This is a genomic window from Pseudomonas aegrilactucae (genome assembly GCF_019168305.1).
GTDB classification, from domain to species: domain Bacteria; phylum Pseudomonadota; class Gammaproteobacteria; order Pseudomonadales; family Pseudomonadaceae; genus Aquipseudomonas; species Aquipseudomonas aegrilactucae.
Map to the genome: position 1 here is coordinate 1 of NZ_JAHTBI010000058.1, position 53,442 is coordinate 53,442.

Consider the following 53,442-nt stretch of genomic DNA (forward strand, 5'->3'; position numbering starts at 1 on the left):
CTGCAGGCTCACCAGGTCGTAGGTGGCCTCGCGCAGCCATTGGTCGACAGAGGCGGCTGCGGCGCCGAGGTCTTCACTGAGCAGGGTTTCGAGAGGGGCAATCGCAATCTGGATCTCACGCTCGCTGGGCGCGGATCCGGTGGGAGAAGCAGACATCGTACAAAGCCTTCCTAGGCAGGGACGTAGCGTCCCGGGTGGTCCATGAAGGCAAAATGATACTATGGAGAAGGCTTCTCATCCATGGAGAAACTTCCGAAAGCACTGTGGGATGTGTCGCTGAAAATTTGATGAGATGGAGTTGTAGCGGCACCCTCTCCATTACAAGTGATAACTGGCAATACTGGTCCCCCTTCCTTTTTACCCAACCCTTGAATCCCCACCCCAACCCCGCAAACCCGTCTACACCTCATTCGGCTGCTGCCACGGCGATCACCCACCCCTGTTTTCCGTGCGCGAAGACATCAAGATCGAAGAGGCGCTGGTCTACCTGTCGATCATGATCCAATGCGCCAAGGACACCACCGCACAAGCCTGCGAACGCGTCGATGAACAGTTCAAGAGCCTGCTGATGGCAAGCCAGCACTCACTGGAAATGAGCAACGCACTGATCGAATCGGTGCTGGACGGCATGGAAGCAAAAGCGGCAAGCAAGTAACGACGCAACACCAGGGCCGCAGATGCGGCCTACCGAACGTCCCCCACCGCCAGAAAACCGCTCTCCCCACCCTATGCAGTACATTCCTTGAGCCAGTCGCCCCCCCTGCACCAGCCGCTGGCGACCGATCGCATCCTGCAGTTCTCCTGAAAACGGACTGCGTGATTAAGCGGCAGCCGCCCGGGCTTTGAGAACGGATAGATCTTGAGGGGACGGGTGATGTGTGGTCACGCGCCCGCCGCAAGACCAGTCGGCGGCACGTAAAACATTTTGTAAAATTTCCCTTGAAAATAAATCGCAAATATTAATAATTCGCATTCGATAACAATTACCAGTTGGATCCATCGTATGCCCGCACTCCGCGCTTCCCGGTTCAGCCCCCTGCCGATCCACCTTTGCCTCGGTTTCGCCACCGCCTTCCTGCACACTCCGTTGTGGGCCGAAAGCGTCGAGTCACTCCCGCGTGAGGCACGTGCACAGGACGAAATCGAGGCCGCCAAAGGACTGGAACTGTCGGCCACCAACATCGATGCGCAATCGCTTGGTGAAAACACCGAGAACAGCGGCAGCTACGTGCCGGGCACCACCAGCATGGGCGGCAAGGGCCCGCAGAAACTGCGCGAGATCCCCCAGTCGGTCACCGTCATCACCCGCCAGCGCCTGGAAGATCAGCAACTGACCAACATGGACCAGGTGATGAGCCAAATGACCGGCGTCACGCGCAAGGAGGCCTGGGCCAAGAACACCTATGTGTCGCGCGGTTTCGAGATCACCAACGTGCGCTACGAGGGCGGCGCCACCTCGACCCTGCTCGACAGCAGCCGCTACGAGGACCTGGCGCAGTTCGACAGTGTCGGCCTGCTGCGCGGCGCCGATGGCCTGTACGGTGCCGGCGAGCCTGGCGGAGTGATCAACTTCATGTACAAGCGCCCGCTGGCACAGCCCCAGGTCAAGCTGATGACCTCGGCCGGAAGTTGGGACAACTACCGTGGCGAATTCGACGTGACCGGCCCACTGGGCATGGACGGTCGCCTGCGCGGTCGCTACGTGGGTGTGCTGGAAGACAAGCACTCGTTCGTGGATTACGACCACAAGAAGCGCAACCTCAACTACGCCTCGTTCGAGTTCGACGTCACCGACGAGTCGCTGCTGTTCTTTGGCCTGAGCCATCAGCGCGATGACCTCAACGGTGTGCGCAACACTCTGGCGCGCTTCTCTGACGGCTCCGACCTGGGCCTGCCGCGCAGCACCAACCTGACCACGCCCTGGAGCTGGAACGACATCGAGAGCACCACCTTCTTCGTACGCCTCGACCAGCAGCTCAACGATGCCTGGAAGGCCGTGGCCAACCTGCGACACACCATCAACGAGAACGCACAGAACGTGGTGGAGCTGGAAAACCCGATCGACCCGGTGACCGGCGCCGGCGGTGTGTGGTGGAACAACCAGCACGATTACCGCACCACCGAGACCACCCTGGACCTCAACACCCAGGGCTCGTTCGAGCTGTTCGGCCACCGCCACGACCTGACCGTGGGCGTGGACGCCAGCAACAAGAAGGGCAAGGGCGGCAGCTACTGGAACATGCTCTACGCCGACTCGGTGTTCTCGCCTACCCTGCCCGGCTACTACCCCACCGCGGAGAACTTCCCGGACACTTCAACCGATGTACGCAAGGTCGGCAGCTACACCTCGCTGCGCATTCGCCCGGTCGACGACCTGTCGTTGATCGTCGGCGGCCGCTACACCCTCAAGGAAGACACCGAATACGTCGGCGCCACCGGCCAGAAGCTGTCGTCGGTCGAAGAAGACCCGCAGTTCGTCCCGTACTACGGCATTGTCTACGACCTCACGCCGACCCTCAGCCTGTATGCCAGCCATGCCGAGATCTACAAGTCCCAGGCTACCCTGCTGCAAGGCCCGCCACCGGGCTCCAAGGCGCTGGAGCCGCTGACCGGCACCAACTATGAAATCGGCATCAAGAGCGAAATGGCCGATGGCCGCCTGCTGGGCAGCTTCGCGCTATACCGCATCGAGAAAAAGGGTGAAGGCCAGACCGACCCCAACTACCCGCGCAACTGGGGCGCCGTCACCTCCTGCTGCTATGTGGGCAACGGCTACCAGTTGAGCCAGGGCTTTGAAGTGGAGCTCAACGGTGAAGTCGCGCCGGGCCTGCAGGTGTCGATGGGTTACACCTACAACGCCAACGAGAACAAACGCCAGGGCGATGCGCGCTTCAGCACGCACACTCCGCGCCACCTGTTCAAGCTGTGGAGCGATTACCGCTTCCAGCGCCTGAACGCCTTGAGCCTGGGCGCAGGTGTCATCGCGCAGAGCCAGCACAGCGAGGCCGGCACCGTGGTGCCGATGGGCTCGACCACAGGCGACTCGCTGGACTACACCTTCGTCGAGAGCGGCTATGCCCTCTATTCGGCGCGCGCGCCTACGACCTGGACGAACACTGGACGCTGGCCCTGAACGCCAACAACCTGTTCGACAAGACCTACTACAGCACCGTGTCGTCCACCGGCTACGGCAACCTCTATGGTGAGCCGCGCAGCTTCATGCTCAGCCTGAGCGGGCAGTTCTGACCCCATAAAGCGCCAACACAGGTATGATTCCGGCCCATGGCCACGGCCGAAATCATACCGTTCACTGTCGATTCGGCCCCGAATCGACATGAAACCTACCCGTTGGTGTTGACCCCATGATCGAAGTCACCGAAGTCTCCATTGCACACCTGCGCGCCGCCCTCGAAGCCGGCCAGACCACCTCGGTCGAACTGGTGCGGGCCTACCTCGCCCGCATCGATGCCTACGACGGCGCAGGCACCCCCACTGCGCTGAATGCTGTGGTGGTGCGCAACCCCGAAGCCCTGAATGAAGCACGCGCCAGCGACGATCGCCGCGCCAAGGGCCAGACCCTTGGCCCGCTGGACGGCATCCCCTACACCGCCAAGGACAGCTACCTGGTCAAGGGCCTGACGGCGGCCTCCGGCAGCCCGGCCTTCGCCCACCTGGTGGCGCACCGCGACGCCTTCACCATCGAACGCCTGCGCGGCGCCGGGGCGATCTGCCTGGGCAAGACCAATATGCCGCCCATGGCCAACGGCGGCATGCAGCGCGGGGTGTATGGTCGCGCAGAAAGCCCGTACAACGCTGCCTACCTGACCGCGCCGTTTGCCTCCGGCTCCTCCAACGGCGCCGGTACCGCCACCGCGGCAAGCTTTGCGGCCTTTGGCCTGGCCGAGGAAACCTGGTCGAGCGGGCGCGGCCCGGCCTCCAACAATGGCCTGTGCGCCTACACGCCGTCGCGCGGGGTGATCTCGGTGCGTGGCAACTGGCCGCTGACGCCGACCATGGACGTGGTGGTGCCATTTGCACGCACCATGGCCGACCTGCTCGAGGTGCTGGACGTGGTGGTGGCCGAAGACCCCGACACCCGTGGCGACCTGTGGCGCCTGCAGCCGTGGGTGCCGATTCCGGCCGTGGCATCGGTGCGCCCGGCCGCCTACCCGCAGTTGGCCGCCACACCCGAAGCGTTGGCGGGCAAGCGCTTTGGCATCCCGCGCCTGTACATCAACAAGGACCCTGAGGCCGGTACCGCGGACGCGCCGGGCATTGGCGGCCCGACCGGCCAGCGTATCCATACGCGCCCGTCGGTGATCGCCCTGTGGGACGCGGCGCGCCAGGCGCTGGAAGCGGCCGGTGCCCAGGTGCTGGAGGTGGATTTCCCACTGGTGTCCAACTGCGAGGGCGACCGGCCCGGCGCCCCGACCGTGTTCAATCGCGGGCTGGTGTCCAAGGAGTTTCTGCACCATGAACTGTGGGACCTGACCGCCTGGGCGTTCGATGACTTCCTGCGCGCCAATGGCGACCCGCAGCTGAACCGCCTGGTCGATGTGGACGGCCCGCAGATCTTCCCCCACGACCCAGGCACCCTGCCCAACCGTGAGGGTGATCTGGCGGCGGGCATGGACGCGTACGTGCGCATGGCCGAGCGCGGCATCACGCCGTGGGATCAGATCAGCACCTTGCCTGACGGCTTGCGCGGGCTGGAGCAGACGCGACGCATCGACCTGGAAGACTGGATGGACGCGCTGGGGCTGGATGCCGTGCTGTTCCCGACGGTCGCCGATGTGGGCCCGGCGGATGCGGATGTGAACCCGGCATCTGCAGACATTGCCTGGAGCAATGGGGTGTGGGTGGCCAACGGCAACCTGGCGATTCGGCACCTTGGCGTGCCGACGGTGACGGTGCCGATGGGGGTGATGGCGGACATCGGCATGCCGGTGGGGCTGACCTTTGCAGGGCGTGCTTACGATGATTCGGCATTGTTGCGGTTGGCGTCGGCGTTCGAAGCTACCGGGTCGAAGCGGATGATTCCACCGCGTACGCCGGCATTGGCGTAGATAAGAACCTCTCGGCTGGCTGACCCGGCCTCTTCGCTGGCAAGCCAGCTCCCACAGGAACTGCGCATACCTTGAGGGCAGCGCGGTATTTGTGGGAGCTGGCTTGCCAGCGAAGGGGGCAATGCGATTACAAAACGGGCACAAAAAAGGGGACGCCATCATGGCGCCCCCCCCCTTTTAGTCAACCTGACCCTTTCAGTTCCAGGGACGGTCGCCGTTCTCGTCCTTGATACGGGTCGGCAAGCCCATCACGTCCAGCGCCTTGAGGAACGGCTCGGCCGGCAGCTCCTCGACGTTGGCCATGCGCTGCACATCCCACTCGCCACGCGCAACCAGCAAGGCCGCAGCCACTGGCGGCACGCCAGCAGTGTAGGAAATGCCCTGGCTGTCGGTCTCGGCGTAAGCCTCTTCGTGATCGGCCACGTTATAGATGAACACTTCACGCGGCTGGCCATCCTTGGTGCCCTTGACCAGGTCGCCAATGCAGGTCTTGCCGGTATAGCCCGGCGCCAGCGAAGACGGATCCGGCAGCACGGCCTTGACCACCTTGAGCGGCACCACTTCCAGGCCCTCGGCTGTCTTGACCGGTTGCTCGGACAGCAGGCCCAGGTTCTTCAGCACGGTGAACACGTTGATGTAGTGCTCGCCAAAGCTCATCCAGAAGCGCACGTTCGGCACGTCCAGGTTCTTGGACAGCGAATGCACTTCATCGTGGCCGGTCAGGTACAGGTTCTGCGAACCCACCACCGGCAGGTCGTCGGTACGCTTGACCTCGAACATGGTGTTGCTGGTCCACTGGCTGTTCTGCCAGCTCCACACCTGCCCGGTGAACTCACGGAAGTTGATTTCCGGGTCGAAATTGGTGGCGAAATACTTGCCATGCGAGCCGGCATTGACGTCGAGAATGTCGATCGAATCAATGCGGTCGAAATACTGTTGTTGCGCCAGCGCTGCATAGGCATTGACCACACCCGGGTCGAAGCCCACGCCAAGGATGGCGGTAATGTTCTTCTGCTGGCATTCCTCGAGGTGATTCCACTCGTAGTTGCCATACCAGGGCGGCGTTTCGCAGATCTTGCCCGGTTCTTCGTGAATGGCGGTGTCCAGGTAGGCCACGCCGGTATCGATGCAGGCACGCAGCACCGACATGTTGAGGAAGGCAGAACCGACGTTGATCACGATCTGCGATTCGGTTTCGCGGATCAGCGCCTTGGTCGCCTCGACATCCAGAGCGTTCAGTGCAAAGGCCTTGATGTCGGCGGGTACCTTGAGGCTACCCTTGGCCTTGACGCTGTCGATGATGGCCTGGCATTTGGAGATGTTGCGTGACGCGATTGCAATACGACCGAGTTCGTCGTTGTGCTGCGCGCACTTGTGGGCCACCACCTTGGCGACACCTCCTGCACCAATGATAAGAACGTTTTTTCTTCAATTTCTTTAAGTCTCCTTTGCGCCAGCTTACGAGAGGCTGGACAGGTAGTCGTCAAAACCAAATTCGCGAACCACGTCGACACTACCGTCGAGTTGTTTCACTACGATGGATGGCATCTTCAAACCGTTGAACCAGTTTTTCTTGACCATGGTGTAACCCGCCGCGTCGATGAACGACAGCCGATCGCCGATGGCCAGCGGACGATCGAATTGATATTCACCGAAGATATCCCCGGCCAGGCAGGATTTGCCGCACACCATGTAGGTGTGTTCACCCTCGCTGGGCGCCAGCTTGGCGTTCAGGCGATAGATCAGCAGGTCGAGCATGTGCGCTTCGATGGAGCTGTCGACCACGGCCAGGTGCTTGCCGTTGTACAGGGTGTCGAGCACGGTGACTTCCAGCGAGGCGCTCTGGGTGATGGCCGCTTCGCCGGGCTCCAGGTAGACCTGCACGCCGTACTGCTGCGAGAACGCCTTCAGGCGCGCGCAGAACGCGTCCAGTGCATAGTCTTCGCCGGTGAAGTGGATACCACCGCCCAGGCTGACCCACTCGACCTTGTGCAGCAGGTGGCCGAAGCGCTCTTCGATGGTGTTGAGCATCTGGTCGAACAGGCCGAAGTCGCCGTTCTCGCAGTTGTTGTGGAACATGAAGCCGGAGATCTGGCCCATGACCGCGTCGATCTTCACCGGGTCCCATTCGCCCAGGCGGCTGAACGGGCGCGCCGGGTCGGCCAGCAGATAGTCGGAGCTGCTCACCTGCGGGTTGACGCGCAGGCCGCGGACCTTGCCTTCGGTGGCGTCGGCAAAACGCTCCAGCTGACCGATGGAGTTGAAGATGATCTTGTCGCAGTTCTCGACCATCTCTTCGATTTCATCGTCGGCCCAGGCCACGCTGTAGGCGTGGGTTTCGCCTTCGAACTTCTGGCGACCGAGCTTGAGCTCGTACAGCGACGACGAGGTGGTGCCGTCCATGTACTGCTGCATCAGGTCGAACACCGACCAGGTGGCGAAGCACTTGAGTGCCAGCAGGGCCTTGGCCCCGGACTGTTCGCGCACATAGGCGATCTTCTGCATGTTCTGCAGCAGCTTGGTTTTGTCGATCAGGTAGTACGGCGTTTTGATCATTTCGAGGCCCCCGGCAAGGCCGGCCAAAAAAAAGGACACGCATTGTGCCTTCACTGCGTCGGAATCGAAAGCTCGGAAATGATTTTTGCGGGGTCGGGATTTTTCAGGTTGTGCCGGGCCGCGCACGCGCGACGGCCGGAGAAATTTTCCTGCCACCACGATCGTGCGTTGCACTTGCCTCTGGCAAGATCGGCATGGGGCCCATTCCCTGTTCAAACATCATCCGGAGCACTGCGCATGGATCAAGCAACACTGAATTCGATACTGCTCAAGCTGAACAATGGCGACCTGGACGGCGCCGCCGTTGACATGCAGGCGCATGCGGCACTGCTGGCCGGCAACGGGCACGCGGCACTGTCCGATTTCCTGGCGCGCCATGCGTTCAGAACCCTGCGCGACAAGCATGACCCGACCAAGACCCTGCCCTTGCTGAACAAGGCGCTGCAGCACGCCGAACAGCATCAGGCTCGCCTGGACAGCGAGTACAAGGTACTGCTGGACGAGCTGTACGCGTATTTCCAGGCGTTCGAGGAAATTTCCTACGCCGTGGCGCCGGAGTGGACGCAGCCGGTGGTGTTCAATGAGCAGAACCGCGACAACCTGCCCTTTATCGAAGACTTCCTGAACCAGCGTGAAAGCCCGATCGACGCGTTCAACCTGCAAGGCGTATTGAGAAAGCAGATCAAGTTCTACCTGAACCTGAACCTGGCGGACGAAAGGCCGGGCCTTAAAGTGACCTACCGCAAAACCCATATCCTGCAGGGCAAGTCCTGGCGGTTTGTGGAACTGAGCCTGCAGGCGGCAGAAAAAACCGAAAAAGTGAACCGGCTGCCATCGCTTGAAAACGAGCTGTACGCGGTACACAGCGAGATGACCAGGCTGAAATGGGAAGTGCGCGAAACCGAGCTGCTCGGGCACAGGCACGCCGCGCAGTTTCAGGAGAAGCTGGGGGCGTTCCTTGGCGGTGTGACGACGCCTGCCTGATCTCGTGAGCGGGTACTGTGTGCCAGCAACCCAGGGGTGCCCTGCAGCACAAACGGCCCCGCCACACCCCGCCCCAGGTACACCAGCCGTGGTGACTTCATTGCGACATCAAGAAAGATCGTATTAATATCGAATCATTCTTATTAGCATATACACCCATGAAGCCCACCCCTGCTGCTCCGCCCGAGACGTTCGACAGCCTTTACCGCAGCCAGCACAGCTGGTTGCTCGGTTGGCTGCGTCGACGCCTGCACTGCCCGCACACTGCAGCGGACGTGGCACAGGACACCTTCATCCGTGTGCTGAGCACTGGCAACTACGTTGCCCCTCACCAGCCACGTGCATTTCTCGCCACCGTGGCGCGCCGCTTGCTGATCGACAACGGTCGACGCCAGCGTCTCGAACAGGCGTACCGCGAGGAGCTTGAACACTGTGCCAGCTACCTGGATCAGGCGCCCTCCCCCGAGCAGATCCTCCACGCCGTGCAAGTGCTCGAAGCGATCGACCGGGCACTCGCACGGATGAAGCCACGGGTGCGCGAGACCTTCATGCTCAGGCACCTGGAAGGCTTGAGCCAGGCCGATGTGGCCAAGCGCCTGGGCGTTTCGCTACGCACGGTGCAACAAGACCTGGTCGATGCCCTCGAAGCCTGCGATGACGCAGCGGGCGGGTGCACATGAGCCCGTCCAGCCCCGCATCGGTGCGCCGCCAGGCCGCCGAATGGCTGGTGCGCCTGGATCACCAGCCCGACGCCACCACCACCCAGGCCTTTGCCGACTGGCTGGCCGCCGACCCCTTGCATGCCCAGGCCATCGATCGCCTGCGCGGCCACCTGGCACCGCTGCATACCTTGCCTGCGCTGCCCGCCGGCAAGGCACTGCGGCGCGCCGGCCAGCGTCGCCGCCCAAGCCGCGTGGCAACACTGGCGCTGGCAACCCTGGTTGGCACCTCGGCATTGTTGGGGTATCCGTATTGGCAACAAGGCTTCGTGCTGGCAGACCTCAGCACCGGGGAACAGCAATGGCTTAGCGAGCACCTGCCCGACGGCAGCCAGCTCGAACTGGATGCCCGTTCCGCCGTCGACCTGCAATTCGATACCACGCAACGGCGGGTGCGTCTGCTACGCGGCGAGATGCTGGTCGAGGTGGCCAAGGACGCCCAGCGTCCGTTCTACGTCGATACCCCACAAGGCAGTATCCGCGCCCTGGGCACCCGTTTTATCGTGGAGCGCCAGGCGCAGGCCACCGTCATCACCATGCTCGAATCCGCCACCCAGGTCGACAGCGCCGGGCACAGCCAGACCGTCAACGCCGGCCAACGCCTGCGTTTCGATGGCAACGGGCCTGGCACGCTGCAACAGGTGGATGGCACCGCGCTGCAAAATGCCTGGGCCGCCCATCAGGTGCTGGCCTACGACCAACCGTTGCCCGAAGTACTGGAGCGCCTGGCGCGTCATCGCAAGGGCCTGGTGCTGTTCGACTCCAAGGTGCTGGCCGCGCTGCGCGTCACCGTGATGTTGCCCACCGACGACAGCGACCGCGCCTTGCGCCTGCTGGCACGCACACTGCCCATCCAGGTCAGGCACTACACGCCTTGGGTGACCGTGGTGTCGCTCACACCCGGGAGCATCAAGGAATAATTTTCAGATGCGCTGCGTGTTTTCGATTCTCAGTCGTCCTCCCCTGGGCCAACACTGAACGGAGACTCGCAAACATGGCTTCATCTACCCGCAAGCCCCCCCTGCCATCGCCCGGCGGCCTGCTGCTGGCAACGCGCCTGACCCTGGGCGGCCTGTGCCTGGGCCTGCCGGCGCTGGCCTGTGCCGAGCAGCAGGTACAGGCCTATGACATTCCTGCCGGGCCACTGGAGCAGGTGCTGGGCCGCTATGCCCAGGCGGCCGACGCGCCAATCTCGTTCCAGTCCCGCCAGGTGGCGGGCTTGAGCAGCCCGGGGGTACGTGGAACCCTCAGTGTGCTCGAAGGGTTTGCCCAGGTGCTGCGCGGCACGCCACTGACGGTGCGCTACAGCGATGGGGGGTATTCGCTGGAGCGCCTGCCGGCGCAAAGCGGGGTACTGGAAGTAGAAGCCACCAGCGTGACCGCCCAGCAGTTGGGCAGCATCACCGAAGGCACCGGTTCCTACACCACCGGCAGCGCCACCATTGGCGGCAAGACCGAAAAGACGCTGCGCGAAACACCCCAGTCGGTCTCGGTCATCACCCGCCAGCGCATGGAAGACCAGGGCCTGAACAGCCTGACCCAGGTGCTCGACCAGACCACCGGCATCACCCTGGTCGGCGGCAACGATGCCAGCACCAGCATCCTCTCCCGCGGTTTTGCGATCACCAGCATCCAGACCGACGGCGGCGCGCCGGCGGTGCGCGCCGAAACCTACCAGACCCTGCCGGACATGACAGCCTACGACCACGTCGAGGTGCTGCGGGGTTCCGACGGTCTGTATGGCGGCACCGGGGAGCCGGGCGGCAGCATCAACCTGGTGCGCAAGCGTGCACTGGGCCATAACCAGCTCAAGATCAGCCAGTCGGCAGGCAGTTGGAACAGCTACCGCACCGAGGTCGATGTCACCGGCCCACTGGGCTTCGATGGCCAGTTGCGCGGTCGTGTGGCCATGTCCTACGAGGACAAGGATTACTTCTACAAAGGTGCCGACAGCGAGAAGCACGTCGTGTTCGGCACCCTCGAAGCCGACCTGACGCCAGACACCCTGCTGACCCTCGGCGGCACCTACGAGTGGCGTGACATGGACGGCTATTGGGATGGCGGCCTGCCACGCTACAGCGACGGCAAGTCGCTGGGTCTGTCGCGGCGCACCTCGTTGGCCGCCGACTGGTCGTCCAACGACTACAAGCGCACCGAAGGCTTCATCAAGCTCGACCATCGCTTCAACGATGACTGGAAAATCAACGCCAGCTACACCAAGGCCAGGTTCGACACCACTGAAGACATCGGCCAGGTGACCGGCGCGGTTGATCCGCTGACAGGTGCGGGCGCGCAATATGCCCGTTTCATCCGGGGCTACAGCAACGACCAGGACCTGGTGGACACCAACGTTCAGGGCCGGTTCGAGGCCTTCGGCCTGCAGCATGAGGTGCTGTTCGGTGCCGACTACAGCGAGCTGGACCGCTCCTATTCCGACCACAGCGACCAGACCTTCCCTTTCAGCGTGGTCGACGGCGACGCCGGTGCGCTGCCCAAGCCTGCCAAGCCCCCGCTGTACTATGAAAGCCCCACCTGGAACATGCGTAAATCCGGGGCCTACGCCACCCTCAAGGCACAGTTGGCCGAGCCGTTGAAACTGACTGTCGGGGCCCGTTACTCGGACTACAGCGACGTGACCCGCACCATCGTGCCCAGTTTCGGCAGCGACCGTATCGTCGCCGGCAAGGACAGCGGTGTGATCACCCCCTACGGCGGGCTGGTCTATGACCTGACCGAGCAGTGGTCGCTGTACACCAGTTATGCCGAGATCTACCTGCCGCAAACCGCGTTCCTTGATGCAGGCTTCAATGGCCTCAAGCCGATCACGGGCCAGACCTACGAGTTCGGCACCAAGGGCGAGTTGCTCGACGGCCGCCTCAACCTGTCCACCGCGCTGTACTACACCAAACGCGAGAACGAGGCGGTACGGGTGTTCGCAGGTTCTGCGCCAGGTAACGATGCCAATTGCTGCTACGCGGCCATCGGCCAGATCATCAGCAAAGGCATCGACAGCGAGATTTCCGGTGAACTGGCGCCTGGCTGGCAGGCCACCGCAGGCTACACACTGAACATCAACCGCCAACGCACAGCCAGCGATCCGGGCAACAGTGGCAAACCGATCAGCACGCAAACGCCCAAGCACCTGTTCAAGTTCTTCACCACCTACCAGTTGCCGGCGCAACTGGAGCGCTGGAAGGTCGGCCTGGGCGCAGTCGTGCAGAGCGAGACCTACAAGAGCGGCAACGTCCAGCGGCGTCTGGGTGACGGCAGCCTGGCCACCGACCCGACCTCGTTCTCGTTCACCCAGTCGGGCTATGCGGTGTGGAACAGCCTGGTGGAGTACCGTATCGACGACCACTGGACGGCGACGGTCAACGCCAACAACCTCTTCGACAAGACCTACTACCAGACAGTGGACGCCACCGACAGCCGCAACTGGTACGGCGCACCGCGCAACTACATGCTGACCTTGCGTGGGACGTTCTGACCGGGCCTAGATCCACACATCGTTGACGGCCGTCCTGTCGCCGCCTTGCTCCCCGGTGTTCAAGACCCCGCGTGGCTCGACAAGCATCAGCTGGACCTCGGTTTCAGCGTAAGGCTTGTGCTCCACGCCCTTGGGCACCACGTACAGATCACCGCTGCCAAGCACCACGCTGCTGTCGCGAAAATCGATACGCAGCGTGCCTTGCACCACGAAGAACGCCTCGTCGGTGTCGGCATGCGCGTGCCACACGAAGTCGCCCTGCAAGCGCACCACCTTGAACTGGTAGTCATTCATTTCGGCCACGACCTTGGGTGTCCACTGCTCGCGGAACAGGGACAGCTTGTGGATCAGGTTGATCGGCTGGCTGGAAACCTGGGACATGTCGAACTCCTCATTTGACGAGCCAACAGCCTATCCGGCGCCCTCACCTGCACGCTTGTACGATCCTGCAACTTCAGCGCGCAGCGCTCAACATGCCCAGCCAGCGTGTCGGTGAAAGGCCATAGCACTGGCTGAAGTGACGGGTCATGTGGCTCTGGTCGAAGAACCCGGCCACCAATGCGGCGTCGACCAGGCTGAAGCCCTCCAGCAGCAACCGCCGGCAACGGTCCAGGCGGCGCAGCGTCACGTACCGGTAGGGGCTGGTGCCGAACAGCACGCGAAAATCACGCGACAGGCTCCAGCGCTCGCGGCCACTGACATGCTCCAGTTCATCCAGGGTGATGCCTGTGCCCAGGTGCTCATGGATGTACTCGCGAGCCCGTTGCGCGGCGCGGTAATCGAAGCTGCGTCGCCCGCGGGGTTTGCCGCCCACCGCTTCCAGCGCCTGTGCCAGGTCGAAGATTGCGTCTTGCTCCTGCAGCGGTTCCAGCGGGCAGTCCATCGCCTGCATGAACGGCTCGGTGGCCTGGTACAGGCGCGCATCGGTAGACAAACCACCGAGGATGAACGGCAGTGGCTTGCCACCCAGCACCTGCTGGATCACACAGGGGTCGATGTAGACCATGCGGTAGCGAAAACCGGCCTCGGTACCGGCCATGCCGTCGTGCAGCTCATCGGGGTGCAGCACCAGGGTGCCGCCAGGCAGGCTGTGACGCATGCCCTTCTGGTAGCTGAAGCTTTGCACCCCCGACAAGGTACGCCCGATGGCGTAGGTGTCATGCCGGTGCGGGTCGTAGCCATGCCCGCCAAAGTAGGCTTCGATGCGCTCGACCTGCGCCGCAGCGTGGCTTCGCAGCACCCAGTCCCGGTCGAATCTATCGTCGTGCATGGCGTGGTCCCTGTCGCACTGGCCGTCGGTTCACCCCTGGTTGCGGTCCATGTAGGCACTGAAGTTGTTGATATGGTCGTCCAGGTTGTCCTCGAGCATCATCCGGTACTGCTCGCAGAAGTACTTCAACATCGCCTCGCGCGCCTGCGCCATCTCTTCGCCGGACTTGAAGTTGCGCGCACTGACCCAGGCGTTGAAACGGGTGGTGCCGAACATCATCGATGCGCTGACCTTGCCCAGGTCTTGCACCTGCTGGAGCTGCGTGTTGGACAGATCGATATGCGCGTCGGCGCGATCATAGAACGACTCATCAGTGATTTCGGACATTGCGGGGGTACCTTTGGGGTCTTTGACGGCATGACGGCCTGCTGTGCAAGCCAGACGATCGTGCGGCGAGTGGATATCTGCAAGAAGGTGATTATGCTTCAAACGAGCGTGCAGCGCTGCGAGAGGGCTGTGCGCGCCATTCGTAGTCCGATGACATCAGCCCTTGGGCCTGGGTGCGGTGGTAGTGGGTGTTGCGGTCTACACAGCTCACTGCGGAGAAACCTCATGGCGGCAATCGACAACACATCCACGGGCAGTGCGCCCCGGCGCGGCATCACCAAGGAGGAGCGCAAGGTCATCTTCGCCTCGTCTCTGGGCACCGTATTCGAATGGTATGACTTCTACCTGTATGGCTCGCTGGCGGCGATCATCGCCAAGCACTTCTTTGCCGGCGTCAACGAAACCACTGCCTTCATCTTCGCCCTGCTGGCCTTCGCCGCCGGTTTCGCCGTGCGACCGTTCGGCGCCATCGTGTTCGGCCGCCTGGGCGACATGATCGGGCGCAAGCATACCTTTCTCATCACCATCGTCATCATGGGCGTGTCCACGGCGGTGGTCGGCCTGCTACCCGGCTACGCCAGCATCGGGGTGGCGGCGCCGATCATCCTGATCACCCTGCGCCTGCTGCAAGGCCTGGCGCTGGGCGGCGAGTATGGCGGGGCGGCCACCTACGTGGCCGAGCACGCGCCACCCGGCCGGCGCGGGTTCTTCACCTCGTGGATCCAGACCACTGCAACGCTGGGGCTGTTCCTGTCGCTGCTGGTGATCCTGGCCTGCCGTACCGCGCTGGGTACCGAGGCGTTCGAAGCCTGGGGCTGGCGTATCCCGTTCCTGCTGTCGATCCTGCTGCTGATCGTGTCGGTGTACATCCGCCTGCAACTGAGCGAGTCACCGGTGTTCCAGCGGATGAAAGCCGAGGGCAAGACCTCCAAGGCGCCGCTGACCGAGTCGTTCGCGCGCTGGGACAACCTGAAGATCGTGATCATGTCGCTGCTCGGCGGTACCGCCGGCCAGGCGGTGGTGTGGTACACCGGGCAGTTCTATGCGCTGTTCTTCCTGCTGCAGACCCTCAAGATCGACCCGCAGACCGCCAACCTGCTGATTGCCGGCTCGCTGCTGATCGGCACGCCGTTCTTCGTGATCTTCGGCAGCCTGTCCGACCGCATCGGGCGCAAGGGCATCATCATGGCCGGCTGCATCCTGGCGGCGCTGACCTACTTCCCGATCTTCCATGCCCTGACCCAGTACGGGAACCCCGACGTGTTCGCCGCGCAGGCCAAGAACCCGGTAACGGTGATCGCCGACCCCGCCCAGTGCTCGTTCCAGTTCGACCCGGTGGGCAAGGCCAGGTTTACCAGCTCGTGCGACGTCGCCAAGAGCCTGCTGGCCAGGCGGGCGATCCCCTACGAGAACCAGAAGGCCGAGCCGGGTACGGTGGCGCAGGTACGTATCGGCGACAAGGTGGTGCAGAGTTTTGAAGGCACCACACTGCCCGGCGCCGAATTCAAGGCCCAGAACGACGCCTTCACCGCCACCCTTGGCACCGCCCTGAAGGACGCCGGCTACCCGGAGAAAGCCGATCCGAACAAGACCAATTACCCGATGGTGCTGTTGCTGCTGACCATCCTGGTGATCTACGTGACCATGGTGTACGGCCCCATTGCCGCCTGGCTGGTGGAGCTGTTCCCTACACGCATCCGCTACACCTCCATGTCACTGCCCTACCACATCGGCAACGGCTGGTTCGGCGGGTTCCTGCCGACGGTGGCCTTCGCCATGGTCGCGGCCACGGGCGACATCTATTACGGGCTGTGGTACCCGATCGTCATCGCGGTGATGACAGCCATCCTGGGCACCTTCTTCCTGCCTGAAACCAAGGACCGCGATATCAACCACGAGTGAAGCACAGCGCCGCCCCTCCCCGGCCGGAGGGGGCGGCGCACCTTCAGTGGCCGGACCTGCCCGCTCGTTCAGCTTTACTTGCACGCCCCATCTGCGTCATACGGGGCGATTGAGATATTCTCTGCGCTCGCCATTCCCGCCCCTCTACGAGTCTTCATGGATGAAATACCTGTCCCCCCTGGCCTTGAGCATCAGCCTCGCGCTCGCTGGTTGCTCCAGCACTTCTTCTTCCAGCGAGGAGGCCACCAACGCACTTATCGCTGATATCCAGGCACCGCGCGATGCCAGCGACCTGGTGCAGTGGGTACAGCCACAGAACCAGAGCGTGGACTGCAAGATCTACAGTTCCATGTCCAGAACCGCACCCTCTGCCATCCATCAAGCGTACTGGGATGGCAAGTGCAAGGGCGGCTATGCCTCCGGTATCGGCCTGGAGGCGATGACCTCCGAACAGGGCAGCGGCTCGGCCATCGCCAACTACAGCGCAGGCCAGACCAAGCCTGATTACTACTACCAGAACAACGACGAGCCGGGGCTGGTCGCGTTTGGCGACCCGGAAAATGGCAACCTGATGCTGCTGGCCAAGGGCAGCACGTCGGGCAGCCCGGTTTTTTCGCTCGTCACCATGACACGAGAAAGCGACGGCACGGTGTATTCGAGCCTGTTCAACCCCGAGACCGGCGATACGTCGTTCGTCAAGCAGTTCCCGAGCGGATACGAGCTGGTCTATCGGTACCCGGCGTCGCCCAAGGACCCTGTCGCGATTGAAGCGTTCACGCTGAAGAACAACGCAGTGGTGGGCTACGCCATTCGCCAGCACAAGGACGCCAGCGTCGACCAGCTCAAGATGAGCGCCGGCTCGGCACGCGCCGGGCGTGTGCCAGAGCCCTACATCCAGTTTCTGCAAAGCACGCTCACGCAGGTCCGGCAAAAAAGTGCTGCGGCACTGCACAACGCCGAATCGAGCGTGGCCACGTCCATCGCCTACAGGAGCGCACAGTGCGGTCAGCAGGCACGCCAGCACGTCGCCACGCCCACGGACCTGTGCACAGAGCGGGCAGACCTGAGCCGCTACGCTGGCGCACTCAAGGCGATCGATGCCAAACGCGAGCAACGCTTCACCAACGAGTTGAATGCGCGCAACGTCGCCAGGCGCTGGCTGCAGGCACTGGCCGATTACAATGCAACCAACCAGCGCCCGAGCAGTAGCCTGGACGATGCCGTGGCGCAGTATGTAGAAAGCGTGAAAAGGGCCAGAACGATGGTCGACTACATCGAACGGAGTGCCGCCGCAGGCCTCTGATACCCTTGGTATCGCCCGAGCTTCGTTATCCCGCCAGGGCCCGGAACGCGGCGGCTGCAACCACGCCTGCGGTAATCGCAGGCAGTGGTTTTTTCACCACCAGCATGACCACCGCGGTACTCAGCAAGGCCAGCCGTGCGCCGTTGTCGCCCGTCACCGCCATTGGCGCCAGCACGGCGACCAGCACGGAACCGGACATGGCACTGATCAATTGCTGCACCCGATAGTTGATGGGTACGAACGACATCACGAACACCCCGCCCCAGCGCGTTGCCAGCGTAACCAGCGCCATGATCAGGATAATGATGAGCGGGCCATAGCCGCTGGTTTCAATGCTCATGCTTGTTCTCCATCCATACTGCGCCCAGCACGCCGCCGGCCAATGCCCCGACGACCACATGACTGTTGGCCGGCAGGTACCAGTAGGCGCACAGCGACGAGCCGGCCGCCACCGCCCAGATCACCAGCATGCGCGGGTTCTTTTGCCCGCCAACCACCATCGCCAGCAGAAAGCAGCCCATCACCATGTCCAGGCCCAGGCTTACCGGGTCGTGGATGGCGTTGCCGAAGTACAGCCCCAGCCAGGTACCGATCGCCCACGCCACCCACAGCGCCAGGCCGCCCCCGAACAGCAGGCCCAGGCCCGGCTTGCCGCTGTTGCAGGCCTGCATGGCCAGCGCCCAGTTGGCGTCCGAGGCTACCAGCATCACGCCGTAGCGCTTGGCCAGCGGCAACTCGCGCAGCCAGGGGTACAACGTTGCCCCCATCAACAGGTGCCGGGCATTGATCGCAAACACCGTGACCATCAACGGAATCAGCGGCACCTGCTCGCCCCACAGGTCGAGCGCTGCGAACTGCGACGCGCCAGCGAACACCAGGGTGCTCATCAGCATGATCGAACCATCGCCCAGCCCCGTTTGTACGGCAGCCAGCCCGAACGCCACGGCGAACACGACGACGAAGAAGGAAATCGGCAGCAGCTGTTTGAAGCCACCCCATACCTCATCGAACGTCAGCTCGCACGACGCCTTATCTACTGACAACACTCATGTTCTCCCTTGTCTGCCTATGCAATACCTCAAGCGTCACGTCGGGTTGACCCGTGCGGGTGCTTGAACAGCAGGCAATGTTGCTCCATCAGGGCGGGGATTGTCTTGCTGTTCTTCATGTGGGAACGCCACTGAGCGGTTAAGGTGGGTGGGCTGCCACGCCTCGGTGCGTTATGGTCGCTCACCTGCAGCGTGCTACCCATCTGCCACGATGCATCCCTAGCGCAAAGGACCGCACCATGATTTCCATCTGCTCGATCCTCGCCAATGAATGGCCGCTCTATCGCGAGATGCGCCTGCGGGCGTTGCTCGACTCACCCGACGCGTTCGGCAGCACCTATGCCGAAGAAGCCACCCGGGCTGATGACGCAGCCCATGGCACTGAACCTCAGCCGCTGAGCGCCCTCAACAAAGGCATCCCAACCCTCATACGCCAGCCTGCTGGTGGCGCCACTCCTGCGTACGCCCGCCATAGCCATAGGCCGCTGCGCGTGCATCGATCAGGTGCACGTAGGACGTCTCGTGCAAATCAGGACGCAACGCGGCAAGCGCTGCGTACACCTGGCCGATGAAACGTGCTTTCTCGGCCTTGGTGTTGGTCTCGTCGGTAATGCTGATGTCCAGGTGAAAGGCGCTGCCACCCAGCGCTGACAAGGGCTGGCCGGCGATGAACCAATCTTCGTCAGCGACATACTGCACCGTGGTGGCCATGACCTCGGGCAGCTTGCCGAGCACCTCGGCGGTCAGCCGGTTGACGATGGAAACAGCCTGGCGGCCCAGGTCGGTGTCGCGAGGGCCTGACAACTGGATGACGATATGGGGCATGACGCTCTCCTGGAAAGTGTTCAACGGCCCCATTGTGCAAGCCCACTTCACTTCGCAAAAGCCGGAAGATATGACCCTATCCATCGGCAAAACAGATGGATAGCCATGCATAGTTTCGACCTCGACCAACTCAAGACCCTTGTGGCCGCCGTCGAGGCAGGCAGCCTGTCTGCCGCCGCCCCGGCACGCTTCCTGTCCCAGTCATCGCTCAGCGAGCAGTTGCGCAAGCTGGAGCAACGCGCCGGCCAGCCCCTGCTGGTGCGCAGCAAGGCGGGCGTCAAGCCGACCGCCGCCGGGGAACGCTTGCTGGTGCATGCGCGGCAGATCCTGGCCTTGTCCGATGCCGCCTGGCGCGACCTGCATCAGGTGCCGCTGGAAGGCGAGCTGAACCTGGGCATCACCGATTACTTTCGCCCTGCCGACCTGACCCGACTATTGGCGCGCCTGGGCCAGCAGTACCCGCGCCTGCGCTTGCGCACGCTGATCGGCAAGAGCGACGAGCTTGAGGTTGCCCATCGGCACGGCCAGTTGGACCTTGCAATCGTGATGCGCGCGGCCGACGCCATAGGGTTGCCCACTGACGAAGCGCGGCGTCTGCACACTGAGCCGCTTGTGTGGGCACAGGCGCCGGGAAGTGCACTCGGCCAGCCGCTGGCACTGGCCGTACTGCCGCAGGGCTGTTCCCTGCACCGTCTGGCCCGCAGCCAGCTCGAAGCACACGGCACAGCCTATGTGGTGACCCACGTGGCCTCCGGCGTTGCCGGCCTGCAGGCAGCCGTCGCGGCAGGGCTAGGGGTGGCGTGCATGAATCGGTCGTCACTGCAGGAAGGTCATGTGGTGGAAGTGGCCCACGGCCTGATGCCGCCCTTGCCAATGGCCACCTTCGTACTGCTTGCCCAACCAGGGGGGGAGCTGTCGGCGCTGATCGAGGTCGTGGTGCAGGCGCTGGCAGGCTGAACACTCGCCAACGTGGGCAGGCGCCTGCCTCAAACACCCGCCCTTTCTGCGGCGCCCTCCTCGGCCAACATCTGCCGCAGGCGCTCTCGCTCCACAGGGCCTGGCAACACGCCCGGTGTCGTGGCGGCCGCACGTTCCCTTGGCCGCTGCATACGTACCCCTCAACACTGGAATGTATGTTCGGGCCCAGGGAACACGCCCTCGCCCACTTCCCGGGCAAACTCGCTTGCCGCCCTGTGCAGCACCGAGCGCACGTCGGCGTATTGTTTGACGAAGCGCGGCAGGCGCACATTGCCAAGCCCGGCCATGTCTTGCCACACCAGCACCTGGGCATCGCATTGATTGCCCGCGCCGATGCCGACGGTGGGGATCGCAACGGCCTGGGTAATGGCCGCGCCCACTTCAGCGGGCACCCTCTCGATCAGGAGCGCGAAGGCCCCCGCCGCTTCGAATGCCCTGGCCGTGTCTATCAGGCGTTGCGCGTCCTCGCCGCGGCCCTGAACCCGGTAGCCGCCCAACTGATGCTCCATCTGAGGAGTAAAACCGATATGCGCCATCACCGGGATGCCAGCCTCTTCGAAAATGCTCGTGCTGAAGGTGTCATAGGCTGTGAGCATCGCCCATTTGCGCCCTTGTGCCTTCATCTGCCCCAGGTGCGGGATTCGGATACGGGTGGGCCGCGTCACGGGCCCATTGCCATAAGGTGCTGGCTGATCGTTCATGCAACGTGTCTCCTGGTGAAGGGTGATCAATGCGGTATCTGCCCGGCCAGCAACACCAGTGCAATGATGATCATGGCGGCGCCTGACAACCGGCTGACCCAGCGCGCAGCGGCGGGTCGTGCGCCCAGCACGACTTGCGAACCGAAGCCGACCAACAGGTAGATCACCGCGCAACTGAAGGCGTGCACCAGCCCCAGGGCCATGATCTGCAGCGGTACCGGCCACGGCGCGGTGACATCGGTGAACTGCGGCAGCAGCGCCAGAAACAGCAGGAATACCTTGGGGTTCAGCCCGCTTACACACAGCCCCTTGAAGGCCCAGCGCCGCCAGGCGCCTGAAGCCTGGGTGGCATCGGCCTGGGGTGCAGAGGGGTGGGCGAGCATGTTGATACCCAACCACAGCAGATACCCTGAGCCTGCGATGGTCAGCAGCGACATCGCCACCGGGTGCCCGGCCACCAGCGTGCCTACACCTGCCGCCACGACCACCGTCGCAATCAAATGCCCGGACAACAGCCCGGCCACGGCAGGCACGACCACACGGCCCTTCAGGCCTGCCGAAATCGCATACGCCCAATCGGCGCCAGGGGTGATGACGAACAGGACCGACACGGCCCAGAACGCAACGAATACACTCAACGTCATGGCGCTACCCGCGCCTGCTGCAACCCGCTTGACTGCATGCTCCTGCTCCTCGATGCAATGATGGAAGCAGGAAGATTAGTGAAAAGTTGCTAGAATTTTCTTTCAAAGATAATCGGCCAGATGGCCGATACGGGGAGATTCTTCTACATGGACCGAATTGATCGAAAGATTCTTTCCGAGCTGCAAAAAGATGGCCGTTTGTCGGTCACCGAGCTGGCCGAGCGCGTGGGCTTGAGCCTCTCGCCCTGCCACCGTCGGGTACGTGCGCTGGAGGACTCGGGCGTGCTGCTGGGCTACCGGGCGCAACTGGACCCCAGCGCACTCGGCCTGAATTTTTCCGCGATGGTGTTTGCCACCTTGCGCGAGGGTGACCGTCAGGCCGTAGAGGCCTTCGAGACCGCGCTGGTGGGCATTGCGCAGGTGGTCGACGCCCAGCGGCTGTTCGGCGAACCGGACTACCTGCTGCACGTCATCACCCAGGATTTGCCGGCTTTTCAGAAGCTCTACGACGAATGCCTGTCGACACTGCCCAATGTGCAGCGCCTGACCTCTACCCTGGTGATGAAACGGGTCGTGCAGGACAGGCCGCTACCGCTGTGAAGGCCACCGCACCCTGGCAGGGCGAGCTGTGGCAGCACATAGGCCAGCAGCGGGATCGCCATCACGCTCAGGACATTGAGGGTTTCGTTGACCACGGCATGCATGACGTCCCGGGGCGTGTCGCCAAGGGTGCACACCACGGCCTTCAACATGACCTGCAGCACCACTGACAACGGAATGTGCATGACTGAACGACACCCCTGCCGCACCTGCGGCAACCTGATCCTGGCCAGCACCGCCGCACGCACCGGCGGGCTGTGCATGCCCTGCAAAGGTGGCTACCGGGAGAACATCGAGCACGGCAAGCAGCTCGCCAAGGAGCGCAAGCAGTACCTGGCCAGCCCGCAGGCGCTGTACTGGTCGGCATTGGTCGATCGGGTCTACCGCACCGAGGAGGGTTTCGCGGGGCTGGCCTTGGCCGAGCAGCACTACTACGCCGTGAACTGCCTCAGTGGGGAGGTCTACAACGGCGGTTTCGAACAGTACTTCGGCAACTCGTCGGGCGATCATTACCGGGTCGCCTGCGCAGGGCTGCGCGCACTCGGCGCGGTGCAGACCCTCGCGCTGCTGGAGGAAGCCAGCCGCGTGCTTTTTGGTACACAATCGGTGCCCCTCGATCAGGGCGCACGACAGATGATCATGCCCACCTACGCCGAGGAAGGCGACGCGCAGTGCGAGGCCGCGCTGGATGCGCTGGACACACGTTTCTACCTCGACACCGAGGCACTCGATGACCGATTGCTCCAGCATGCGCGTGTGCATGGGTTGTTCGTGGACGCCGAACCTGGTTGAAAAAAGCCACCGCGGGGGCGCGCGGTGGCTTCGGCGTCAGCGCCGCGTGATCACCACTTCAAGGTACTCGCTGGGGACTAGCAGCGATGATGTCGTCGCGACGTTGCTGTCGTTGAGCAGTTGGGTGAGGTCGCTTTCCAGGGCGCCGGCCTTTTCGCTGTCCAGTGAGGCAAAGGCCTTGTGCACCGGGCCGTACCAGGTCCTGAATACCTCGATGAAGTGCGCCGCCGAACGGTAGCGAAAATTGAACTGCTGACGGCTGACATCGATCGAGCCGATTGCGCCTTCGAACAGGTTGTGCAACTGCGCTTCGTCCCCCCAGCGCGACGGGGGTTGCGCGCCGGCGGGCGGCGGCACGTGTCGCCCGAGGGTCTTGAACATCTGCCCGACGAAGCCTTGCGGCGTCCAGTTGGCCAGACCGATGCGGCCACCTGACCGGCACACGCGAGCCATTTCCCTCGCTGCTTGCGCCTGGTCGGGTGCGAACATCACGCCGAAGGTCGATAGCACGGCATCGAAGCAGCCGTCTGCAAACGGCAGCGCCTCGACATCGGCGACCTGGAACTTCACATTCAAGTGTTCGGCCCGGGCGCGCTCCTCGCCGCGCTTGAGCAGTTCGGGCACATAGTCGGTAGACGTGACCTGGCAACCGCGTCGCGCGGCGGCCAGGGTGGCATTGCCGTTGCCGGCGGCCACATCCAGTACCTGTTCATCCCAGCGCAGGTCGCAGGCTTCGGCCAGGCGTTCGCCGACCAGTTGCAAGGTGGTGCCGATCACCGCGTAGTCGCCACTCGCCCACGCCGCCTGCTGGCGTGCTTTCAACGCTTGCAAATCAAGGGGTGTGCTCATTGTGTGCACCTGGTTTTCCGCGTGGCCGTCGCGTCAGGCGGTCAACGCGCCTTGGTTGTCATAGGGGCTGTTGTGATGGGGTCGTTCGCGCGCTGTATGGCGCGAGGGAATAGCTAACCGCCAAGCCGCACAGCGGGCAAGCCTGCATGTGCTGTGTTCAAGATGAGTTGGCTACAAGGGTATAGCGTTGGCGAATATGCCGTTGTGGGGTCTTCGTCTTTCGTGGACCTAGCCATCCTCCCTGTTTCACGCTTACCATAGGCGCAACTCGTATTGCCGCGGCTGCTGAACCCGGTATTCACGAGGACACGATCATGCAAAGAACACGCGCCTGGAGACGTTCCAAGGCCCGCAAGCACGGCCGGGACAAAGCGGCTCGCCCGCTGGAGTACAAGCCGGAAAAGAACTGGAAGCTGATGTACACCCGTGGCGACAAGTTGGTCAGGGCACGCCAGCTCGGCATGAGCTACCCCATCCGCACGCCTCGCCAATTGTTGGATCAAGAGTGACTAACCTCCTGTTCGTCTGCAGCCGCAACCAGTGGCGCAGCCCAACTGCAGAAGCGATGTGGCGCCGCCGTCCGGGCTACACTGCCCGCTCGGCGGGCACCAGCCCGAACGCACGCAAACCCATCGGCCCGGCGGATATCCGCTGGGCTGATGTGATCTTCGTGATGGAGCCCAAGCACCTGCATCGCCTGCGGGCGACTTATGCCCGCCTGCTTGAACACAAACGGCTGCACTGCCTGGATATTCCCGATGATTTTCAGTACATGGACCCTGATTTGATGGCCATGCTCGAAGACACCGTGGCGCCCCCACCTTGAAGTGCGCTTGCACGCTGAGTAGACACCATGAACCGTCGTAAAAAGATAAACCAGCTGTTGAAAGCCAACGCCAAGAAGGCAAGTGCCAAGTTGGCACCGCGCAGCAAGCCGCAGTACATCAGCAAGGCCGACCGGCTGAAGCTGGCTGCCGAAGCCGAGCAGGCCTCGCCCTTGGGTGGCGAGGTTGTTCAGGCATCACAGTAATCTCCCGTCTCCAGGTGCAGCTTCATTCGCTGAGCTGCATGCCCTGATCCGAAGGCCGTGGGAGCGGGCTTGACCCGCGACCTGGTGCGCAGCGCCAGTAGAACCGGTACACGCGGTGTGCCTGATGCACCGTGCATTCAGGGTTTGCGACCGCTGCGCGCTCGTTCGCTGGCAAGCCCGCTCCCACGCCCTCCGGGCAGAAGCTGATGCCTGCAGGCACTGGAGATCCGCTTCTGGCCGCCAGGCCGTGGGAGCTGGCTTGCCAGCGAACTGGTGCGCAGCGCCAGTAAACCGCTACACGCGGTCTACCTTATCCAACGCGCGCCCTACCCCTGCATGCTCGGCACCTCAAGCCCGACCTTCACCCGGTCCAGCGCCACGATGGTCTTGAACCAGGTGACATTGGTGTTTTCAGCAAACAGGCGCCGTGCCAGCGCCTGGTACTCCTGCATGCTGGCAACGGTCAGCACCAGCACGAAATCCACTTCACCGGTGACGTAATAGCACTGCTGAACCTCAGGCACCGCGAAATGCGCCTTCATCGCCTCCAGCGCCTCGATGCTGGTGCGCTCGGCCATGACCTCCACAATGATCGTGATCGGCCGCCCAACCGCCGTGGGGTCGACGATCGCGACATTGCCGGTGATCACGCCCCGCTCCTCCATCCGCTTGATGCGCCGCTGTACTGCGGCCGTGGACAGGTTGACCTGCTCGGCCATCAGGCGCAGCGCCAGGGTGTTGTCACGCTGGATCAGCGCCAGGATGGCACGGTCGAACTTGTCCAGCGATTCAGATGCAGCGTCGTGCTTTGCCATGGTGAACCCGCGAGAAAATTTCTCGAAAACTAGCAGAAAACTGCGACCCTTTATCTAGCTGCGAGAAATATTATCTTGCCGGCAGCCTGCATCCGCAGCCTGTTCGTGAACTCACACAGGATATGCCGGCATGCTCGCACTGTTTCACCTTTCCCCTGTCCTGTTGGTCACGGCCATGCTCGTGGTGCTGCGCCGCCCGCCCGTACACGCCGCCATCGCAGGCACCCTGCTGGTGGTGGTGCTGTGGCTCGCCGGGGCTGCCGACGCCTGGCAGCCGGGCAGCATGCTGGCGCCACCCAGGACACCCTGGTGCTGTTCGCAAGCACCGCGTTCGTGATCGTGCCGGGGCTGGCCTTCGTGATCGTCATCGAGCGGCTGGGCGTCAACCTGGCGTTCAGCCACTGGGTGCGCTCACTGGGGTTGCGACGCGGCGATCAGGTGGTGTTCATCGTGCTGGGGCTGGCCCCGCTGCTGGAAGCGATGACCGGCTTTGGCGTTTCACTGATCGCCACGGTGCCCCTGCTGCTCAGCCTCTTCGAACGCCGCGTGGCGCTGCGCATGGCGCTGGCCGGCATGGCGATCATGCCGTGGGGTACGCTGGGCCTGGCCTCGGTCATCGGTGCGTCGCTGGCGCACCTGGATGCCCGCGAGCTGGCATCGACCTCGGCACTCACCAGCGCACCGGTGTTCCTGGGCCTCAGTGCGGTCGCGCTGTACCTGGCAGGCGTCAAGGGGCTGCGGGAATGGACCGCACTGGGCGCGATCTGGTTGCTGTTCATCGGCGTGCTTTACAGCGCCAGCCGGTGGGTGGGGCCGGAGGTTGCCGGCGTTGCCGCGGGCCTGGTGACGGCGACCGCCGTACTGTGTGCGGGCCTGTCGCGCCTGCGCCGTCAGCACAGCGAACGCCGGGCGCTGCACTGGCCGCGTGAAGCCTGGCCGTACCTGTTGCTGATCGTCGCAATCGTTGCCCTGAAGATGCTCTGGACGCTCACCGCCTGGCAGGATCTGTGGGTTGTGCAGGGCGCCCAGGTCAGCTGGAAACCGCTCGCCTCGCCGGGTGTGGCACTGATGCTGGTGCTGATCGGGCTAGGCTTGCACACACGCAACCCACAACCCTGCAGCCTGCCCGATGGGAACATCGCCAAGGGGCTGGCGGCACGTGCGAAGCGGCCATTGCTGACCATCTTCTTCTTTCTCGCCATGTCGCAGATGATGGTGAAAGCCGGCTTCCTGGCGGGGTTGATGCAGTTGCTGGCGGGCCTGTCGCCCTACGCTGCGACGCCCCTGGTTGCGCTGCTCGGCGGGTTGTCCGGCTACATGACGGGCTCGAATGTGGGCGGCAATGCGATCTTCATGCCGGCCATCGCACTGTTGCCCGACACCTCCCGCCTGTTGCTGGCCGCGGTACAGAACAGCGCTGCCGGGCATGCGGCGTTGGGCTCGCTGTCGATCGTGATGCTGATCCTGGGGCTTGCCAGGACCGAGGCCCGGGAAGAAGGCGAACTGGTGAGGTTCGGGTTCGGGCTGGTGTGTCTTAATACGGCGTTGGTGGCATGGGGGGCGGTGTTGCTGAGTGGCTGGTTGGGATAACTATTTGGGATAACTATGCGCCGGGCCTGAGCATCAGCACACCAGCGGCGATCATCGCTGCCAGCCCGGTCAGGCACACGATGCCGATGCCGTAGCACACTGTTCGCCACGGCTGCACACATGCCAGATAACTCAATGTGTGCAGGCACCGGGCTACGGTGAACGACACGCTCAACCAGGCAATGGCAGTTGCCGGCGCCCCAACGGCAATGGCCACCCCGCCCAGTGCGAAGAACAGCGGGATGTTTTCCAGATCGTTCGCCCAGGCCTTGGCGGCCCGGATCACCTGCGGGCGCTCTTCTGGCTCGGGCTGGCGCCTGAAAACGGCGGCATCCTCGGGGTTGGTGAAGGCAACATGACGCAGGCGAAAGTAACCCTGATAACAGGAAAGCGCGAACATCTTGAAAAACAGCACCACCACGCACACCGCGTAAACATCCAGGGCATCGTTCATCGCCTGCCCTCCCCGGCTACGCCCCTGACCACGATGTACAGAAGCGGGCCGAGCGAAACAAACACCGCCGTCACCAGCAGGTAGGGAAGCACGCCTGGCAACGAGCCACCGCGCATGCGGGTATCCCTCACCATCCACACACAGGCTAGCGCCGCCATCACGTACAGATCGATGACTACCTGAGCCGTGTCCGGCCGGGACAACAGCCCTAGCCCGAACGTAATCAGCGACTGCTCTGCAATAAGCATCGTCCAACCGGTATACAGCGCAAAAGCGGTCAACACGGCAAGCGCGATCAAGCGAGCTTTCATCGTCGTCTCCTGGGTAGGTATGCCCTGCAGACTAGTGATAGGGTTGTGTGCCCCTCAATGACCTGACAGGTCATGGACGCGCCCCACACGGTCAGTCAGAGTCGACGCATGCGCCATCACCCCTTCCATCCCACCCGCCCTCTCGCCAGCACCTCGGCCGGCCAGCATCTGCGCCGCCTGCGTCGTCAGGCGGGGCTGAGCCAGCTTGATCTGGCGCTTATCGCAGGTGTCTCCCAACGCCACCTCAGTTGCGTCGAGACCGGTCGCGCCAAGGCCAGCCCGAGCACCTTGCATGCCGTGCTGTCAGCCCTGGATACACCGCTGGAGCACTGCAACGAAGTGTTCCTCGCCGCCGGCTATGCGCCGCGCTACATCGCGTCTGCGCTCGACGCCCCGGCGCTGCGAATGGTGCACGGCGCCATCGAGCACATCCTGCGAGCGCAGAACCCGGCGCCTGCGATCGTCATCGACAGCCACTGGGACATCACCGCCGCCAACATCAGTACAGGACTGCTGCTGGCAATGACCGGTACTGCAGCGGGTGGTGAGTCGGGCATCAACCTGCTGGACACGCTGCTGTGCCCGGGCGGTTTGGGCGATCACCTGATCAACGCGCAGGAGGTACGCGCCGTCGCCTGGCAGCGCGCCTCGAGAGAAGCGGCAAGCAACCCCGAGCTTGCCCGCCGGCTGCAACGCCTGTCATGCCCGACAGATCTGCCACTGGCGCAAGCGCCTGCGCCGCTGGTGCTGACCCGCGTGCGTACCCTGCAGGGTGAGTTGACGTTCATGTCCACGTTCACCACCTTTGGCATGCCGCAGGACATCACCGTGGCGTCGCTGCGCATCGAGCACCTTATCCCCGCCGATACCCAGACCTGGCAGACGATGACCGCAGCCTACCAACAGTGGTCAGCCGCCGAGTCGACCAACCAGACACCGCCGCCTTTGGGTGCGGCACATAGCGTCAATCCTGTTGTAAGCTGACCGCCTTTGCCCACAGGGAAAGCGTGATGAAGACATCGATGGAGCGCCTGGAAAAATGGCTGTCCGCCCATCTTCCAGAACTGCATGACGATCTGGCGCCAGGGTGCGCAGAGGATGCGCTGGCCGCGTTCGAGCGACAGGTGGGTCGAACCTTTCCAGACGATCTCAAGGCTCTCTACAGGCTGCATGATGGGCAGACAGGGGCGGTCAACACAGGCCCGTTCTTCGGCCTCACGTTCCTGCCACTGGCACAGGCACAGGCACACTGGGCGTCATGGAAAGCGCTGGTCGATGAGTACTCGGCCGAAGAGATGAAGGAGGCGAGCGAGTTTTGCAAGTCTGCAAAACCGGGCGCTGTAAAGGACGTTTACGCAAACCCGTACTGGATCCCGTTTGCGTACGACTACGGTGGCAACCATCTGGGCGTGGACCTGGACCCCGCGGCGCGCGGAACCCTGGGGCAAGTGATCAACTTTGGTCGGGACGAAGAGGAGCGATTCGTGTTGGCGGGCTCCATGGGCGATTTCTTCGAGTGGCTGGTCGATCAACTGGAAGCCGGCAACGCGGCCATCCGAGTGGAAGATGACGGTGGGCGAAGCCTGAACACGAAAGTCCCCGAGCAGTTTCACTTTCTGGATTCGGTAGCCAGCCTGTTCGCATCCCAGCGCAACGACTGACCTGACCCAGCCGTTAAAGGTGCAGCGCCCCCAAGGGCGCGCTGACACCTCGCTTTTCTCAGAGCTTCATCCCCACCGCCAGCCGATTGAACGCATTCATCAACGCCACCGCCATCGTCAGATCGGAAATCTCGACATCGGAAAAGTGTGCCTTCAACGGCTCATACAGCGCATCGGGAGCCCCCTTCTCGCTGACGTATGTCAGCGTCTCGGCCCAGGCCAGCGCCGCCCGCTCGCGTTCGTCGAACAGTTCGCTGATGCGCCAGCCCGCCAGGCAGTCCAGCTTCGCCTGTGGCACCTCGCATTCGCGCAGGGTCTGCGAATGCTTGCCCAGGCAGAACGCGCAGCCGTTGATCTGCGAGATGCGCAGGTACACCAGTTCAAGCAGCGGCAAGCCGAGCGGGCTCGCCGCCAGCGCCGTGTTGGTCGCCAGCAGGCCTTGGTAGGCCGCAGGCGACAGGGAAGAAAACGGCAGTCTGAGTTGGCTCATGGTGAAACTCCTGTGTAGGGAAAAAGATCAGGCGCAAACGAGTGTGCTGAACAGCGGCTCCAGGGCCAGGCGGGCACGGCTGGCGTCGACCGTCGCACGCACGGCCTCCTCACCGCACACCAGGCCCTGAAGGTAGGTGAAGTGCACGTCGAACAGCCCCAGGGTGTTCAGCACGTGGCGCAGGTACGGGGTCAGAAAATCGGGTTGGCGTGCCCGCTCGCCCTGGTGGAAACCACCCGCCCCCACCAGCACGTAGACCGGGCGGTCGCGCAGCAGGCCAAGCTTGCCTTCAGGGCCTGAACTGAAGGTGCGGTGAATGCGCAGCACGTAATCGACCCAGAGCTTGAGCTGGGCTGGCAACGTGAAGTTGTGCATCGGGGTCGCGACAAGCAGCACGTCGCTACGCTCCAGCTCGCGGATCAAGGCTTCGGAAACCTCGAACACCGGCGACTCGAAGGGCGTTGTGGTGGTCAGCGCCCGGGCGTAGTCCATGCCCAATGCGGGCAACGGACAGGCGCCCAGGTCGCGTTGTGCCAGCTCGAGCGCGGGGTGGCGCTGTTGCAGGCAAGCCACCAGTTCGCGTGCCAACTGGTTCGCATGGGAAACCTCCCCTTGCGGGCTGGCATTGATCAGCAGGACATTCTTCATGCCGGGCTCCCTGGCCGAAGGCGCTGGGTGAAGTGCATGCCACGGGCCAGCAGCCCCTGGCGGAAATAGAAACGCTGGGCCAGCGGCATGTGCAGGCCGGTATCCAGCACGAAGTGATCGCACCCATGCTGCACCGCCTCCTCGCGCACGGCGCCCAACAATTGCGCCCCTAGGCCGCTGCGCTGCAGCGCCGGGCTGACCACCAGGTCATCGACGTAGATGAAACGTCCGTAGAGCAGGTTTTCCAGCAGGCGATAGCCGGCCAGGCCGACCACCTGTTCACCGTCGCACGCCGCCAGCAAGCGATAGCCCTGTTCTGCCTGGCGCAACAGTTGCGCCACGTAGGCAGCCACATCGGTGACCTGCGGGCGCAACACGCGCATCACGTCGAAACTGGCCGCAAAGCCCCGCGTGTCTTCAAGGTGCTGAAGTGAATACGTCATGTCGTCGTCCGTCGTAGCGAGAGCGCTTACTTTAGGGGCGCAATGACATAAGCTACAGGGCCGAAAAATGCATAAATGACTAGGCCATGATGTTTCCCTGCGAACCGGACCGCAGCCAGCAGGCGCCGATCTATCGTCAGCTGTATCAGCGCTTTCGTGAATCGATTGCCGATGGCCGCCTGCGACCAGGGGATCGAGTACCGGCCGTGCGGGCACTGGCGGCAGAGCTGAACCTGGCACGCGGCACCGTGGAGGCGGCCTATCAACTGCTGATCGGCGAAGGCTACCTGATGACGCGCGGCGCCGCCGGCACGGTTGTCACGCCCCACCTGGCACCCGCATCCTCGCCCCTGGCGCACATGCCGCCGGCATCGATGGCCTATCAACCCATCCATGCCGGCGAACTGCCGCTGGCGCTGCAGATGGGCCTGCCCGCCCTGGACGCCTTCCCGCGCAAGCTGTGGACCCGCCTGGCGGGCCGACAGCTGCGCCAGACCGGCCTGGAAGGGCTGGTCTACCCGGACCCGCGCGGCCATGCGCCCTTGCGCGCGGCCATCGCAACCTACCTGGGTATTTCACGCGGCATCGCCTGCCGCCCGGAACAAGTGTTCGTGTGCGCCGGCTACAGGGCCTGCCTGGACCTGATCTGCCATACGCTGATGCAGCCGGGCGACACGTGCTGGCTGGAGGAACCCGGCTATTTCATGGCCAGGAATGCCCTGCTGGAAGCCGGCGCGCAGTTGGTGCCGGTGCCGGTGGATGACCAGGGCCTGGAGGTGGCGCAAGGCATCGCCCGCGCTGCGGATGCACGCTTTGCGGTGGTAACGCCGACCCACCAGAGCCCGCTGGGCATGTCGCTGTCACTGCCACGTCGGCTGGCCCTGCTGGCCTGGGCCAATCAACGAGACAGCTGGATCATCGAGGACGACTACGACAGCGAATACCGCTACCAGGGCAAACCCCTGCCCGCCCTCAAGAGCCTGGACCAGCTGGGCCGCGTGCTTTACACCGGCACCTTCAGCAAGGTGCTGTTCCCCGGCCTGCGCCTGGCCTACCTGGTGGTACCGGCCGAGCAGAGCGATGCATTCGCGCGCCAGGCCGACCGTTTGCACAACCACTGCCCTCACCTGCTTCAGGCCACCGTCTGCGCGTTCCTCAACGAAGGCCACTTCGCGCGCCACCTGAACAAGATGCGCAACCTTTATGCACGCCGCCGCCAGTGGATGGTCGATGCGCTGCAGCAACAGTTCGGCGAGCGCCTGCTGATCAACCCCCAGGCGGGCGGCATGCACCTGGTCGCAGCGCTGAGCGAAGGCGATGACGTCAAGCTCGCCCTGCGCGCGCGGGCCGTGGGTATTGCCGTCGAACCGCTGTCGCAGTGGTATCTGCAAGGCATGCCGCGCCAAGGCCTGGTGCTTGGCTTCACCAACATCGCCAGTGCCGAACAGGCGGCCGCCGTGGCACGTCGCCTGGTTCAGGTGCTTTAGCGTTTGGCGGTCGAGGGCACCGCGATATCGAGCACTTACCAGGGGGGGCGAATCCAGCTACGTCGAGCGGGTCGACGCGTAATCATTGCCGTGCAACGGGCTGTTCCGTCTTGCTGCTGCGCCAGGCTGCCCCACAGCACACCAGCAAGGCGCCTGCGGTGAGTGCACCGGCCAACCAGAGGTTGCCGGTCGGGCCCCCGCCATCCACCACCAGCCCCCCGAGCCCGGCGCCCAGCGCGATACCGATGTTGAACACCCCCACGTACAACGATGCGGCAATCTCTACCGCATGTGGCGCAGCCTTCATCATCCACGTCATCAGGGCAACCGATACACCGCCGTACGCCAGGCCCCAGACAAGCAGCACCAGGGCGCCACCGATGTTCGAGTCACCCACCACAAGGAACAGTACTGCGGTGGCCAGCAGGCCCAATCCGATCACGCCCACGGTCGTTGTCGTGCGATGCGCCGCGGCCATGCCCGCCGCGAAATTGCCGACGATGCCGGCCACGCCATAAGCGAACAGCAAGGGGCTGATCCACTGGGTGTCGAACATCGAGATCGTCTGCAGTAATGGACGCACGAAGGTAAACGCTGCGAAATGACCGGCCACCAGCAGCAGCGTCAGCACCAGCCCGGCTTGCAGCATGCGATTGTGCAGTTGCTCAGTGAACTGGCGCACGCTCGCAGAGCGGGTTACCGGCAGCGGCGCAATGACACGCACGTGCAGGGCAAGCACCAGCGCACTGAACAGCGCCATGATGCCAAAGGCCCAACGCCATCCGAGGTTATCGCCGATCAGCGCACCCAGGGGTACGCCAAGGACCGAAGCGGCGGCTACCCCACCGAAGATGATGGACGTTGCCAGCCCGACAGAGTGATCCGGCACCAGCCGTGTCGCCAATCCACCCGCTATCGCCCAGATACCACCGATGCAAAAGCCGACCAGTACCCGCGCGGCGAGCAGCCATGCCATGCTCGGTGCCAATGCCGAGGCACTGTTGGCGAGCACCAGCAGGCCGAGCAATCCGCACAACAGCGTGCGCCGGTCCAGCCCACCCGATGCGATCACCACCAGTGGTGCGAACAACGCAGCCAGCAGCGCGGGCAGCGAAATCATCAGCCCCGCGGTGCCGGTAGTACTGCCCAGGCTGTCGGCGATAGCGGTCAGCATGCCCACCGGCAACATTTCTGTGGTGACCACCGAGAAGGTGGCCAGGGCTACCGCAACGACGGCCAGCCACGGCTTGGACGATGAGGCTTGTGCGCCAGCCAGTGCAGCGGTACGCATGGTTCAACTCCTTGAGATGAGGTCATCCAGCTTTGCCAGGCGGCTTGATGCTTGCCAGGGCAACACGGCGCAGGGACAATACATACACGCCGTATGAATAAACCCTACATTCATACGTCTCGAATGTAAATAATCATACCTCTCGTATGTAAGGAGTCTGGATGGTTCGTCGAACCCGTGTGGAGATGGAAGAAACCCGCGCCACACTGTTGACCACTGCCCGTCAGTGTTTCACCGTGCGAGGCTACGCAGACACCTCAATGGATGACCTCACTGCACAGGCGGGCTTGACCCGAGGTGCGCTGTATCACCATTTCGGCGACAAGAAAGGCCTGTTGACTGCGGTGGTGGCGCAGATCGATGCTGAAATGGATGCGCGACTGCAAGCCATCTCCGACACTGCAGAGAATGCCTGGGAAGGTTTTCGCAGGCGCTGCCGCGGGTATCTGGAAATGGCGCTGGAAGTGGAAATCCAGCGTGTCGTACTGCGCGATGCGAGGGCGGTACTGGGCGGCGCCTCGCCCGCGTCACAACGCCACTGCATCGAATCGATGCGGCGCCTGATTCAACAGCTCATGAACCAAGGCATCGTTGCCCACGCCGACGCGGGGGCACTGGCAATCCTGATCTATGGCAGCCTGGCCGAAGCGGCCTTCTGGATAGCGGACGGCGACGAAGGCGATGCGCGCCTGGAACAGGCCATTGCCGGGTTGGAGCTGCTGTTGCGCGGGCTGTTGGCCACCCCCCCAGCGGTGAAATGCACGGCATGACCAGACGGCGTTATCCATGCTTCAATACGCCGTTCCCCCACCCCATCAAGGACGATAGATGCCCCTGATCTCTGAACGTGTTGCCCTCGCCCGCAAAGGCGAAAACGACAAAGTCATCTGCCGCATGCCCTCAGGCTGGGCAGTGATGGGCGATGTGCAGTTCCTGCCGGGCTACTGCCTGCTGCTGCCCGATCCCGTCGTCGAAAGCCTGAATGATCTGGATACCGAAGCCAGGGCGACCTACCTGCTGGACATGGCACGCCTGGGTGACGCCGCCTTGCAGGCCACCGGTGCGGTGCGCATGAACTATGAAATTCTCGGCAACTCCGAGCCGGAGCTGCACTGCCACCTGTTCCCGCGCTATGCCAGCGAACCTGAACAGCACCGCAAGATGCCCGTCTGGTTCTATGACTGGAAGACCGCAATCCCCTACGCCGAGGAGGCCCACGGCGGCCTGCGTAAAAAAATTGCCGAGTTGCTGGATACCCCCGGCCGATGAGCAGCCACAGCGTCACCCTCGCCAACGGCTGGGTCGCCATGTTCGAGAACCAGGGCGAGTTCCGCATGTCTGCCGAAGGCTGGAACCTGGTGCTGCGCGGCCCCGACGATCGCACCATCGGCTACTTCAACGACCAGATCGTGCTGGTCAATGACGACGACGGTGCGCAGGCCAGGTCGTGTATCAGCCTTTCCAGCGACGGTATCTACGGGTATCTGGGCACCGCCCTGGGCCATGGCTGGGTGATCGATTTTGCGCGGGGCATGATCGCGCCACACCGCATGGACATCTACCATCACCATGACGCTTACGATGAAAGCGTCTCGGTCACCGAGCAACCCACCTTCAAGCGCGCACGCCAGTACATCCAGGTCACCGGCAGGTTCATCTACCTGACGTTCCCGCTTACCCGGGAGCGGGACTTTCCCAAGGTATGGGAAGAGTACCTGGCGATTCGACGGCGCCAGCTCGATGAGCTGTATTTTCGCAACTGAGGCTGCCCGCACATAACAAAAAAGCACCTGGCGAGGTGCTTTTCCGTCTGTCGCGGTTGCGCCGTCTACTTCGCCACGTTGGCCCGCGCAGTGTGCAGCTTCTTGTAGCTGTCGATCAGCCGCAGGTGCCGGTCCAGCCCTTCGAGCTGCAGGCTGGTCGGGGTCAGGCCGAAGAAACGCACGCTGCCCTCCACCGACCCGATCACCGCGTCCATGCGCGGGTTGCCGAACATGCGACGCAAGTTGACCTCGTAATCGTCCAGTTCCAGCTCGTCGTCCAGCACAATCTCCAGCACCGCGTTCATGGCCTGATAGAACAAGCCGCGCTCGACCGTGTTGTCGTTGAACTGCAGGAAGGCGCCGACCAGGTCGCTGGCCTCCTCGTACTGCTGCAGGGCGAGATAGATCAGCAGTTTGAGTTCCAGAATCGTCAACTGGCCCCAGGCCGTATTGTCATCGAACTCGATGCCGATCAGGGTCTTGATGTCGGTGTAGTCGTCCAGCTCGCTGTCTTCCAGGCGCTCGACCAGCGCTTGCAGGCCGGCGTCGTCCAGGCGATGCAGGTTGAGGATATCTTCGCGGAAGAACAGCGCCTTGTTGGTGTTGTCCCAGATCAGGTCGTCGATCGGGTAGATCTCCGAATAATCCGGCACCAGGATGCGGCAGGCGGTGGCGCCCAGGTGTTCGTACACCGCCATGTAGGTTTCCTTGCCCATGGCTTGGAGGATGCCGAACAGGGTCGCGGCTTCTTGCTCGTTGGAGTTCTCGCCCTGGCCCGAGAAGTCCCACTCGACGAACTCGAAATCGGACCTGGCACTGAAGAAGCGCCACGACACCACGCCGCTGGAGTCGATGAAATGCTCGACAAAGTTGTTCGGCTCGGTCACCGCGTTGCTTTCAAAGGTCGGCTGCGGCAGGTCGTTCAGGCCTTCGAAGCTGCGGCCCTGCAGCAACTCGGTGAGGCTGCGCTCCAGTGCCACTTCAAAGCTTGGGTGCGCGCCGAACGAGGCGAATACGCCCCCCGTGCGCGGGTTCATCAAGGTGACACACATCACCGGGAACTCGCCGCCCAACGACGCATCCTTGACCAGCACCGGGAAGCCCTGGGCCTCAAGGCCTTCAATACCCGCCAGGATGCCCGGGTACTTGGCAAGCACCTGGTGCGGCACATCCGGCAGGGCCAGTTCGCCCTCCAGGATTTCGCGCTTGACCGCGCGTTCGAAGATTTCCGACAGGCATTGCACCTGAGCTTCGGCCAGCGTGTTGCCGGCGCTCATGCCATTGCTCAAATACAGGTTTTCGACCAGGTTGGACGGGAAGTACACCACCTCGCCGTCGGACTGGCGCACGTACGGCAGCGAACAGATGCCGCGCTGCACATTGCCGGAGTTGGTGTCGTACAGGTGCGAGCCACGCAGCTCGCCCTCCGGGTTGTAGATCTGCAGGCAGTACGCATCAAGGATTTCAGCCGGCAGCGCGTCTTTGCGGCCTGGTTTGAACCAGCGCTCATCGGGGTAATGCACGAACGCCGCGTTGGCGATGTCCTCACCCCAGAACTGGTCGTTGTAGAAGAAGTTGCAGTTCAGGCGCTCGATGAACTCGCCCAGCGCCGACGCCAGGGCGCCTTCCTTGGTAGCGCCCTTGCCGTTGGTGAAGCACATCGGCGAATGCGCGTCGCGCACATGCAGCGACCACACGTTGGGCACGATATTGCGCCACGAGGCGATTTCGATCTTCATGCCAAGGCCGGCGAGGATGCCGGACATGTTGGCGATGGTCTGCTCCAGCGGCAGGTCCTTGCCGGCGATGTAGGTGCTGGCATCCGAGGCCGAATCGGGCATCAGCAGCGCCTGGGCGTCGGCGTCGAGGTTCTGCACCTCTTCGATCACGAACTCAGGCCCGGCTTGCACCACCTTTTTCACCGTGCAACGGTCGATGGAGCGCAGGATGCCCTGGCGGTCCTTGTCGCTGATGTCTGCCGGCAGCTCGACCTGGATCTTGAAGATCTGGTTGTAGCGGTTTTCCGGGTCGACAATGTTGTTTTGCGACAGGCGGATGTTGTCGGTGGGGATATCGCGGGTCTGGCAGTACAACTTCACGAAGTACGCGGCGCACAGGGCCGAGGATGCCAGGAAATAATCGAACGGGCCCGGTGCCGAGCCATCGCCCTTGTAGCGGATTGGTTGATCGGCCACCACCGTGAAATCATCGAACTTGGCTTCAAGTCGAAGGTTGTCGAGAAAATTGACCTTGATTTCCATGCGGGATTACCATTACCAAGCAAAACGAAATTGGCCGCCATTATCCAGTTTTTCCGCCAGAAGTCGTGCGCGATCTGTCAGTGTGCAACCCGGCGGCCTCCTTCGCTGGCTTGCCAGCGAAGGAGGCCGGTACAGGCAATGCACATCCGAGGTTCGCGCATGACCATGACAACCGCCCGTCGGCCCCTGCTCTACCTGCTCGCCGTCGCCCTGACATTGACCGCCGGTTGCTCAGGCAACGCCTCCAAGGCCCGCTATATCGCGGCACACCAAGGCTCCAACTGCTATGCCAAGGCGGTCCCTTCTGCGGGCGAAGGCGGCCTGGCGTGGGGCGATACCCTGGGCATCGCCCGCAAGAAGTCGCTCGACAACTGCAAGCGCTACGCCGGCCGCTCCGGTGGCACACCCGCGACGTGCCAGGTGGTGTTGGCCAAGTGCAAGGATTGACGCCTGCATACCTTCAGCCCCCCAACGGCGTACGCCACGCCAGCGCCTTGTACAGGTCCACGACATTGCGATAGGAGGCGGTTTGCGCCAGCACGATGTCCTGTTGCGTCTTGAGCAGGTCGCGCTGGTTCTCCAGTACCGCCAGGTAGCTACCCGCCCCCGCGCTGTATCGCTGCCGGGCGAGATCGAACGAGACCTCGCCGTGGCGCCCCGCCTGCACCATCAGCAGCAGGTGCCGCTGATGCTGTGCCAACTGGGTGACGGCATCCTCCACCTCTTCCAGCGCCACCAGCAGTACCTGCTCGAAGCGCGCCGACTCGCCGCCGGACAACGCCTGCGCACCCCGCAAGCGCGCACGCACCGTGCCCAGGTCAAAGGCAGGCCAGGTCAACCCGGGGGCCAATTCGAAGGCGCGGGCGGCACTGCCCAGGTCACCATTGCGCACCGCAAGGAAGCCGATGAAGCCCCCCACGTTGAACCGCGGATAAAGGTCGGCCGTTGCCGCCCCCACGTCCTCGACGCGGGCAGCCAGCAGGCGTTCGGCGCGCAACACATCCGGTCGATTGCGGATCAGGCTGTGCACATCGCCCAGCGGCAGCTGGCGCGCCAGCGGTGCGGGCGGCAATGCGCCAAGGTCCGCCGACACGCTGCCCGGCCGCTCGCCGCACAGCACCGCCAGCCGATGAAGGTTGCCTTGCAGCTGGCCTTCAAGGGGCGCGATGCTCGCCTGGGCCCTCAGCAGTTGGCTGCGCGCACTCTCGCGCTCTTCAGGCAGACCGCTGCCAGCCTGCAACTGTGCCTCAGCCATGCTGACGGTCTGCGCCCAGCTCTGCACTTGCGCCTGGGCCAGCGCCAACTGCTGACGCAGGCCTTGCGCGTCGAAGTAGGCATGGGCCACTTGCGCGGCGATGCTCAGGCGCACCTGCTCCAGTTCTGCCTGCGAGGCCTCGACACGCGCTTGCGCCGCCCGGCTCAGGTGGTCCAGGCGCCCGAACAGGTCCAGCTCCCATTGCAGGTCCAGGCCCGCTCGCCACGACTCGGACAAGGTGCGGCTCGGCCGTCCCCCCGTCACGGCCTGTTGCGCACGGCTGCGCTGGTACGCCAGCCCACTGGTGACGGTGGGCAAGCGTTCCAGATCAGCCTCATCCAGGCTGGCACGGGCCAGCAGCAGGTTCGCGCGCGCCACGCGCACGTCATGGTTGTGTGCCACGGCGGTGGCGATCAGTTGCTCCAGCTGACGGTCGTCGAAAAAGCGCCACCACGCCGCTGGCAACGCCACGTCGGGCGCGGCAAACGCCTCCTGCTGCGGGCTGGCCAGTCGAATCGGCGCTACGTCGGGCTCACGGTACTGCGGCCCCACCGTACAGGCGCCCACGCTCGCCAGCGCGGCCATCAACCACAGTGTGTGCACAAGGCGGTTCATGAGTGCACCTCCTGAGTGCCCAGGCTGCGCTCGGCATCCGCCAGTTGCTGCGCCCGCACGCCTTGCACGCGATGGTCGCGCGCCAGCCAGCAATAGAGGGTGGGCAGCACGAACAAGGTAAACAGCGTACCGACCAGCATGCCGCACACGATCACCACGCCGAGCCCGAAGCGGCTGTTGGCACCGGCACCACTGGCAAACAGCAACGGCGCCACGCCGAAGGTCATCGCCGCGGTGGTCATCAGCACCGGGCGCAGGCGGATCTGCGCGGCCCGGATAATGGCGGCCGCCCGGTCGAGGTTTTCCCGCACCTGGATCTCGTTGGCGAACTCCACCATCAGGATGCCGTGCTTGCTGATCAGGCCGATCAACGTGACCAGGCCGATCTGGGTATAGATATTGAGTGTCGCCCAGCCCAGCGCCAGCGGTAGCAGCGCGCCGCAGATCGACAGCGGCACGGTGACCAGGATGATCAACGGATCGACCAGGCTTTCGTACTGCGCAGCAAGCACCAGGTAGATCACCACCAGGGCCGCCAGAAACGCCAGCACCAGCGCACTGCCCTCCTGCACATACTGGCGTGATTCGGACTGCCAGTCGTGGCTGAACGCTGGTGGCAGCTGGTTGGCCAACTGCTCCAGAAACGCTACGGCCTGCCCCTGGGACACGCCCTGCGCAGGGATGGCCTGCAGCGTGCTTGCATTCTGCTGGTCGAACTGGAACAGCCGATTCGGCGCCACGCTCATCTTCAGGTGCACGACGGTCGCCAAGGGCACCAGCCGCCCCTGAGCGGTACGCACATACTGGCGAGCCAGCGCTTCGGGTGTCAGGCGCTGCTCGCGGGTACTCTGGGCGATCACGTCATAGGAGCGCCCGTACAGGGCGAAACGGTTGATGTACTGCTCGCCTACCAACACCGCCAGGGAGTCGCCGATGTCTTGCATGCCGATACCCAGGCTGGCGGCCTTGGCGCGGTCGATACTGACGTTGACCACGGGGTTGTTGTAATCAAGGTCGCTGTCCACCACCACGAACAGGCCACTGTCGCGGGCGCGCTGTTTGAGGGTTTCCATGGCCTGGTACAGCACCGGGTAGTCCTGTGCGGTACGCAGCACCATCTGCACCGGCAAGCCGCCACTGGAGCCCGGCAGCGAGGCCACCTGAAAGGCAAAGATGCTGCTGCCCTCGACGTCCGCCACAGCGTGCTGCAACTTGGCCTGGATCTGGTCGGCGGAGCGTTCGCGCGACTGCCAGTCGCTGAGGTTGATGCCGCCAAAGCTGGCTGCCGGGCCATCGGTGCCGTTGATGATCCAGGTATCGGTGGTTTCCGGAATGCGCTTCATGACCTGATCGAGCTTGCTGGCGAAACGCTCCACGTAATCGAGGTTGGCATACTGTGGGGACTTGATGGCGGTCAGTACCGTGGCCTGGTCCTCGGGCGGGGCCAGCTCGCGCTGCGGCATCAGGTACAGCCATGGCAGGCTCAGGCAGACCAGCAAGGCCACCGCGCCGCTGACCCAGCGCCGCGCCAGCGAGCGTCCAAGCCCCCGGCCATAGGCTGCGGCCAGGCCGCCGAACACCTGCTCGGCCAGCCGGGCCATGCGGCCCTCCTGCTGACCGGGCTTGAGCAGCAACGAACTCATCACCGGCGACAGGGTCAGCGCGATGACACCGGAAACGATCACGGCGCCGGCCAGGGTCAGGGCAAATTCGCGGAACAGCGTGCCCGTGAGCCCGCCCATCAACCCGATCGGCGCGTACACCGCCGCCAGGGTCAGGGTCATGGCGATCACCGGCCCGGCGATCTCGCGCGCGCCGGCCATGGCTGCGGCGATCGGCGTCTGGCCCTCTTCGATATGCCGGTGCACGTTCTCCACCACCACGATGGCGTCGTCCACCACCAGCCCGATCGCCAGCACCATCGCCAGCAAGGTCAGCAGGTTGATGCTGAAACCGAACGCCAGCATCAGCCCGGCAGCCCCGAGCATCGACAGCGGTATCGCCAGCACCGGGATGGCCACGCTGCGCAGCGAGCCCAGCGACAGCCAGATCACCAGTACCACAATCAGCATGGCCTCCAGCAGCGTGTGCATCACTTCCTGGATCGACGCTTCGATAAACCGCGCGGTCTCGTAGGCCAGCGCGACCTTCACGCCTGGCGGCAGTGTCTGCTGGAGCTGCGGCAACAGTGTGCGAATGCCGTCGACGATCACCAGCGGGTTGCCCGTAGGCGTAGGGAACAGCCCCAGATGCACCGCCGGTTTGCCGTCCATGGTCGCGCTGGTCTGCGTGGAGGCCGCGCTCAGCTCGACCGTCCCCACGTCGCGCAGGCGCACCAGTTGCGCGCCCTCGCTAAGCACGACCATGTCGGCGAAGGCTTCAACGCTGGTCAGGTCGGTGTCCATACGGATATCGGCCAGCACGAACTGGCCGCGTACCTGCCCGGCCGTGGCCTGTACGTTGTTGCGGCGCACGGCCGCCGCCACGTCGGCCGCAGTGATGCCGTGCCCGGCCATGCGCTCACTGTCCAGCCACAGGCGCATGGCCAGTGTCTGGCCGCCAAACGTCTGCACCTTGGCCACGCCATCGATGCCGGACAACTGCGGCTCGACCACGCGCGAAAGGTAGTCGCTCAGCTCAGGGATCGACAGCGTATCGCTGGAGAACCCGACATAGGCAACAGCGGTGGAATCGCCGGCAGACAATTCGACCACTGGGTCGTACGCGTTGTCCGGCAAGCGGTAGCGCACCTGGTTGACCTTGGCCATGGTCTCGCTCAGTGCCTGGGTCGGATCGCGGTTGAGCAGCATGCGCAGGGTGATCACACTGCGCCCCTGCACCGACGATGACGACAGGTAGTCGATGCCCTCCACCGACGACACCGCCTGGGTGATCGGCTGTGTCACAAAGCCCTGCATGAGCTCGGCGGACGCGCCGGGGTACTCGGTACTGACCGTGATGGTCGAGCTTGCCAGCAGCGGGTATTGGCGCACCGGCAATTTGCCCAGGGCAAACAACCCCATGAGCACAATCAGGCTGCTGACCACCAGCGCCAGCACCGGGCGACGCACGAACAGATCGGTGAATTTCACGAGGCCTGGCCCTCGACACTGTCAGCCAGGGTGTCCGTGGCGACCGGCTCGACCTGCATGCCATCGCTGAGCTTGAGTTGACCGGAAACGACCACCTGATCGCCCACCTCCAGCCCCGACGTGACCTCCACCCTGCCTTCCCAGCGCTCCCCCGTGTTGACCCGCACGCGGTGCACGCTCAGGCGCTGATCGCCATCGCGCCGGGCGATGAACACCGTTTGCCCGTACGCGGTGTAGGTAATGGCGGTTTCGGGTACCACCCGCACCGCCGTCGGCTGTCCGGCACGCAGTCGCACGCTGGCATACATGCCCGCCTGCAACTGGCCGTGCGGGTTGTCCAGCACGGCTTGCACCTGTAGTTGGCGCGACTTGCCGATCAGCGGGTCGATGGCGTTGACCCTGGCCTGGAACGTGCGTAGTGGCAGCGCATCCACCGTCAGGTCCAGGGCTTGCCCTGCTTGCAGGTGCGCCGCCGTCTGCTCGTTCAGCGAAAAATTCACCCGCAACGTGCTCGCATCCACCAGGCTGGCAACCGCCTCGCCTGCGCTCAGGTAGTGGCCCTGGTGAACACGACGGATGCCGAGCGTACCGCCGAACGGTGCACGGATGGCTTTCTGCGCTATCAGTGCTTCGACCTGCTGCAGCTCGCCCTGGGCCATTTGCAGTGCGGCCGTGGCGTTGTCCAGTTGCTGCTGCGTGGCGACGTTCGCGGTTCGCAGCGTGGCGGTACGCTGATGCAGTGTGCGGGCATTGTGCAACTGCGCACGCAGGCGCACGCGTTCGGCGCGCTCGGGGGCGTCATTGAGCTGCACCAGCAACTGCCCCGGCTTGATCGACTGACCGGAATCGAATGCGATCGTCTGGATGCGGCCGGAGGTTTCTGCCGCCACCTGCACCTGGCGGGACGCCTCCAGCTCACCGGCGGCAAAGACCTGCCGTGGTGCCTCCAACTGCGTCACCGTGGCCAGCGCCACCTGGGTCACTGGCCACGCCGCGACCACCGGTTCCGATGGACCCTCAGCGGTCAGCACAATGGCGACAGCCAATACGCCCAGCGCAGCCGCCACGCCGCCCAACAGCATCCGTTTGCTCATGCATTGCTCCGATCATCGATAGTGTATTCACCACACAGCCACCCACTGCCCGGCGGCAGTGCAACGCGCTTGCAGGAAAGATCGGGCCGGACTATAAAACCTCAACTTAAGTTGAGGTCAACCGGCATGGCAGTACAAAAAAACAGCGAGGGCGTGCGCTCACTCACGGTTGGCGAGGTCGCCAGACGCAGCGGCGTGCCGGTGTCGACCTTGCACTTCTACGAGTCGAAGGGGCTGATCGCCAGCACACGCAATGCCGGCAACCAGCGGCGTTTTCCTGCGCTGGTGTTGCGCACCATCGCCATCATCAAGGTGGCGCAGCGCACGGGCATACCGCTTGAGGAGATAAAACGCGCACTGGGACGTTACCCGCCCAACAGCAAGCTCACCGCTGCGCAGTGGGGGGAAATGTCATCAGCCTGGCGCGAAGACCTCAATGCGCGCATCCGCACACTGCAAGCGCTGCGAGACAGCCTGGACAACTGCATAGGTTGCGGTTGCCTGTCGCTGGATGATTGCCCGCTGCGCAACCCCGGCGACGCGCTGGGGCAAGACGGTACCGGGCCGAGAATTCTCGAGGCGGCCAGTGCAGGTACCTGAAGGGCCTGTCGGGGTTGCCTTGCGCGCAGGGAACACGCAGATTACGCACCAGGATGTATTGACCGACTTTCCAAGGTGAATTTTTTGAACGCAACGCTCAAACGCAACACGCTCATCAGCCTGCTCGCCGCCGCTCTGGCTCCTGCAGCCATGGCCGCCACACCTGAGATGCCCAAGCCACGAACAGCCGCCGAGCTGATGCCGACCGAGGCATTCGCCTCGACCTATCCGGGCTTCGAGCAACAGAAGCGGCGCTTCCCGGCGCAGCTGGAAGGCAGCGGTGAGTTCAAGGTCACCCGGGTCACGAGTATCTGCCCTGGCCCAACCGAGGCGAACCAGCAGGCGGTATTCATGAATGGCGCCATGGAAGTCGAGCACTTCACCCGTATGGGCAACCGTGAAATGGCGGCCGAAGTGGACAAGCGCAATATCGACTGGGAGATGTGCGAGGCCGCATCGGTCGGGCAAACGCTGAAGGTCGTGCGGCTGCAGATCCTGAGCATGGGCTGTGCCTACCCCTTCCTGGACCCGAAAAAGCCCAGCAAGTCCCCGGTGGTGGAGCATGCCTGCTTCTACATGCCGGTGGTTGAATACAAAGGCAAGGAACAGGCGATTGCCAGCGATGCGCTGGAAGGGTTCGACGCGTTCGCGGTGCAACGCCTGAATACCTACCTGAAGCAGTGAGCATGAGCGATTACCGAGGCCTGCTCGTCGAAGACACTCGCGAGGCTGCCAGCGACCACGACATCACCCAGCTCGAAGCGCTACTGGGGGCACGCCTGCCCGATGACTACCGGCACTTTCTGAAGACCTGCAATGGTGCGTACCTGGAATATGACGTGGAGGTCGTCCTGGCCAGTGGCGAACGGGAGCTGATGGGCTTCACCCTGTTCGGCCTGGGCCAGGATGAGCAGTGGGAATGCAACCCCGAGGAGCTTGCGCAGGCGCGCAGGCAGCCGGGGTACCCTGCCACCGGCTTGCTGCCGATCGGTCGCGATGGTGGTTCTAGCCTGCTCTTGCTCGATCTGCGCGAGGGGCGCCAGGACGTGGCTGCCATGGTCGCTGCGCTGCCGGCCTGGACCGGTCGTCGCCAGCAGGAGGATGAATATGTGGTACTGGCGGCGTCGTTCAATGGCTACCTGGACGTGCTTCATCTGGCGGACGAAACCGTTGCCCGCCATATCGACACCTTCATGATTGATGAAGGCAGCATCCAGGCCACGCTGGCCTGGTTCGACTCCGGCAATCCGACGTGGCGCGAGCGTCATCGTGAACGCTGGAATGCGCGGGTGACGATCAGGCCGATCTGACGCGCCTTCAGCCCGCCTTTTTTCTCTGGTGCTGGCAGCCTGTCGGCCCCGAAAGGATTGCACAATGAAACAGCTGGACCAACTGATCGAGCTTCAGGACCCGGCCTTGCCGGTGATCCAGGCAATGCTGGATCAGGCGCAACGCCCCTTTGAGCTGCTGCCTCCCGCCGAAGACCGTGCCAGGGTGCTGCTTGGCCTTCAGGTCACGACACGGTCTACCCTTGGCGCCATTGCCTACGAGACCGGCGGCTTACTGATCGATCATGGCTGGCTGCGCGTGCTTGGCGCCGGGCACCCGCGATTGTCGCGAACGCTTGCCGACTGGAGCAAGGGGCGCGCCGAGGGCCACCTGCTGGTGGCCGATGATGCGGCTGGTGGGTTCTTTTCCATCAATGGCGGTGGGCTGGGCCAAGACCTGGGGGCACTCTACTACTGGGCGCCTGACACCCTGAGGTGGGAGCCGCTGGAGATTGGCTATAGCGACTTTCTGGGCTGGGCCCTGAGCGATCAACTGACCGACTTCTACCAGGATCTGCGCTGGCCGAGCTGGCGCGAGGACCTGCAGGCTGCGAACGCCGATCAGTGCTTCACGTTCTTCCCGTTTTTGTGGACACGGGAGGGTTCGGTGCAGGGCAGTAGCCGCAAACTGGTCGACATCGCGCAGCAGTACGCCATGAATGTCGACCTTTCTCGGCAATTGGCGCACTAGCGGCCTGGCGAGCACCAGATCGCCAGCAAGCCTGGCTTGCTGGCGAAGCGGTCGTTCAATCTCAAGGGCGCGATAAATGCATGGGCCGGGGACATGGTGGCTCCACATCAATCTGCGGCCAGCCTTGGTGGTTCGGCTCTCGATCCCGGTGGCACCGCACACGCACCATCGCACCACACCCTGCATGCCAGGCACTGCGAAAATCTGAATCAAACGCTTACAATCTACCCCTTTCATTGCACACCACACAGGCCAGCCCGACCATGGCGCTCGACCCAACCACGATGTTGACCATCACGATCGCCCTCGCTGCCGCCGCCGCACTGTACCTGGCGATCGAATGGCGCAGCATTCGTGAGCCTTCTCTGCTGTTCTGGAGTGCAGGCTTTGCCACGATCACGGTGGGCTCCACACTCGCGCTGCTGCGTACCAGCGGAATGCTGCTGATCGGCATCTGGTTCGCCAACGGCTTGCTGGTTACCGCCCATTGGCTGTTCCTGCTGGGCGTGGCGCGCTTCACCCATGCGCGCCTGTCACGAACCTGGTACCTGGTCTTCGCCGCCTGGCTGGCCCTGCTGCTGTTACCCGACGATCATCCGTGGTCCAAGCTGATGTTGCTGGTCAATTCACTGCTGGTCGCCCTGCTGACCCTGCGAGCGAGCCTGCTGCTGCGCCCCCACGGCAAGTCGCTGAGCGTAGGCGCAGTGCAGTTGCGCTATGTACTGCTGCTGCACGGGCTGTTCTATATCGCCAAGGCGATTACCGCCGTCATCCCCGGCACGTTGATCGACCTGGCCGCATTGCGCGGCGAAATCATCCAGATCTCGCTGGTCGAGGGCACGATGGCAATCATGCTGATCGCCTTGTCGATGACCGGTACCGAACGCTACCGCCGCGAAAAACAGATTGCGCGCCTGGCAGCACGCGATCCGTTGACCGCCCTGTACAACCGCCGCGCCCTCGAAGTGCGTGCGCCACGGCTGCTGGAGGACGTTTCAGGCGAGCGGCCGGGGGCCTTGCTGCTGATCGATATCGACAACTTCAAACTGGTCAACGACCTGTATGGGCACAGTGCGGGCGACCGCTTGCTGGTGGCACTGAGCGAGATGATCCGCGCGGCGCTGCCCAATGGCGCACTGGCAGCCCGGCTCGGCGGTGACGAGTTCATCATCCTGCTGACCCATGCCAGCAACGAGCAGGTGATGACGCTGGGCGGTGCACTGCGCGAGCAGTTCCACAAGACCGCCTCGCAAACGTTCACCACCCCGCAGGCTGTCACCCTGAGCATCGGCGCCAACCTGTTCGACCAGCCGCCGGCCAGCCTCGCGGCGCTGATCGAGCAAGGCGACGCCGCGCTGTATGCGTCCAAGCGTGGCGGGCGCAACCACATTCGCCTGGTCGATCGTTGCGGTCGCGAGCGTGTGCTGCATACCCACCAGCCATGAGCGCCCCCCGCCTCGTCGGCGCATGGCCTATTCTTTGACTCAAGCAACGACCGCGGACCGCACCATGCCCTCCCCCGAAACCACGCTTATGCGCAGCTGGCACCACAACGCACACGCCTGGATCGAGGCCATTCGCACCGGCGCCCTGCAAAGCCGTACCCAGGTCACCGATCAGGCAATACTGCTGGCGATACTCAGCCGACAACCCGCGCGTGTACTGGACCTTGGCTGTGGCGAAGGCTGGCTGCTGCGGGCGCTGGCCGAACGGGGCGTCGAGGCCGTCGGCGTGGATGGCAACCCGACGCTGGTGCACGCAGCGCGGTCGGCGGGCACAGCGCTCGTTCATCTGGCCAGCTATGCCGAACTTGCAGAGGCGAAGGTCGATATCGGTAAAGACTATGACCTGATCTGCGCCAACTTCGCCCTGCTGCACCAGGACATCATCCCCCTGCTCGGCGCCATGAACGCGCTGCTCGCGCAGGGCGGCGCGCTGGTGATCCAGACGCTGCATCCGTGGGCGGCCACGGCAGGTGAGTATCAGGATGGCTGGCGCGAAGAGACCTTTGCCGGGCTGCAGGGGCAATGGCAGCCCATGCCGTGGTACGCACGCACATTGTCCAGCTGGCTGAATGCGCTGGACATGGCGGGGTTGCGCCTGGTCACCCTGCAAGAGCCGCAGCACCCGCAAAGCCCGATACCGCAGTCGTTGCTGCTGGTCGCCGAACACCGCAGATGAGTCAGCTCAACTCCATACCAATCGCCTGCGCCACGATGCCCGCGAGGCGCTCGACCACGGGTGACCGCTCGGCCTGCTGATAGCACAGCGACAAGGCAATCGAGGGCAATGTCGGCAGCCCCACAGCCCGCTCATCGACAATGCGAGTGCCGGGCTGCAGGCCCAGCCGGGTGCGCACCGTATAACCCAGGCCAGCCTGCGTCGCAGCGGCCAGCCCCGGCAGGCTGCTGCTGGTAAACGCCATGTGCCAACCCAGGCCCTGCGCCTCCAGGCGCTCGGTGGCCATCGAGTGGAACGGGCACGGGGAATCGAACAGCACCAGCGGCACCGGTTGTGCCCCGCCCGCCGTCCACATCACCGGCTGCGCCTGCGACCCGATCCAGGTCATCGGCAGCTCGGTGATCACCTCACGCTGGCGCCCCGCCCCAGCGCCCCACACCACCGCCAGGTCCAGTGTTCCGGCGTCGAGGCGGCCAAGCAGCTCGGCATTGCGCGCAATGCGCGCCTCTACCCGCACCTTTGGATGCGCCCTCGCGAACTGCCCAGCACCGAGGGCAGAAACCCGCTGAGGTCCTCTTGCAGACCGAACCGTACCCACCCCTCAAGCGCGGCCTGCGACACGGCCAACACGGCCTCGTCATTGAGGCACACCAGGCGCCGTGCGTACGCCAGCATCTGCTCCCCGGCCTGGGTCAGTGCCAGCCCTCGCCCCGACTTGCGCAGCAAAGGCTCACCCACCTGCGCCTCGAGTTTTTTCATCTGCGCACTGATGGCGGACGTGGAGCGCGCCAACTTGTCGGCGGCGACCGCGAAGCTGCCTGACTCCACGCCGCAAACAAAGCTGCGCAGCACATCGATATCGAAACTGACTGGGCGCATGACCATCCTGAATTTCGGGATTATTTAAAAAATAACTCGATATTTCGCACGAAGATTACCTGACACGCTTGCCCCTCACAACGTCAGCATCGGGGGAGCATCCATGCCATTGGGCACGCAACATCGCTGGAAAGTACTGGGGGCCGGCGTGGCCGCCAACGCCTGTTTCTCCTGCGTGGTGGGGGGCGTACCGGCCACGGCCGTGTTTCTGCGCAGTCACTATCAACTGTCCGACAGCGCGCTGGGCTGGGTGCTGGGGATTCTGGGTCTGGGGATTGCAATCAGCGAGATTCCCTGGGGCCTGCTGACCGACCGCTGGGGGGATCGCCCGGTCTTGCTGACTGGCCTCTCGAGCGTGGCACTGGTGCTGCTGTGCCTGGCCGCAAGCGCAGGCCATGCGCCCACGGCGACAGGGCTGGGCGTGGGGCTGTTTGTCGCAGGAGTGCTGGGCAGCAGCGTCAACGGCGCCAGCGGGCGGGCCATCATGCTGTGGTTCCAAGAGCGCGAACGCGGGTTGGCGATGAGCATCCGGCAAACCGCGGTGCCCGCTGGCTACGCGCTGGGCGCTGTGATGATGCCATGGCTGGCGCAGGCCTATGGGTTCAAGGCGGTGTTCGGCACTGCCGGTGTGCTCTGTCTGGTGTGTTGCATGCTGGTCGCGGCGTGGATCCACGAACCGACCCTCTTGCCCGCCAGACCCGATGTACAGCGCGCGAGCCCCTTGGGTGATCGCCGGGTATGGCGCAGCGCCGCCGCCATCAGCCTGCTCTGCGCACCGCAATTTGCCGTACTGACGTACGCCGTGGTGTTCTTCCATGATGCCGTGGGCCTGAATGTGACGACGGTGTCGATCACCTTGGCGCTGGTGCACGTCGGTGCGATTGTCGGGCGTTTGTGGAGTGGTCGCTGGACCGACCGGAGGAACAATCGAGGCGTGTTCCTGAAAGCCTGCGCCTTGCTCTGCGCAGTGGCATTCCTGGGGCTCAGCCTTGCCGTCTCGCTACTGGGTACGGCGTTGGCGGCGGCCACCGTGATCCTGCCGATTGCCGTGCTGGCAGCCGGGGTGGTGGCCTCGATCTGGCATGGAGTCGCCTATGCCGAACTGGCCAACGTTGCCGGTGTTCAACGCGCCGGCACCGCCTTGGCCATGGGCAATACCGGCGTGTTTCTGGTGCTGTTCGCCACGCCCATTGCGGCCTCGGCTGCCGTCAGCCATTGGGGTTGGAGCTCGCTATGGGCGCTGTGCGCGCTCTGTGCCTTGGCCGCGGCGGTGCTGTTTCCAGGCACCGCCCGGCGCAGCCTTGCAGTGACGGCTGCGCCCTGACTCAGCGGTAGCGTTCGAGCCAATGCGCGTAAGGTGCCGGCAGGGTCCAGGAGGCCTTGTCGACACCCAGCTCCTTGGCTGCGAAGTAGGACCAGTGCGGGTCGGCCAGATGCGCCCGACCTACCGACACCAGATCGAGCTGGCCAGCCTGCAGGGCTCCCTCGGCCAACTGCGGCGTACCGAAGCCCCAGGCCGAGGTGACCGGCAGATCGGCTTCGCGTCGCACGCGCTCGGCGATCGAACCCAAGAAAGCCGGGCCCCAAGGGATAGTGGTGTCAGGAATGGTGAAGCCGACACTGACGCTCAACAGGTCCAGGCCACCAGCCTTGAAACGACGCGCCAGCTCGATGGACTCGGCCAGTGTCTGCTCGTCACGACCGTCATACTCCAGTACACCGAAACGTGCGGTCAGCGGCAGGTGCTCCGGCCATACTTCGCGCACGGCGGCCAGGGTTTCGAGCAGGAAACGGCTGCGGTTGTCGAAGCTGCCGCCGTAGGCATCGGTACGCTGGTTGGAGTGCTCGGAGAAGAAGCTCTGGCCCAGGTAGCCGTGCGCGAAATGCAGCTCGATCCATTCAAAGCCGGCGTCACGTGCGCGGCGCGCCGCGTCGACGAAGTCCTGCTGGACACGAGCGATGTCCTCCAGGGTCATGGCACGCGGCACTCTTGGCAGGTTGGCACCGAATGCAATGGCGGACGGCGCAATCGTTTCCCAACCGTTGAGGTCACCCTCGCCGATGTGGTCATCGCCTTCCCACGGGCGGTTGGCACTGGCTTTGCGGCCGGCGTGGGCGATCTGGATGCCCGGCACCGAGCCTGCGGCCTTGATGGCGTTGACCACCGGCACGAACGCCTGGGCCTGTTCATCGTTCCAGATACCGGCGCAGCCGGGTGTGATACGCCCTTCTGGCGCAACGGCAGTCGCCTCGACCACCACCAGGCCGGCGCCACCACGGGCCAGGCCGGCCAGGTGCACATGGTGCCAGTCGTTGATCAGGCCGTCGTTGGCCATGTACTGGCACATCGGCGGGATCGCGATGCGGTTGCGCAACGTGACGTCTTTGAGGGTATAGGGTTGGAACAATGCAGACATGATGACTCCGGGAAGCATGCTAGTTTCGATAGTTCGATCATAATCGAACTATGGCAATTTATGGAAGCCCCGTTATCATGTGCCCCATGCGAACCTATACCCACCCCACCCCCGAAGACCTCACCCTGGAGCGCCTGCTCTACGCCCTGAGCGACCCTGTGCGCATGGAAATCGTGCGCTGCCTGGCCGGTGTCCCCGAAGCCACCTGCGGCGAACTGGACGGCGGGCGCCCCAAATCGAGCATGTCCCATCACTTCAGGGTACTGCGCGACGCCGGCCTGGTGCATACCCGCAACGTGGGCACCACGCACATGAACTCGCTGCGCAGCGACGCGTTGGAGAGTCGTTTTCCGGGATTGCTCAAGAGCATTCTGGCGCAGCAGTGAGCGCGTATCGGGAGTAGGAGAACGGGCCGGCGAAACCGACCCGTGAAGCCGTGTCAGTCCTGGCAGAACCGCAGGCGGTTGCCGAACGGGTCATGCACTTCCAACACCTGGCCCCAGCCCTGCTGCACGATCTGCGGGCGCCCGTAGCCGTAGCGCTTGGCAAGCAACTCGTCGCGCAGCGCTTCGATGTTGTGCATCGGCACAAACACGGTCGAGCCGGGGCTGGCATCACCATGGTGTTCGGAAAGGTGCAGTTGCAGGCCGTTGCGGCTGATGCCCAGGTACAAGGGCAGATCAGCTTCGAAACGGTGTTCGAACTCGACGCTGAAACCGAGGAAATCCAGGTAGAACTCGCGGGCCTTGGTTTCGTCGAAACTGCGCAGGATAGGGATGGGCCTGTCGAAGGTCACCGAGGGCTGCGGGCCTTCGCACGGCAGCAGCGCGCTGGCGGTGTTCCAGTCCTTGTAGCCCAGTTGCTGGGCTGTCAGTTCCAGCGCGGTAGCATGCGGGACATCTTCATTGCGCGCAGCCAATGCCGCACGCAGCCGCTTGGCCATCTGTTTGGCTTGTTCGATTGTAATCATCATTGCTCCTGGCGCCGAAGCCTT

At 63.7% G+C, this 53,442-nt stretch carries 58 protein-coding genes; 32 read left to right on the forward strand and 26 right to left on the reverse strand.

Annotated features, from left to right (window positions below; translation table 11 throughout):
• The first annotated feature begins 340 nt into the window (after nucleotides 1-340).
• The 3 genes from KUO17_RS17235 to KUO17_RS17245 all read left to right on the forward strand — a co-directional run bounded on the left by KUO17_RS17235 (nucleotide 341) and on the right by KUO17_RS17245 (nucleotide 5,066).
• Nucleotides 341-655 carry a DUF6124 family protein gene (locus KUO17_RS17235; protein ID WP_255263641.1) on the forward strand — a complete coding sequence of 105 codons (315 nt, stop codon included), beginning with the start codon at nucleotides 341-343 and terminating at the stop codon, nucleotides 653-655.
• A gap of 348 nt (nucleotides 656-1,003) precedes the next feature.
• Entirely contained in the window at nucleotides 1,004-3,133 is a 2,130-nt protein-coding gene (locus tag KUO17_RS17240) for a TonB-dependent siderophore receptor (RefSeq protein ID WP_217976739.1), read from the forward strand.
• 229 nt (nucleotides 3,134-3,362) lie between these two features.
• Nucleotides 3,363-5,066, forward strand: coding sequence for an amidase (locus tag KUO17_RS17245; RefSeq protein WP_217976740.1), 1,704 nt, complete (start codon nucleotides 3,363-3,365; stop codon nucleotides 5,064-5,066).
• A gap of 195 nt (nucleotides 5,067-5,261) precedes the next feature.
• On the opposite strand, the gene KUO17_RS17250 is transcribed toward KUO17_RS17245, so the two are convergent.
• Both KUO17_RS17250 and KUO17_RS17255 read right to left on the reverse strand, forming a co-directional pair.
• Nucleotides 5,262-6,452, reverse strand: a complete 1,191-nt coding sequence (locus KUO17_RS17250; protein WP_425274870.1) for a saccharopine dehydrogenase family protein — start codon at nucleotides 6,450-6,452, stop codon at nucleotides 5,262-5,264.
• A 72-nt stretch (nucleotides 6,453-6,524) separates the two neighbouring features.
• On the reverse strand, nucleotides 6,525-7,622 hold the full coding sequence (locus tag KUO17_RS17255; protein WP_217976741.1) for a carboxynorspermidine decarboxylase: 1,098 nt from the start codon (nucleotides 7,620-7,622) through the stop codon (nucleotides 6,525-6,527).
• Nucleotides 7,623-7,859: 237 nt separating this feature from the next.
• Here KUO17_RS17255 and KUO17_RS17260 point away from each other — a divergent pair, with 237 nt between their 5' ends.
• The 4 genes from KUO17_RS17260 to KUO17_RS17275 all read left to right on the forward strand — a co-directional run bounded on the left by KUO17_RS17260 (nucleotide 7,860) and on the right by KUO17_RS17275 (nucleotide 12,812).
• Nucleotides 7,860-8,606: a hypothetical protein gene (locus tag KUO17_RS17260; RefSeq protein ID WP_217976742.1), complete on the forward strand. Its 747-nt coding sequence runs from the start codon at nucleotides 7,860-7,862 to the stop codon at nucleotides 8,604-8,606.
• Between the two features lie 158 nt (nucleotides 8,607-8,764).
• A complete protein-coding gene (locus KUO17_RS17265; protein WP_217976743.1) occupies nucleotides 8,765-9,286 on the forward strand; it encodes a sigma-70 family RNA polymerase sigma factor in 522 nt (173 codons plus the stop codon).
• Complete coding sequence (locus KUO17_RS17270) at nucleotides 9,283-10,245, forward strand: FecR family protein (RefSeq protein WP_217976744.1); 963 nt, start codon at nucleotides 9,283-9,285, stop codon at nucleotides 10,243-10,245. Before KUO17_RS17265 ends, KUO17_RS17270 begins: the two co-directional genes overlap by 4 nt.
• 74 nt (nucleotides 10,246-10,319) lie before the next feature.
• A complete protein-coding gene (locus KUO17_RS17275; RefSeq protein WP_217976745.1) occupies nucleotides 10,320-12,812 on the forward strand; it encodes a TonB-dependent siderophore receptor in 2,493 nt (830 codons plus the stop codon).
• Nucleotides 12,813-12,818: 6 nt separating this feature from the next.
• On the opposite strand, the gene KUO17_RS17280 is transcribed toward KUO17_RS17275, so the two are convergent.
• From KUO17_RS17280 to KUO17_RS17290, 3 genes are all read right to left on the reverse strand, one after another.
• Nucleotides 12,819-13,193, reverse strand: a complete 375-nt coding sequence (locus KUO17_RS17280) for a cupin domain-containing protein (RefSeq protein WP_217976746.1) — start codon at nucleotides 13,191-13,193, stop codon at nucleotides 12,819-12,821.
• A 73-nt stretch (nucleotides 13,194-13,266) separates the two neighbouring features.
• A complete protein-coding gene (locus KUO17_RS17285) occupies nucleotides 13,267-14,082 on the reverse strand; it encodes an AraC family transcriptional regulator (RefSeq protein WP_217976747.1) in 816 nt (271 codons plus the stop codon).
• A 30-nt stretch (nucleotides 14,083-14,112) separates the two neighbouring features.
• Nucleotides 14,113-14,409, reverse strand: coding sequence for a DUF3144 domain-containing protein (locus KUO17_RS17290; protein ID WP_217976748.1), 297 nt, complete (start codon nucleotides 14,407-14,409; stop codon nucleotides 14,113-14,115).
• A 225-nt stretch (nucleotides 14,410-14,634) separates the two neighbouring features.
• Between KUO17_RS17290 and KUO17_RS17295 the strand changes: the two genes are divergently transcribed.
• Complete coding sequence (locus KUO17_RS17295; RefSeq protein WP_217976749.1) at nucleotides 14,635-16,311, forward strand: MFS transporter; 1,677 nt, start codon at nucleotides 14,635-14,637, stop codon at nucleotides 16,309-16,311.
• A gap of 160 nt (nucleotides 16,312-16,471) precedes the next feature.
• Nucleotides 16,472-17,614: a hypothetical protein gene (locus KUO17_RS17300; protein WP_217976750.1), complete on the forward strand. Its 1,143-nt coding sequence runs from the start codon at nucleotides 16,472-16,474 to the stop codon at nucleotides 17,612-17,614.
• Between the two features lie 25 nt (nucleotides 17,615-17,639).
• Here the strand turns inward: KUO17_RS17300 and KUO17_RS17305 are convergent, their stop codons facing one another.
• The 3 genes from KUO17_RS17305 to KUO17_RS17315 all read right to left on the reverse strand — a co-directional run bounded on the left by KUO17_RS17305 (nucleotide 17,640) and on the right by KUO17_RS17315 (nucleotide 19,488).
• Nucleotides 17,640-17,954 carry an AzlD family protein gene (locus tag KUO17_RS17305; RefSeq protein WP_217976751.1) on the reverse strand — a complete coding sequence of 105 codons (315 nt, stop codon included), beginning with the start codon at nucleotides 17,952-17,954 and terminating at the stop codon, nucleotides 17,640-17,642.
• The gene (locus KUO17_RS17310; RefSeq protein ID WP_217976752.1) at nucleotides 17,944-18,660 is read right to left on the reverse strand and encodes an AzlC family ABC transporter permease; all 717 of its coding nucleotides are present in this window, start codon (nucleotides 18,658-18,660) and stop codon (nucleotides 17,944-17,946) included. The genes KUO17_RS17305 and KUO17_RS17310 overlap by 11 nt, the downstream gene beginning before the upstream one ends.
• A gap of 429 nt (nucleotides 18,661-19,089) precedes the next feature.
• Entirely contained in the window at nucleotides 19,090-19,488 is a 399-nt protein-coding gene (locus tag KUO17_RS17315) for a tautomerase family protein (RefSeq protein WP_217976753.1), read from the reverse strand.
• A 105-nt stretch (nucleotides 19,489-19,593) separates the two neighbouring features.
• Here KUO17_RS17315 and KUO17_RS17320 point away from each other — a divergent pair, with 105 nt between their 5' ends.
• Nucleotides 19,594-20,445, forward strand: a complete 852-nt coding sequence (locus tag KUO17_RS17320; RefSeq protein ID WP_217976754.1) for a LysR family transcriptional regulator — start codon at nucleotides 19,594-19,596, stop codon at nucleotides 20,443-20,445.
• Nucleotides 20,446-20,606: 161 nt separating this feature from the next.
• On the opposite strand, the gene KUO17_RS17325 is transcribed toward KUO17_RS17320, so the two are convergent.
• Nucleotides 20,607-21,167, reverse strand: a complete 561-nt coding sequence (locus tag KUO17_RS17325; protein ID WP_217976755.1) for a 3-methyl-2-oxobutanoate hydroxymethyltransferase — start codon at nucleotides 21,165-21,167, stop codon at nucleotides 20,607-20,609.
• A 26-nt stretch (nucleotides 21,168-21,193) separates the two neighbouring features.
• Nucleotides 21,194-21,811 carry a LysE family translocator gene (locus KUO17_RS17330; protein ID WP_217976756.1) on the reverse strand — a complete coding sequence of 206 codons (618 nt, stop codon included), beginning with the start codon at nucleotides 21,809-21,811 and terminating at the stop codon, nucleotides 21,194-21,196.
• Nucleotides 21,812-21,958: 147 nt separating this feature from the next.
• On the opposite strand from KUO17_RS17330, the gene KUO17_RS17335 reads away from it, so the two are divergent.
• Nucleotides 21,959-22,411: an Lrp/AsnC family transcriptional regulator gene (locus tag KUO17_RS17335; RefSeq protein WP_217976757.1), complete on the forward strand. Its 453-nt coding sequence runs from the start codon at nucleotides 21,959-21,961 to the stop codon at nucleotides 22,409-22,411.
• Between the two features lie 183 nt (nucleotides 22,412-22,594).
• Entirely contained in the window at nucleotides 22,595-23,203 is a 609-nt protein-coding gene (locus KUO17_RS17340) for a DMP19 family protein (protein ID WP_217976758.1), read from the forward strand.
• A gap of 36 nt (nucleotides 23,204-23,239) precedes the next feature.
• On the opposite strand, the gene KUO17_RS17345 is transcribed toward KUO17_RS17340, so the two are convergent.
• A complete protein-coding gene (locus KUO17_RS17345) occupies nucleotides 23,240-24,052 on the reverse strand; it encodes a class I SAM-dependent methyltransferase (protein WP_217976759.1) in 813 nt (270 codons plus the stop codon).
• A 314-nt stretch (nucleotides 24,053-24,366) separates the two neighbouring features.
• On the opposite strand from KUO17_RS17345, the gene KUO17_RS17350 reads away from it, so the two are divergent.
• The 3 genes from KUO17_RS17350 to KUO17_RS17360 are packed head-to-tail and all read left to right on the forward strand — an operon-like array spanning nucleotide 24,367 to nucleotide 25,082.
• Complete coding sequence (locus KUO17_RS17350) at nucleotides 24,367-24,561, forward strand: hypothetical protein (RefSeq protein ID WP_217976760.1); 195 nt, start codon at nucleotides 24,367-24,369, stop codon at nucleotides 24,559-24,561.
• Nucleotides 24,558-24,878, forward strand: a complete 321-nt coding sequence (locus KUO17_RS17355; protein ID WP_217976761.1) for a low molecular weight protein tyrosine phosphatase family protein — start codon at nucleotides 24,558-24,560, stop codon at nucleotides 24,876-24,878. The genes KUO17_RS17350 and KUO17_RS17355 overlap by 4 nt, the downstream gene beginning before the upstream one ends.
• Nucleotides 24,879-24,905: 27 nt before the next feature.
• On the forward strand, nucleotides 24,906-25,082 hold the full coding sequence (locus tag KUO17_RS17360; protein WP_217976762.1) for a DUF2986 domain-containing protein: 177 nt from the start codon (nucleotides 24,906-24,908) through the stop codon (nucleotides 25,080-25,082).
• 326 nt (nucleotides 25,083-25,408) lie between these two features.
• On the opposite strand, the gene KUO17_RS17365 is transcribed toward KUO17_RS17360, so the two are convergent.
• Nucleotides 25,409-25,897 (reverse strand): Lrp/AsnC family transcriptional regulator, encoded by a 489-nt coding sequence (locus tag KUO17_RS17365; protein WP_217976763.1) that lies wholly within the window; start codon nucleotides 25,895-25,897, stop codon nucleotides 25,409-25,411.
• A gap of 130 nt (nucleotides 25,898-26,027) precedes the next feature.
• Between KUO17_RS17365 and KUO17_RS26715 the strand changes: the two genes are divergently transcribed.
• A complete protein-coding gene (locus KUO17_RS26715; protein WP_255263638.1) occupies nucleotides 26,028-26,234 on the forward strand; it encodes a hypothetical protein in 207 nt (68 codons plus the stop codon).
• Entirely contained in the window at nucleotides 26,207-27,487 is a 1,281-nt protein-coding gene (locus tag KUO17_RS17370; protein WP_341869629.1) for an L-lactate permease, read from the forward strand. The genes KUO17_RS26715 and KUO17_RS17370 overlap by 28 nt, the downstream gene beginning before the upstream one ends.
• Before the next feature lie 13 nt (nucleotides 27,488-27,500).
• Here KUO17_RS17370 and KUO17_RS17375 read toward each other — a convergent pair whose 3' ends face one another.
• Together KUO17_RS17375 and KUO17_RS17380 are read right to left on the reverse strand one after the other, a co-directional pair.
• Entirely contained in the window at nucleotides 27,501-27,941 is a 441-nt protein-coding gene (locus tag KUO17_RS17375; protein ID WP_217976764.1) for an MAPEG family protein, read from the reverse strand.
• A complete protein-coding gene (locus KUO17_RS17380; RefSeq protein ID WP_217976765.1) occupies nucleotides 27,938-28,252 on the reverse strand; it encodes a DUF2834 domain-containing protein in 315 nt (104 codons plus the stop codon). Before KUO17_RS17380 ends, KUO17_RS17375 begins: the two co-directional genes overlap by 4 nt.
• Nucleotides 28,253-28,360: 108 nt before the next feature.
• On the opposite strand from KUO17_RS17380, the gene KUO17_RS17385 reads away from it, so the two are divergent.
• Both KUO17_RS17385 and KUO17_RS17390 read left to right on the forward strand, forming a co-directional pair.
• Complete coding sequence (locus KUO17_RS17385; RefSeq protein ID WP_217976791.1) at nucleotides 28,361-29,236, forward strand: helix-turn-helix domain-containing protein; 876 nt, start codon at nucleotides 28,361-28,363, stop codon at nucleotides 29,234-29,236.
• Between the two features lie 26 nt (nucleotides 29,237-29,262).
• Nucleotides 29,263-29,913, forward strand: a complete 651-nt coding sequence (locus tag KUO17_RS17390) for an SMI1/KNR4 family protein (RefSeq protein WP_217976766.1) — start codon at nucleotides 29,263-29,265, stop codon at nucleotides 29,911-29,913.
• A gap of 58 nt (nucleotides 29,914-29,971) precedes the next feature.
• On the opposite strand, the gene KUO17_RS17395 is transcribed toward KUO17_RS17390, so the two are convergent.
• Genes KUO17_RS17395 through KUO17_RS17405 form a run of 3 tightly spaced genes read right to left on the reverse strand, consistent with a single transcriptional unit; the run spans nucleotide 29,972 to nucleotide 31,494 of the window.
• Nucleotides 29,972-30,403, reverse strand: a complete 432-nt coding sequence (locus KUO17_RS17395; RefSeq protein WP_217976767.1) for a carboxymuconolactone decarboxylase family protein — start codon at nucleotides 30,401-30,403, stop codon at nucleotides 29,972-29,974.
• Between the two features lie 27 nt (nucleotides 30,404-30,430).
• A complete protein-coding gene (locus tag KUO17_RS17400; RefSeq protein WP_217976768.1) occupies nucleotides 30,431-31,051 on the reverse strand; it encodes an FMN-dependent NADH-azoreductase in 621 nt (206 codons plus the stop codon).
• Nucleotides 31,048-31,494 (reverse strand): GNAT family N-acetyltransferase, encoded by a 447-nt coding sequence (locus KUO17_RS17405; protein WP_217976769.1) that lies wholly within the window; start codon nucleotides 31,492-31,494, stop codon nucleotides 31,048-31,050. The genes KUO17_RS17400 and KUO17_RS17405 overlap by 4 nt, the downstream gene beginning before the upstream one ends.
• Before the next feature lie 86 nt (nucleotides 31,495-31,580).
• On the opposite strand from KUO17_RS17405, the gene pdxR reads away from it, so the two are divergent.
• Nucleotides 31,581-32,981: a MocR-like pyridoxine biosynthesis transcription factor PdxR gene (pdxR, locus tag KUO17_RS17410; protein ID WP_217976770.1), complete on the forward strand. Its 1,401-nt coding sequence runs from the start codon at nucleotides 31,581-31,583 to the stop codon at nucleotides 32,979-32,981.
• Between the two features lie 82 nt (nucleotides 32,982-33,063).
• Here pdxR and KUO17_RS17415 read toward each other — a convergent pair whose 3' ends face one another.
• On the reverse strand, nucleotides 33,064-34,272 hold the full coding sequence (locus tag KUO17_RS17415; protein WP_217976771.1) for an MFS transporter: 1,209 nt from the start codon (nucleotides 34,270-34,272) through the stop codon (nucleotides 33,064-33,066).
• 161 nt (nucleotides 34,273-34,433) lie between these two features.
• Here KUO17_RS17415 and KUO17_RS17420 point away from each other — a divergent pair, with 161 nt between their 5' ends.
• From KUO17_RS17420 to KUO17_RS17430, 3 genes are read left to right on the forward strand one after another with little or no spacing between them, the layout of a single operon-like run.
• The gene (locus tag KUO17_RS17420; RefSeq protein ID WP_217976772.1) at nucleotides 34,434-35,042 is read left to right on the forward strand and encodes a TetR/AcrR family transcriptional regulator; all 609 of its coding nucleotides are present in this window, start codon (nucleotides 34,434-34,436) and stop codon (nucleotides 35,040-35,042) included.
• Nucleotides 35,043-35,100: 58 nt separating this feature from the next.
• The gene (locus tag KUO17_RS17425; RefSeq protein WP_217976773.1) at nucleotides 35,101-35,541 is read left to right on the forward strand and encodes an HIT family protein; all 441 of its coding nucleotides are present in this window, start codon (nucleotides 35,101-35,103) and stop codon (nucleotides 35,539-35,541) included.
• Nucleotides 35,538-36,035, forward strand: a complete 498-nt coding sequence (locus KUO17_RS17430) for a hypothetical protein (RefSeq protein ID WP_217976774.1) — start codon at nucleotides 35,538-35,540, stop codon at nucleotides 36,033-36,035. Before KUO17_RS17425 ends, KUO17_RS17430 begins: the two co-directional genes overlap by 4 nt.
• Before the next feature lie 65 nt (nucleotides 36,036-36,100).
• Here the strand turns inward: KUO17_RS17430 and KUO17_RS17435 are convergent, their stop codons facing one another.
• Nucleotides 36,101-38,296 carry an OsmC domain/YcaO domain-containing protein gene (locus tag KUO17_RS17435; RefSeq protein ID WP_217976775.1) on the reverse strand — a complete coding sequence of 732 codons (2,196 nt, stop codon included), beginning with the start codon at nucleotides 38,294-38,296 and terminating at the stop codon, nucleotides 36,101-36,103.
• A gap of 159 nt (nucleotides 38,297-38,455) precedes the next feature.
• On the opposite strand from KUO17_RS17435, the gene KUO17_RS17440 reads away from it, so the two are divergent.
• The gene (locus KUO17_RS17440; RefSeq protein WP_255263639.1) at nucleotides 38,456-38,743 is read left to right on the forward strand and encodes a hypothetical protein; all 288 of its coding nucleotides are present in this window, start codon (nucleotides 38,456-38,458) and stop codon (nucleotides 38,741-38,743) included.
• A 13-nt stretch (nucleotides 38,744-38,756) separates the two neighbouring features.
• Here the strand turns inward: KUO17_RS17440 and KUO17_RS17445 are convergent, their stop codons facing one another.
• The 3 genes from KUO17_RS17445 to KUO17_RS17455 are packed head-to-tail and all read right to left on the reverse strand — an operon-like array spanning nucleotide 38,757 to nucleotide 44,352.
• Nucleotides 38,757-40,166 (reverse strand): efflux transporter outer membrane subunit, encoded by a 1,410-nt coding sequence (locus tag KUO17_RS17445; protein WP_217976776.1) that lies wholly within the window; start codon nucleotides 40,164-40,166, stop codon nucleotides 38,757-38,759.
• The gene (locus KUO17_RS17450; RefSeq protein WP_217976777.1) at nucleotides 40,163-43,258 is read right to left on the reverse strand and encodes a MexW/MexI family multidrug efflux RND transporter permease subunit; all 3,096 of its coding nucleotides are present in this window, start codon (nucleotides 43,256-43,258) and stop codon (nucleotides 40,163-40,165) included. The genes KUO17_RS17445 and KUO17_RS17450 overlap by 4 nt, the downstream gene beginning before the upstream one ends.
• Nucleotides 43,255-44,352 carry an efflux RND transporter periplasmic adaptor subunit gene (locus KUO17_RS17455; protein ID WP_217976778.1) on the reverse strand — a complete coding sequence of 366 codons (1,098 nt, stop codon included), beginning with the start codon at nucleotides 44,350-44,352 and terminating at the stop codon, nucleotides 43,255-43,257. The genes KUO17_RS17450 and KUO17_RS17455 overlap by 4 nt, the downstream gene beginning before the upstream one ends.
• A 126-nt stretch (nucleotides 44,353-44,478) precedes the next feature.
• Here KUO17_RS17455 and soxR point away from each other — a divergent pair, with 126 nt between their 5' ends.
• The 6 genes from soxR (at nucleotide 44,479) to KUO17_RS17485 (ending at nucleotide 49,152) form a co-directional block, all read left to right on the forward strand.
• Nucleotides 44,479-44,952 carry a redox-sensitive transcriptional activator SoxR gene (soxR, locus tag KUO17_RS17460; protein WP_217976779.1) on the forward strand — a complete coding sequence of 158 codons (474 nt, stop codon included), beginning with the start codon at nucleotides 44,479-44,481 and terminating at the stop codon, nucleotides 44,950-44,952.
• Between the two features lie 84 nt (nucleotides 44,953-45,036).
• On the forward strand, nucleotides 45,037-45,636 hold the full coding sequence (locus tag KUO17_RS17465; RefSeq protein WP_217976780.1) for a hypothetical protein: 600 nt from the start codon (nucleotides 45,037-45,039) through the stop codon (nucleotides 45,634-45,636).
• 2 nt (nucleotides 45,637-45,638) lie between these two features.
• Nucleotides 45,639-46,262, forward strand: a complete 624-nt coding sequence (locus KUO17_RS17470) for an SMI1/KNR4 family protein (RefSeq protein ID WP_217976781.1) — start codon at nucleotides 45,639-45,641, stop codon at nucleotides 46,260-46,262.
• A 64-nt stretch (nucleotides 46,263-46,326) separates the two neighbouring features.
• Nucleotides 46,327-46,971: a DUF2625 domain-containing protein gene (locus tag KUO17_RS17475; RefSeq protein WP_217976782.1), complete on the forward strand. Its 645-nt coding sequence runs from the start codon at nucleotides 46,327-46,329 to the stop codon at nucleotides 46,969-46,971.
• Between the two features lie 263 nt (nucleotides 46,972-47,234).
• Nucleotides 47,235-48,416 (forward strand): GGDEF domain-containing protein, encoded by a 1,182-nt coding sequence (locus KUO17_RS17480; RefSeq protein WP_217976783.1) that lies wholly within the window; start codon nucleotides 47,235-47,237, stop codon nucleotides 48,414-48,416.
• Between the two features lie 64 nt (nucleotides 48,417-48,480).
• The gene (locus KUO17_RS17485; RefSeq protein ID WP_217976784.1) at nucleotides 48,481-49,152 is read left to right on the forward strand and encodes a class I SAM-dependent methyltransferase; all 672 of its coding nucleotides are present in this window, start codon (nucleotides 48,481-48,483) and stop codon (nucleotides 49,150-49,152) included.
• A gap of 1 nt (nucleotide 49,153) precedes the next feature.
• Here KUO17_RS17485 and KUO17_RS26720 read toward each other — a convergent pair whose 3' ends face one another.
• On the reverse strand, nucleotides 49,154-49,669 hold the full coding sequence (locus tag KUO17_RS26720; RefSeq protein ID WP_341869630.1) for a LysR substrate-binding domain-containing protein: 516 nt from the start codon (nucleotides 49,667-49,669) through the stop codon (nucleotides 49,154-49,156).
• Complete coding sequence (locus tag KUO17_RS26725) at nucleotides 49,660-50,031, reverse strand: LysR family transcriptional regulator (protein ID WP_255263640.1); 372 nt, start codon at nucleotides 50,029-50,031, stop codon at nucleotides 49,660-49,662. Before KUO17_RS26725 ends, KUO17_RS26720 begins: the two co-directional genes overlap by 10 nt.
• A 103-nt stretch (nucleotides 50,032-50,134) precedes the next feature.
• Here KUO17_RS26725 and KUO17_RS17495 point away from each other — a divergent pair, with 103 nt between their 5' ends.
• Nucleotides 50,135-51,355, forward strand: a complete 1,221-nt coding sequence (locus KUO17_RS17495) for an MFS transporter (protein ID WP_217976785.1) — start codon at nucleotides 50,135-50,137, stop codon at nucleotides 51,353-51,355.
• A 1-nt stretch (nucleotide 51,356) separates the two neighbouring features.
• Here the strand turns inward: KUO17_RS17495 and KUO17_RS17500 are convergent, their stop codons facing one another.
• A complete protein-coding gene (locus KUO17_RS17500; RefSeq protein WP_217976786.1) occupies nucleotides 51,357-52,448 on the reverse strand; it encodes an NADH:flavin oxidoreductase/NADH oxidase in 1,092 nt (363 codons plus the stop codon).
• A gap of 50 nt (nucleotides 52,449-52,498) precedes the next feature.
• Here KUO17_RS17500 and KUO17_RS17505 point away from each other — a divergent pair, with 50 nt between their 5' ends.
• Complete coding sequence (locus KUO17_RS17505; protein WP_217976787.1) at nucleotides 52,499-52,834, forward strand: ArsR/SmtB family transcription factor; 336 nt, start codon at nucleotides 52,499-52,501, stop codon at nucleotides 52,832-52,834.
• 53 nt (nucleotides 52,835-52,887) lie between these two features.
• Here KUO17_RS17505 and KUO17_RS17510 read toward each other — a convergent pair whose 3' ends face one another.
• Nucleotides 52,888-53,418: a glyoxalase superfamily protein gene (locus tag KUO17_RS17510; RefSeq protein ID WP_217976788.1), complete on the reverse strand. Its 531-nt coding sequence runs from the start codon at nucleotides 53,416-53,418 to the stop codon at nucleotides 52,888-52,890.
• Nucleotides 53,419-53,442 lie beyond the last annotated feature (24 nt).

Bases quoted from the DNA above. Each gene is read 5' to 3' on its own strand.
- KUO17_RS17240 (WP_217976739.1), top strand. From the start codon at position 1,004: ATGCCCGCACTCCGCGCTTCCCGGTTCAGCCCCCTGCCGATCCACCTT.
- KUO17_RS17245 (WP_217976740.1), top strand. From the start codon at position 3,363: ATGATCGAAGTCACCGAAGTCTCCATTGCACACCTGCGCGCCGCCCTC.
- KUO17_RS17255 (WP_217976741.1), bottom strand. From the start codon at position 7,622: ATGATCAAAACGCCGTACTACCTGATCGACAAAACCAAGCTGCTGCAG.
- KUO17_RS17260 (WP_217976742.1), top strand. From the start codon at position 7,860: ATGGATCAAGCAACACTGAATTCGATACTGCTCAAGCTGAACAATGGC.
- KUO17_RS17265 (WP_217976743.1), top strand. From the start codon at position 8,765: ATGAAGCCCACCCCTGCTGCTCCGCCCGAGACGTTCGACAGCCTTTAC.
- KUO17_RS17270 (WP_217976744.1), top strand. From the start codon at position 9,283: ATGAGCCCGTCCAGCCCCGCATCGGTGCGCCGCCAGGCCGCCGAATGG.
- KUO17_RS17275 (WP_217976745.1), top strand. From the start codon at position 10,320: ATGGCTTCATCTACCCGCAAGCCCCCCCTGCCATCGCCCGGCGGCCTG.
- KUO17_RS17280 (WP_217976746.1), bottom strand. From the start codon at position 13,193: ATGTCCCAGGTTTCCAGCCAGCCGATCAACCTGATCCACAAGCTGTCC.
- KUO17_RS17285 (WP_217976747.1), bottom strand. From the start codon at position 14,082: ATGCACGACGATAGATTCGACCGGGACTGGGTGCTGCGAAGCCACGCT.
- KUO17_RS17290 (WP_217976748.1), bottom strand. From the start codon at position 14,409: ATGTCCGAAATCACTGATGAGTCGTTCTATGATCGCGCCGACGCGCAT.
- KUO17_RS17295 (WP_217976749.1), top strand. From the start codon at position 14,635: ATGGCGGCAATCGACAACACATCCACGGGCAGTGCGCCCCGGCGCGGC.
- KUO17_RS17300 (WP_217976750.1), top strand. From the start codon at position 16,472: ATGAAATACCTGTCCCCCCTGGCCTTGAGCATCAGCCTCGCGCTCGCT.
- KUO17_RS17305 (WP_217976751.1), bottom strand. From the start codon at position 17,954: ATGAGCATTGAAACCAGCGGCTATGGCCCGCTCATCATTATCCTGATC.
- KUO17_RS17315 (WP_217976753.1), bottom strand. From the start codon at position 19,488: ATGCCCCATATCGTCATCCAGTTGTCAGGCCCTCGCGACACCGACCTG.
- KUO17_RS17320 (WP_217976754.1), top strand. From the start codon at position 19,594: ATGCATAGTTTCGACCTCGACCAACTCAAGACCCTTGTGGCCGCCGTC.
- KUO17_RS17325 (WP_217976755.1), bottom strand. From the start codon at position 21,167: ATGAACGATCAGCCAGCACCTTATGGCAATGGGCCCGTGACGCGGCCC.
- KUO17_RS17330 (WP_217976756.1), bottom strand. From the start codon at position 21,811: ATGACGTTGAGTGTATTCGTTGCGTTCTGGGCCGTGTCGGTCCTGTTC.
- KUO17_RS17335 (WP_217976757.1), top strand. From the start codon at position 21,959: ATGGACCGAATTGATCGAAAGATTCTTTCCGAGCTGCAAAAAGATGGC.
- KUO17_RS17340 (WP_217976758.1), top strand. From the start codon at position 22,595: ATGACTGAACGACACCCCTGCCGCACCTGCGGCAACCTGATCCTGGCC.
- KUO17_RS17345 (WP_217976759.1), bottom strand. From the start codon at position 24,052: ATGAGCACACCCCTTGATTTGCAAGCGTTGAAAGCACGCCAGCAGGCG.
- KUO17_RS17350 (WP_217976760.1), top strand. From the start codon at position 24,367: ATGCAAAGAACACGCGCCTGGAGACGTTCCAAGGCCCGCAAGCACGGC.
- KUO17_RS17360 (WP_217976762.1), top strand. From the start codon at position 24,906: ATGAACCGTCGTAAAAAGATAAACCAGCTGTTGAAAGCCAACGCCAAG.
- KUO17_RS17365 (WP_217976763.1), bottom strand. From the start codon at position 25,897: ATGGCAAAGCACGACGCTGCATCTGAATCGCTGGACAAGTTCGACCGT.
- KUO17_RS26715 (WP_255263638.1), top strand. From the start codon at position 26,028: ATGCTCGCACTGTTTCACCTTTCCCCTGTCCTGTTGGTCACGGCCATG.
- KUO17_RS17375 (WP_217976764.1), bottom strand. From the start codon at position 27,941: ATGAACGATGCCCTGGATGTTTACGCGGTGTGCGTGGTGGTGCTGTTT.
- KUO17_RS17380 (WP_217976765.1), bottom strand. From the start codon at position 28,252: ATGAAAGCTCGCTTGATCGCGCTTGCCGTGTTGACCGCTTTTGCGCTG.
- KUO17_RS17385 (WP_217976791.1), top strand. From the start codon at position 28,361: ATGCGCCATCACCCCTTCCATCCCACCCGCCCTCTCGCCAGCACCTCG.
- KUO17_RS17390 (WP_217976766.1), top strand. From the start codon at position 29,263: ATGAAGACATCGATGGAGCGCCTGGAAAAATGGCTGTCCGCCCATCTT.
- KUO17_RS17395 (WP_217976767.1), bottom strand. From the start codon at position 30,403: ATGAGCCAACTCAGACTGCCGTTTTCTTCCCTGTCGCCTGCGGCCTAC.
- KUO17_RS17400 (WP_217976768.1), bottom strand. From the start codon at position 31,051: ATGAAGAATGTCCTGCTGATCAATGCCAGCCCGCAAGGGGAGGTTTCC.
- KUO17_RS17405 (WP_217976769.1), bottom strand. From the start codon at position 31,494: ATGACGTATTCACTTCAGCACCTTGAAGACACGCGGGGCTTTGCGGCC.
- pdxR (WP_217976770.1), top strand. From the start codon at position 31,581: ATGATGTTTCCCTGCGAACCGGACCGCAGCCAGCAGGCGCCGATCTAT.
- KUO17_RS17415 (WP_217976771.1), bottom strand. From the start codon at position 34,272: ATGCGTACCGCTGCACTGGCTGGCGCACAAGCCTCATCGTCCAAGCCG.
- KUO17_RS17420 (WP_217976772.1), top strand. From the start codon at position 34,434: ATGGTTCGTCGAACCCGTGTGGAGATGGAAGAAACCCGCGCCACACTG.
- KUO17_RS17425 (WP_217976773.1), top strand. From the start codon at position 35,101: ATGCCCCTGATCTCTGAACGTGTTGCCCTCGCCCGCAAAGGCGAAAAC.
- KUO17_RS17430 (WP_217976774.1), top strand. From the start codon at position 35,538: ATGAGCAGCCACAGCGTCACCCTCGCCAACGGCTGGGTCGCCATGTTC.
- KUO17_RS17435 (WP_217976775.1), bottom strand. From the start codon at position 38,296: ATGGAAATCAAGGTCAATTTTCTCGACAACCTTCGACTTGAAGCCAAG.
- KUO17_RS17440 (WP_255263639.1), top strand. From the start codon at position 38,456: ATGACCATGACAACCGCCCGTCGGCCCCTGCTCTACCTGCTCGCCGTC.
- KUO17_RS17445 (WP_217976776.1), bottom strand. From the start codon at position 40,166: ATGAACCGCCTTGTGCACACACTGTGGTTGATGGCCGCGCTGGCGAGC.
- KUO17_RS17455 (WP_217976778.1), bottom strand. From the start codon at position 44,352: ATGAGCAAACGGATGCTGTTGGGCGGCGTGGCGGCTGCGCTGGGCGTA.
- soxR (WP_217976779.1), top strand. From the start codon at position 44,479: ATGGCAGTACAAAAAAACAGCGAGGGCGTGCGCTCACTCACGGTTGGC.
- KUO17_RS17470 (WP_217976781.1), top strand. From the start codon at position 45,639: ATGAGCGATTACCGAGGCCTGCTCGTCGAAGACACTCGCGAGGCTGCC.
- KUO17_RS17475 (WP_217976782.1), top strand. From the start codon at position 46,327: ATGAAACAGCTGGACCAACTGATCGAGCTTCAGGACCCGGCCTTGCCG.
- KUO17_RS17480 (WP_217976783.1), top strand. From the start codon at position 47,235: ATGGCGCTCGACCCAACCACGATGTTGACCATCACGATCGCCCTCGCT.
- KUO17_RS17485 (WP_217976784.1), top strand. From the start codon at position 48,481: ATGCCCTCCCCCGAAACCACGCTTATGCGCAGCTGGCACCACAACGCA.
- KUO17_RS26725 (WP_255263640.1), bottom strand. From the start codon at position 50,031: ATGCGCCCAGTCAGTTTCGATATCGATGTGCTGCGCAGCTTTGTTTGC.
- KUO17_RS17495 (WP_217976785.1), top strand. From the start codon at position 50,135: ATGCCATTGGGCACGCAACATCGCTGGAAAGTACTGGGGGCCGGCGTG.
- KUO17_RS17500 (WP_217976786.1), bottom strand. From the start codon at position 52,448: ATGTCTGCATTGTTCCAACCCTATACCCTCAAAGACGTCACGTTGCGC.
- KUO17_RS17505 (WP_217976787.1), top strand. From the start codon at position 52,499: ATGGCAATTTATGGAAGCCCCGTTATCATGTGCCCCATGCGAACCTAT.
- KUO17_RS17510 (WP_217976788.1), bottom strand. From the start codon at position 53,418: ATGATTACAATCGAACAAGCCAAACAGATGGCCAAGCGGCTGCGTGCG.